This is a genomic window from Clostridium sp. CM038 (assembly GCF_055081105.1).
Window position 1 is genome coordinate 3785001 of record NZ_CM143651.1, and the last position, 57671, is coordinate 3842671.

Genomic DNA, 57671 nt, shown 5'->3' on the forward strand with positions numbered 1-57671 from the left:
TTTATTTTCTTTAGACATACGCTCAAAAACTTCTTTTATTTTATATTTAGTGTCACCTACTAATATTAGCGTTTTAATATTTGTGTAGCCTTCTTCTGCTAAAGGTTCAAAAGGTATTTTCTTATCATATCCTCCTGCAATTAGTATAACAGGTTTTCCAAAAGCTTTGAGACTTGCTATAGTTCTAGTTGGCGTAGATGCTATTGAATCATTGTAATATTTAACTCCATCTACTTCCCTCACGAATTCGCCCCTATGAGGTACCCCCATAAAAGTGGTAGCCACTTCTCTCATGCTCGCAACTGTTGCTTCATCTTGAGTTGCACAAAAGGCAGTTAATAGGTTTTGCACATTATGCATCCCTTTTAGCTTTACTTCCTCAAGATTACACACTACCTTGTTCATAATGAATAATTTATCATTTTGAAAATATGCACCATCTTCTAGTTTCTCGCATACACTAAAATACTTAACTTTTCCCTTAACCTCTTTTCTTAATTCATAAGTTAACGCGTTATCCTTATTTAATACAATCAGATCACCGTCACGTTGATATTTAAACACATTTTTCTTTGCATTTATATATTCCTCCATATCCTTATGAATATCTAGATGATTCACACTCAGATTTGTTACTACTGCTACATCCGTAGAAACCGTCATAGTCATAAGCTGAAAGCTCGACAATTCCAATACTACTTTATCCTCTTTGGTTATTTCTTCAATATTTGCGAACAGTGGTGTACCAATATTGCCTCCAACCCAAGTTTTATATCCTTCTTTTTTTAATATATTATATATTATTGTAGTTGTAGTTGTTTTTCCATCACTACCAGTTACGCCGTAAGTTTTAGCCGGGCAATATTTTATGAACTCTTCCATTTCGGAAGTTATATATGTTCCTTCTTTTTTTGCTTTCAAAAGAGCAGGGTTATCTACTCTCATAGATGGTGTTTTAAAAATAACATCAAACCCCGTTAGATCATCTAAGTAATCTTCCCCTAATACCAGCTTCACGCCCTCTTCTTCGAAATCTATTGCTACCTGTCCCAGTAAACTATAAGTTTTTTTATCAAAAGCTGTAACAACTGCCTTAAGCTTCACTAGAAAATGTATTAAAGGAATATTGCTAACTCCTATACCTACAACTCCAACTTTTTTTCCTTTTATAAATTCCTTAAATTCATTGAAATCCTTTTTCATATAACCCTCCATGTAATCTCCATATACTTTATATTATATTATTTATTTTACAAATTTATTTTATAATTTTTTAGATTTATTCTATAAAAAAACAACGCATAGTATAACCACAGCCTACTCAAGCCTCATTATATACTACACGCCATTCTCTAAACCAAACTAACTATTCCAATTTAAAATTTAAAATTGTAGTTTTCCTTCTATAAACTTTTCTAAATCATCTATACTTACCCTTATTTGATCCATTGTGTCTCTGTCTCTAATTGTTACAGTATTATCTTCTAACGTATCAAAATCTACGGTTATGCAGTATGGAGTTCCTATTTCGTCTTCTCTTCTATACCTTTTTCCTATACTTCCGGTTTCATCGTAGTCTACGTTAAATTTTTTACCTAGCATAGCAAAAACTTCGAGCGATTTCTCTGATAATTTTTTACTTAAAGGTAGAATAGCCGCCTTAAATGGTGCAAGTGCTGGATGTAAATGAAGCACTGTTCTTACGTCTCCGCCTTCAAGTTCTTCTTCATCATATGCATTAACTAAGAATGCAAGAACAACTCTATCTGCACCCAGAGAAGGTTCTATACAATATGGTACATATTTTTCATTAGTAATAGGATCTAGATAACTTAAATCATTCCCTGAATGTTCCATATGCTTCTTTAAGTCATAATCAGTTCTATCGGCAACGCCCCATAATTCTCCCCATCCAAAAGGGAACAAGAATTCTATGTCACAAGTAGCATTACTATAGAAAGATAATTCCTCTTCTCCATGGTCTCTAAATCTTAAATTTTCCTTTTCCATTCCCAAATTATATAAGAAATTAGCACAATACTCTTTCCAATATGCAAACCATTCTAAATCTGTACCTGGTTTACAGAAAAATTCCAATTCCATTTGCTCAAATTCCCTAGTTCTAAAAATAAAGTTCCCTGGTGTTATTTCATTTCTGAAAGCCTTTCCTACTTGGCCTATTCCAAATGGAACTTTTTTTCTTGAAGCTCTTTGAACATTTTTAAAGTTTACAAAGATACCCTGAGCCGTTTCTGGTCTTAAATATATCTCTGATTTTCCATCTTCTGTTATCCCCTGGGAAGTCTTAAACATTAAATTAAATTTTCTAATATCAGTAAAGTCTTTCTTTCCACATTTAGGACATACTATTTCATTTTTTGCTATATATTCTTTTAACTCTTCATTTGAGCATCCATCAGCACTAGCTACTTCTACTCCCTGATTCGTCATATGGTCTTCCACTAACTTATCCGCTCTAAATCTAGCTTTGCAATCTTTGCAATCCATTAGTGGATCTGAAAATCCTCCAACGTGACCCGTCGCAACCCATACTTCTGGGTTCATAAGTATAGCGCAGTCAACACCTACATTATATGGACTTTCTTGAACAAATTTTTTCCACCAAGCTTTTTTAACATTGTTTTTAAATTCAACTCCCAGAGGACCATAATCCCACGAATTAGCGAGCCCTCCATATATATCGGATCCCGGGAATACGAACCCTCTGTTTTTGCATAACGCAACTATTTTATCCATACTTTTTTCAAATGTCATATTAATCCCTCCTATTTTTTTATAATCTAATGATATCTCGTTTTATATACTTCTCAATGGTCATTACAAATATATTAATATTACATCTTGTATTCTTTCCTATTTGCCCTAAATATAACCAATTCAATCCATCACACCCGCATAAAGGCATGCTCTTTTATTTTACGTACAAAAAAAAGACTATACCCCAAGGGACGAAAATTATTTCCGCGGTTCCACCCTTATTGGCACATGCCCTACTTTAAGTTCTATACACTCAAAAGTTCCTTTCACAATAATACTTTGATTGTTTACACCAGCCACAACCTCTCTTATGAAGTACTACTACTACTCTTCTTTATCACAGTGAATTATTTTATTATACATTAGATTTCTTATAATATTGAGTTCCAAAAATAAAAAATGGCTCCGCGAAAAGGATTTGAACCTTCAACCTATCGGTTAACAGCCGAGTGCTCCACCGTTGAGCTATCGCGGATTATTATTGCTTACAACAACATTATAACATATACTATTAAAAATTCAATAGTTTTTTATTTTTTATTTAAATTTCATGATTTTAAGCACTGATGATTACGCTTAAGAAGTAAAAAGGATATTTTAGATTAACTAAAATACCCCTTTGATTTTTTTAAACTACTGGATTGGTTTCATTGTAGGGAATAGGATAACATCTCTTATTGAATAAGAATCCGTTAAGAACATTACCATTCTATCAATTCCTATACCCAGTCCTCCTGTTGGTGGCATTCCTGTTTCTAATGCGCTCATAAATTCTTCATCTATTAAATAAGCCTCATCATCACCCAGTTCTCTTTCTTTTGCTTGTTGCATAAATCTCTCTCTCTGAACTACTGGATCATTTAACTCTGAGTATGCATTACACACTTCTCTTCCAAACACAAAGCCTTCAAATCTCTCTGTAAACTCTTCATTCCCTCTCTTCTTCTTTGTAAGAGGTGATATTTCTACAGGGTAATCACATAAGAATGTTGGTTGAATTAGTTTCTCTTCCACATATACTTCAAATAATTCATTTAATATATCTGCTTTTGAGCAATTTTCTAATTCTTTTTTAAATTGTAAATGCTTTTCTTTAGCTATAACCCTAGCTTCTTCATTAGTAGCTATTTTATCAAAGTCCACCCCTGAATATTCTCTTACTGCATCTACCATAGTAATTCTTCTCCATGGTGGTGTAAAATCTATCTCAGTTCCTTGATAATTTACTTTCATAGTTCCATGAACCTTTTCACAAACGTAAGCTATCATATTTTCCGTAATTTCCATCATATCATTATAATCTGCATAAGCTTCATATAATTCTATCATTGTAAACTCTGGATTATGTCTTATATCTGTTCCTTCGTTTCTAAAGTTTTTACCCATGTCATATACCTTTTCAAAACCAGCAACAATAAGTCTTTTTAAATATAGCTCTGTTGCAATTCTAAGATACATCTCAATATCAAGCGCATTATGATGAGTACTAAATGGTCTTGCTGCGGCTCCTCCTGCTACTGTGGATAAAATCGGAGTTTCAACTTCTAAAAATCCTTTGTTATCTAAGTATTCTCGGATATATTTAATTATTGATATTCTCTTCATAAACGTATCTCTTACTTGTGGGTTCATTATTATATCTACTTCTCTTTGTCTAAATCTTAAATCAGGATCTTTTAATCCGTGCCATTTTTCTGGAAGTGGTTTTAGAGCCTTCGCTACAAGCTGAAAATCTACTATATGTAGTGATATCTCACCAGTTTTTGTAACAAAAGGTGTACCAGTTATGCTTACAAAATCTCCTATGTCAAAACTTTTATATTCTTTTAATTTTTCTTCGCCTACATCATCTATTTTTATGTATAGTTGTATTTTACCATATCTATCATGAATATCAGAAAAACCTGCCTTACCATGAACTCTTTTAGACATGAGTCTACCTGCTACAATAACCTGAGCGCCTTCTAATTTCTCAAAATTTTCTTTAACTTCTTGTGATGTATGAGTTCTTTCAACTTTGTACACATCAAATGGATCTTTGCCTTCTTCTTTTAAAGCAGATAATTTTCGTCGTCTTATGGTTACCTGTTCATTATATTTAGATTCAAGTTCATGCAAGTTTTTCTCTTCGCTTTTTTCTTCATTGTTTTTTTCGTTCGACATTAATATCCCTCCTGTTTTTCCCAGGTCAGAAAATAATTACTAATCATTTATTCTGCCATATTTCTTCTATGTATATATTTCTTTAGGGCACCTACCAATTATAAATTGTTAAGTACCCCTATGTTCTATAAAAATTAAATAATTTTTAAACAATTACCCACGTCGCACTTCCAATACTTCATACCTACCAACACCATCTGGAACTGCAACTTCTATAATTGCTCCTGATTTCTTACCAACGAGTGCACATCCAACTGGTGATTCATTCGATATTTTATTTATCATTGGATCTGCTTCTGCTGAACCCACTATATAAAATTCAACTTCTTCATCAAACTCATAATCCTTAACCTTAACTATAGATCCTATACTTACTACATCTATTTCAATATCGTTTTCATCTATAACACTTGCATTTCTAAGCATATTTTCCAATTGTATTATTCTACCTTCAACAAATGCTTGTTCATTTTTAGCTTCATCGTACTCTGAGTTTTCGGTTAAGTCCCCATACCCAAGTGCTACCTTTATTTTTTCAGTAATATCTTTTCTCTTGACAGTCTTAAGAAATTCTAATTCTCCCTCTAATTTCGTAATTCCCTCATAGGTCATTACATATTGTTTTGGTACGCTCATTTATTTCTCCCCTTTTTAATTTTTATTAAATAAATTAGTAAACATCCATAAAATTCACTATCAACTAACAATACCCTAGCATATTACACCCCAACTACAATACTGTTTTCCTCGAAATATAGCAATTTCATATAATTTATATAATATAAGACTATTAGTTCAAATTGATAAATTATCGATTCTAAGATTTATTCTTAGAATAACAATACATGTAACCATTTAGCCATTATAAATCAGAGCGTTACTATTGTCAATATGTTACGAACAAAATAGTCTAATATATTACATTATTGTTGAATTTTATTTTTTTAAGATATATACCATTATACTTAAGAGCTTTTTCAATGTCACTTTCTTGCATTTGACATAATATCGATCCTAAAAGTTCGATAGAAAAATCTCCTTTAAAAGTTTTCCAAGGCACATTATAACTTACATCATTTACAGCTATAATATTTTTTGGCGTGCTTATACTATTATCTAAGAACCAGACTAATTTCCCATCACCGAATTCATAGTCTTTAGATGAAACAATAAAATCGGCTATTTTAACAGCATATAGTTCATCATCTGTAACAATAGGAGATACACCAAAATTAGCGATAATATAATCTGCAAGCTTTCTAGCTTTTACCAAATCAGGCGATAAAAATACAATATACTTGCAATGCTTTGCTAATTCCACAATAATATTATAGTTTATTATTTCTACAGCATCATATATAACAATGCAGCAATTTTTCAAACTTTTGTTTCTCATTCTAATCATAAGTTGTATACTTTTTATAACACTAAAAGCTAAGAATCGCTTTTGAAATTCATTAAAATAATTATAATCCATAGGCCTCAGTGTTTTTGGCGATAATTGCACTTCATTACATTTACATATTTTTTTAGCATAAGTTAAATTGTTTAAATATGCTTTTCTATTAAAATTAGGTGGCATCCTTACACTCGTAACTTTAATATCTAATTCTTTAATGTATTCATTACTTATTACTTTCATCTTTAGTTTATCTTTAATTTTACTTAAAAATCCAAATTCATTATATAAATTATCTATATTTGAAGTTATACATAAAATTGGCTTCATACATCTGCACCTTATACATTAATGTACTATTATCTTATTCAGTGTTAATTATATAAATTCCCGTTTTAATTTTTAAATTATGCTTCTATGGTCTTCAAATAATTTTTATAAACCAAAAGTACCTGCTTTACCTCATCATAAGTATTTTTAGTATTAATTTCATTCTTAATCTCAGCACAGTTGTTAAGCCCTTTGATATACCAGGCTGTATGTTTCCTCATTTCTCTAACAGCCTTAATTTCTTCATAATATTTTACAGCTAAATTTAAATGCCTTATACACATATCTATTTTTTCTTCAGGAGTAGGGTATATAACTTTTTCTCCGTTTATTGCCTGCTTAATCTCTCTAAAAATCCATGGGTTACCCCTAGACCCTCTTGCAATCATTATAGCATCACAATTAGTGATTTCCTTTATTTTGACAGCATCCTCTACGGAAAATATGTCCCCATTACCTATTACCGGCACTTTAACATTTTCTTTTACAGCCCTTATAATATCCCAATCAGCCTTGCCTTCATACATTTGTTCGCGAGTCCTGCCATGCACTGCAATAGCATCTATACCCGCATCCTCCATATATTTAGCAAATTCTACAGCATTAACATTATTTGAATCAAATCCCTTTCTAAACTTCACTGTCACAGGCTTTGTTGAAACCTTTTTCATTTCTTTTATTATTTGCGCTGCTAGTTTAGGATTCTTCATCAAAGCTGATCCCTCTCCATTTTTCACTATTTTATGAACAGGGCACCCCATATTTACATCAACCATACATATATCGCTTCTTGCATTGAAAATTTCACAGGAACTAGCCATAATCTTAGGATCATTACCAAATATCTGAACGGCTACAGGTTTCTCTTGACCCGAAATTCGCATAAGAGATTCTGTATTGTCACTTCCATAATATAACCCTTTAGCACTTACCATTTCAGTATATAGTAGACCACACCCTAATTCTTTGCACAACCCTCTAAAAGCAATATCTGTAATTCCTGCCATAGGGGCCAAAAAAACATCGTTTTCAAAGTTAATATTTGATATTTTCATTAAATCACCTATTCCCTATTCTTCTCATAAATCATTCTAAGGCCTTCTAAGGTTAAATTCGGATGAAACTCATCAATAGCAGAAGACTCTTTGGTTATTAGTTTTGAAAGTCCACCTGTGGCTACTACAAAAGGCTCTTCTTCTCCCATACTAATCATTTCACTTTTCATTTTATTAACAATATAATCTACTTGACCAATATATCCATATATTATTCCAGACTGCATGCTTTCAACAGTATTTTTACATATAACTGTTTCTGGTTTTACAAGCTCCACCCGAGGTAGCTTTGCCGCTCTCTCAAATAGTGCTTCAGAAGCTATTTTAATACCAGGACATATAGTTCCACCTAAGTAATTAGCCTCTTTGCTTATAGCACAGAAGGTTGTAGCTGTACCAAAATCTATTAGTATTAATGATCTTTTATAAATTTCATGAGCTGAAACAGCATTAACAATTCTATCCGCACCTACTTCTTTAGGATTATCATATTTTACATTTATTCCAGTCTTAATCCCCGGGCCTACTACCATTGGTTTCAAATCGAAATATTTTCTTATCATATGTTCTAGTGAATACATACTATTGGGAACAACCGAGGAAATTATTACGCCTTTAATATGTTCTGTTCTTATGTTTCGCTGATTAAATAATTGCATTGCTTGAATTCCGTACTCGTCAGCGGTTTTTTTTGCATCAGTTGATATTCTCCACTCTACAATTAACTCCTTTTCCTTAAAAACTCCTAAAACAGTATTAGTATTTCCAACATCTAAAACTAAAATCACTTTATACACCACCTATATAATTTAAAACAACTTGCAAGTCGTTTTATATTTTTGCCATTATAAAAACACAAAATAATGTATCCAATATTATAAATATTAATTTCAACCGTTCCTAATTTAACAATTTAATTTTAACAATTTGAACAAATTTGTCAAGTTAAATCTTTATAAGAAGTTTTGTTTAATTAAATCATCTCCTAGGTCACTGCAATATTAACGGTTACAGTGAAAGTTACACCTATAACGCTAATTCTATATATTATACCACAATCCTCAACAAATGTTGGTATATAATTACAGTAAGTTTCTTAGTAAATCGCACTAATATAAAGTTTCTGTTAGAATGGACTCTCTTTACTGGTTAAATGATATAAAAAAAGACATACAGCTAACTCACTGTATGTCTTTTACCAAGTTAAATCTTTGTTAAATCAATCTCACCTGAATCTGTTTTAGCCATTATAGCCTCAAAATCCACGCCTTCGAGTTTTTCTTTTAACAACAGTTCTTGAGCTACTGCATGAAGTTTACTTGCATTTTCAGCAAGAATTTTTTCAGCTTTTCCATAGGCTTCATCAATAAGCATCTTAACTTCTGAATCTATTTTATTAGCTATTTCTTCACTAAAGTTTCTACTTTTGCCTAAATCTCTTCCAAGGAATACTTCATTATGATCATTACCAAAAGATATTGGTCCGAGTTCATCACTCATACCATATTCCATAACCATCTTTCTTGCAATAGCCGATGCTCTATCAATATCATTCTTAGCACCTGTGCTAATATCTTTTAATACTAATTTTTCAGCAACTCTACCGCCTAATAACCCGACCATTTCATCTTTAAGTTTTAGTTTTGAAGTATAAGCAGTATCCTCTTCAGGTAGATGCATTGTGTACCCACCTGCCATTCCTCTTGGTATAATACTTATTTGATGAATTGGATCAGATAATGGAGAATATTTCATTACTACAGCATGCCCTGCTTCATGATATGCTGTTAATTTTCTATCTTTTTCACTGATAACTTTACTCTTCTTTTCCGGTCCAGCAATAACTCTAGTTACTGCTTCATCAAGCTCTTTCATTTCTATAACTGTTTTTTTATTTCTAACTGTAAGCAGTGCAGCTTCGTTCATTAAATTCTCAAGGTCTGCACCAGTGAACCCAGGTGTCCTTTTAGCTAATACATCAAGTTTTACTTCTTCTGCTAAATGTTTACCTTTGGAATGTACCTTTAGAATTTCTTCTCTTCCTTTAACATCAGGCGCACCCACTAATATATGTCTATCAAATCTGCCTGGTCTCAAAAGAGCAGGATCAAGTATGTCTGGTCTATTTGTTGCGGCTATCATAATTATGCCTTCATTTACACCAAATCCATCCATCTCAACTAATAGCTGATTTAGAGTTTGCTCTCTTTCATCATGACCACCGCCAACGCCAGCTCCTCTTTGTCTACCTACTGCATCAATTTCATCAATAAATATTATACAAGGAGCACTTTTTTTCGCTTGTTCAAATAAATCTCTTACTCTTGAAGCTCCAACACCTACAAACATCTCTACAAATTCCGAACCTGATATACTATAGAATGGAACTCCTGCTTCTCCTGATACTGCTCTCGCAAGTAACGTCTTACCTGTACCCGGTGGTCCTATAAGAAGAATACCTTTAGGAATTCTTGCACCTGCTTCTAGGTATCTTTTAGGTTGTTTTAAGAAATCTACAACTTCTGCAAGTTCTTCCTTTTCTTCATCTTCACCAGCTACATCATCAAATGTAACTTTCTTCTTATCTGGCGTTGCTATTTTGGCTCTACTTTTACCAAAATTCATTACACCTCTATTACCGCCACCGCCGCCACCTTGCGATTGCTGCATATACATAAACCAAAAGGCCACTAACATTAAAATTATAAGGAGTGTTGGCAAGACATTTAACCACATTGGCATACTAGCTGGCTTTAAGTATGTTTCTGTAACGCTTGCATTTGGGTTTTGGTCCATAACTTGAAGCAATCTCGTCAATGGGACTATAGTTTCATATCGTGTTCCGTTCTTTAGTTCTCCTGATACTGTTTTATCTTCTTTTACCTGAACAGTTTTAATATCCTTTTTAATCCAATATTCTTGGAATTTATTAACGCTGATTTGACTAACATCTTTGCTACTATCAAGTACGGTTAGTGCTGCATAAATCACAAGTACAAACACTACGATCCAGATTGATGCACTAGAAATTTTCTTCATTAGAAACCCCCCTCTCTTTTTATTCACTTTAAAATTTTATCACATTAAAAAGCAGTTGACAATAATATATATATTATTTTATACACATTTACTTATAAATTTCTTCCTTAAGTATTCCTATAAATGGTAAATTTCTATATTTCTCTGCATAGTCCAGGCCAAATCCTACAAGGAAGTAATCTGGTACATCGTAACCTAAATATTTAACATCTATATTGGCCGTTCTTCTTTCTGGTTTATTCAGTAAGCATATAATTTCTAAACTATTAGGTTTCCTTGCAGATAGTAACTTCATTAGATATTTAAGTGTAACTCCAGAATCTATAATATCCTCTACTATCAATACATCCTTTCCCTCAATTTCAAAGTCTAAATCCTTTAAGATCTTTACAACTCCTGAAGTTTTAGTGGAATTCCCATAGCTTGTAACTGCCATAAAATCCATTTTACATGGAATTGTAATTTGCTTTACTAAATCTGACATAAATATGACTGATCCTTTTAAAATACCAATGAGTATAAGCTCTTTGCCTAAATAATCCTTACTTATTCTTGCGCCCATTTGCCTAATTTTATCTCTTAATTGATCTTCGCTGTATACTACCTCTTTAATATCATTGTTCATTCTTATTCCTCTCTTCCAATTCTAATCTGCAATATATTTTTAGTATCCTTTGTAACCTTGAATTTTTCGCTAACCCTATATCCAACTACCCAACCTATATCATCGCCAAAACATATTAACGGTATTGCATTTCTTTGGGCTTTAGGTATTTTTAAATCTATAAATAAATCCTTTATCTTTTTACTACCCTTCATACCTAGTGGAATGAATCTATCCCCATCTTTTCTATACCTAAATATTATTGGTTTCTTAATTTTATCATAGTCAAAATACTTAATACAATCATTTTCTTTAAATTCTGTAAATTGTAGCTTAGGATTAACATCAATTTTTACTACTTTATTTAAAGAATGAATAAAGTTTTCCTGATTTATATTTAGAGAGTACTGATTGTTATTAGCTTCAGTAGCTTTTACACAAATATATATATGTATATTCCCATAACAGTTTTCAACTATTATATTCTGAGGTAGCATTATACTTTTACCTGTTTCATGTCTTTGAAGTTCTATAATACTATATATATGAACTTTTTCAAAATTATATAAATTATGATTCACCGCAAGCAAAGCACTCCTAATAATCCTACTTAAAATTGCTTCATGCTCCGCAAAAGCCGCCTTATTTATTATAACCCTTTGCTGACCTATCTCACAATGTTTTTTATACTCTTTTTCAGAAATATTTTCCAAATAATCATTGTCTTTTTTTACAATATCTGATAATCGATTTAATGTTTTAATTATATCTTTATTAAAATTTTGTTCCATATATGGAATCAATTCTAATCTTACCTTATTTCTCGCATAAATATTTTCTAAATTCGATTTATCTATTCTTGGATTGATATTATTATTTAAACAATATTTCTCTATTTTTTTTCTACTAAGACGAAGTATGGGTCTTACATATATTTTGTCGCGAACAGGTCTTATTCCTACTATTCCCTCGATACCCGTTCCTCTCATTATCCTCATTAAAATAGTTTCAGCTTGATCATTAGCATTATGTGCCAAAGCGACTTTATTAGCATTTAATTTAACCATAAGTTGCTCAAAAAATTCATATCTAGCTTCTCGTCCTGCCATTTCACAAGATAAATTCTTTTCCTTTGAAATTCTATGTACATCCACTTTTTCACTATAAAAATCTATATTCAAACTCTCACAAATTTCTTTTGCATATTCCTGATCTTTATCAGACTCATCTCCTCTAAGACAATGGTTTAGATGTGCACCAATAAGTGTAATCCCAAGTTCTTCCTTAAAGTTGTTTAAAATATAGAGCAAACACGTGGAGTCAGGTCCACCAGAAAATGCAACTATAACCTTATCTCCCTTATCAAACATTGAATTCTCTTTTATAAAGTCCATAACTGTTTCTGACAAAATTTTCACTTCCCAAATTTATTTTTAAAATGTTTTCTGTTTTTTGCAGGTTTATATTTTTTTAATACCATATCACTATATCATATTACTATATCATTTAGTAATATATATTTTCCATTTTTTTAGACACACCTTTAAATCATCTCTTGGGTCGCTGCAATATTAACGACTTAGAAGGCGATTTAAACTCCCACCGAAGTTTTCAATTTGTTAGGGCATGTAACTCCCACTTATAGAAATGAGAGACTTTCCTTCTGAAATGCCGTTAAAAATGGGAAAAATGAAGAATGTAAAAGAGGTTCTTACCCCCATAAATACTTTCTCCATTTTTTAATCTCTTTTATTATATATTCCCTGATTTTTCTCTCAATTTACAGGGCATTAAAATATTTCTTTTATAAAATACATTTAGTATAGACTATATATCTTTGAAACAAGAACTGTCATATCATCTTTTACTCTATTGCCACTTAATTTTTTTGCTTCTGAGAGCAACCCTTCAGCTAAATCCTTGGGATTGTTGCAATTATTTTTACCTAAATAATCAACTACCCAATCCACCCTCCCTACATTTTCATCATTGTAATCTAATACCCCATCACTAAGCATAACCATAATATCTCCATTTTTTAATTCCATTTGCTGTATATCTATATCTGCTTTATCTAAAACACCGATAGGAAGAGATTTTGATTTTATAATTTCTAAACTTTCACCTGATTTTAGAAAAGTTGCAACTGCCCCCACTTTTAAGAAATCAATTTCCCCAGTGTATAAGTCTATGCTGCTTAAATCTATAGTTGAAAATTTTTCTTCTTCGGAAAATCTCAATGTCATTATTGAATTCACAGTGTTTATAGCCGTAATTTTACTAAAACCTGCTGATGTAAACTTTTCTATTAATTCAACCGCAGCCTCGCTCTCTCTACCCGCTTGGGGTCCTGATCCCATGCCATCACTAATAACTGACATATAACTTCCATCAGGAAGCTTACCAAAGCTATAGCTATCTCCATTGGACTTTTCACCATCTTTACACTGCCTAGCCACATTAGATACCACATGAAACTTAGGTGTTTCTTCAATAGTTACCTTACATATATTGGTCTTCGGATTTATATTACACCCTTCCTCACTAACACACATGCACTTGCCTGTGACCCCATTTATAATCGGCAATAAATCCTTTACACACATTTGCCTTCCACTGCAAGCGTTAAGTGACAATTTAATACTCAATCGTCCGAGCTTATCATTCAAACACATAAGATCATTGTGCTTAACTCTATTTTTATCTAAGGCTCTACATATAAGTTTTTCCATAGAAGTATCTATTTGAATTTCAGAATTAAAATCTTCAACAATTTCTCCTACAGAACCCGCCATATTACTAATCTGATTTGCTAAAAGCTCTCTGCCTTCACTAAGCCTCGTTCTCCACATTTCATTTATAATGTGCTTATTAACAATATCTTCTGTATTTTTAAGTATGGCGGTTCTCTTTATACATTTTCTTTCAATTTCTTCCGGTACGCTATTATTCTTCCTCTCAAAATTTTGAATTAATTCTTCAAATGCTGCATATGTATAATGTAATTCCCTTTTCCAACACATAGACTTCATATTACAATTACTACACACCCTGTCCGCAAGATTTTCAACCAACGCGCTGCTTTTACCTTTCATCGCCAATTTTTCATTATCCACTAAGTTATTTAATATATCTGACATATTAGAAAGTACATCTGAAAAATTATTTAGCCTTCCTACAAATGTATCTTTAATTTTATTTATATACCCCTGTTCTACATTTTGCTTTTTTTTATCGGAATTAAATTCTGTGGATAATTCGCTATAAACTTTTTGTGGTATTAGCAAAAATATTACAGCAGCTACAAAAGCTTCAAATATCATAAAATCAGATCCCGTAATACAATATATTTTTATTATTGAAAAAGCCACTAAATAAGATGTTGCACTTAATATCTTTCCAGTTTCTTTAAAAACACCCGTTATTAAGCCACAAACACCATACATTCCTATAAACACAATCATATTTTCAGAAGACATTCCTACAATAATACCCATGGCAATTCCTGATGCAGCACCAGCTCCACTTCCGTTAATGTAAGCTATTATTATAACAAATGCCAGGCCTAAAATATTCGTAATTGATATGGCAAATATACTTAGTCCCCAAGTACCTGCTATAATTAAAGAGCTTATAATTGACATACTTATTATTTCTTCATTCGAAAATATATGTTTTGTTTTAATCTCCTTAAAGCATAAAAGACTATAGTCCAGAATAAAATATAATGGGAAGATACATAAAACTAGAAAAAATGAATTTAAAAAAGCCATTAACCCACTTACCCGGGTTATGAAGAAATTATAGGTAAACAACTCAAATATAATAATAGCAAACATGCTAGCTAAAACTTTAGTTTTTGATTTTATTTTGTTGAAAACATGACTCAAAAAAGCAATTGTAACTATTACTAGTAAATATGATGGTATATTCTTTGCACTACCATTTAAAGTAATATAACCTAAAAATGTACCACTGGCTGTAATTATTGAAATTCTATGATTATTTACAAATATTGTAGCTATTAAGAAAGCTATACCAAATGGGGCAGTGTTATTAAGAAGCAAGACCCTACTTATTAATAAGCTTATAACAAAATAAACAATTCCTGTAATAATTAAATTAGTATTTAATGCATTTTTCTTTTTTACTTCATCTTTTATCTTTCTAAGTCTTTCATATGGAAATATATCAATCCCGTATTGCATATTAAAAATCACCCACCCTTTAATCATTAGGACTCCATTATAGCAACGTCTCTTGGAAATAAATGTCATAAGATGGGGCGCTCATATATTTTTTATGAGACAATAATTTGTATATTTTTTACATTAGATTTTTACAATTCCCTATAATATAAAAAAACCTACCATATTAATATAGTAGGTTTTAAAATATTAAATGAAGCATGTCACTTCATGGCATTGTATATTCGAGAAATTTATACTTATATGTTTTTGCACATTATAGTTTAAGTTTTATAGTTTTCCAGCAAATAAAAAATAACTCACAATATAAATTGTGAGTTATGGTAGCGGAAATAGGACTTGAACCTACGACCCTTCGGGTATGAACCGAATGCTCTAGCCAGCTGAGCTATTCCGCCATAGTTGGTTGCGGGAGTAGGACTTGAACCTACGACCTTCGGGTTATGAGCCCGACGAGCTACCAACTGCTCCATCCCGCGATATTTGGTGCTGAAGACCGGAATCGAACCGGTACGGTGTTTAACCACCGCAGGATTTTAAGTCCTGTGCGTCTGCCAGTTCCGCCACTCCAGCTTACTTACTTGTAGTATACTTGTTATGAAGTTTTATTTTACTTACGTTCTAAATAATCTAAAACTTATTGGTTGCGGGAGTAGGACTTGAACCTACGACCTTTGGGTTATGAGCCCAACGAGCTACCAACTGCTCCATCCCGCGATATTTGGTGCTGAAGACCGGAATCGAACCGGTACGGTGTTTAACCACCGCAGGATTTTAAGTCCTGTGCGTCTGCCAGTTCCGCCACTCCAGCTTACTTACTTGCAGTATACTTGCTTTTAACTTACCTATTATGAAATCTTATTTAACTTACGTATTAAGTAATTTAAAGCTTATTGGTTGCGGGAGTAGGACTTGAACCTACGACCTTTGGGTTATGAGCCCAACGAGCTACCAACTGCTCCATCCCGCGATATTGTATTTAAGAATAAATTTGAATTAATACGGCACTTGTTTGCTTTTAGCTAATTATATTTAGAATCTTATTTAACTGAAATAATGAGTGATTTAAACTCATTGGTTGCGGGAGTAGGACTTGAACCTACGACCTTCGGGTTATGAGCCCGACGAGCTACCAACTGCTCCATCCCGCGATATTAATGCTAAAGCCCAAACTTTAATTGATACAATATTTAACTATCATATTATTTTAAGCTCTATGTGTCTATTTATTTTTTCATACCAGCTTACTATTACTGTTAAATAAGTTTCTTAAAATCATTTTAATGTTATACTAATTTGCTACATATGTCAATAGTTTTTTATAAAAAACATATTATGTTTTTAAACTCATCATATGCCAAAGTGGTAGCGGAAATAGGACTTGAACCTACGACCCTTCGGGTATGAACCGAATGCTCTAGCCAGCTGAGCTATTCCGCCATAGTTGGTTGCGGGAGTAGGACTTGAACCTACGACCTTCGGGTTATGAGCCCGACGAGCTACCAACTGCTCCATCCCGCGATATTTGGTGCTGAAGACCGGAATCGAACCGGTACGGTGTTTAACCACCGCAGGATTTTAAGTCCTGTGCGTCTGCCAGTTCCGCCACTCCAGCTTACTTACTTGCAGTATACTTACTTGTAGCTTAGAAAATGCTACCTCTTGGCAACATGTTTTATTATATATGATGTATAAACCGTTGTCAATAACTTTTTTTTGTTAAAATAGGAACTAAATACTTAGTTCCTACAGATTTACTAATAGCTTGAAGTTTTTTTACTATAACCTCTTCCTTTTCCTTCTTGATGTTTTTTAACATCTTGAAATCTTTCTTCACTATCTTTTAGAAATTTAGTCATTATATCTTCAAATCCACTTGCATTTGCTTTGCTTTTTTCCTTTTCCCAATCTATTTCCATAGGTTTAATAGATTTTTTAGGCGCTCCAGCTTGTTTTATTGATAAACTGATTTTCCCATTATCATCTACAGAGATTACTTTAACTTTTACTATATCATTTTCTTTTAGATGATCATTAACATTTTTAACGAATGTATCTGAAACCTCAGATATATGCACTAATCCTGTCTTACCCTCCACTTCTACAAACGCACCAAAATTGGTGATATTTACTACTTTACCTTCTACAATACTTCCAGCCATTAAGGTCATATTAAAAATACTCCTCCTTAAAAATTATGTTTTTATTTTATATATTAATTTAATAATAAGCGTAACAATAATTATAGCATTTAGTTTTTATTATCCATAACAGGAGTTTCACCTTCTTTAACAAGACCTAATATTTCTCTTGCTAATTTTTCTATATATTTGTCAGTTTTAGATAACTCTACTTCATCCTGTAATACTTTTTTTTGTTCTTTTTTCTTTTGTAATTCAACATTATACTTTTGCAGCTCTTTCTTTTGTCTGCTCATAATTGATTGTTGCTGAATTAAAAGATAACATACATACATCATAGCAAAAACTAATACGGCACTTTTAATACTAAATTTTTTTTTCATATCCCATACCCTTTTCCTTTCAATGGAATGAGTATTGTTTACGCTTCATAAACCTATTCTAATTTGTATTCCACATTTCTTCAAGCTATTTCTTTATAATTTATCTTTTTTTTTTATTTTGAGCTTATAAACTAACAAATTTGCTGGGTATAAAATAGCATTCCATACAACCCTAAATACTTTCCCATTGAATATTATTAATTTATATTGTACCCTTATAAATACTCCACTTAATAGTTTCAAATATAAGTATACTCCTAATATTAAACATACATACACATAAAAGTTTATGTACCCTTTATTAGTATACATCAAAAATATAAAAACCACTATAGAAGTTAATGTCCAAAATAACAAATCCTGTATTATAGTCAGCACCTTGTTAGGATTTTCAAATCCCCTTATCAATCTATATATATCAAAAAATACTCCAGTTATTATTCCTGCTAGCAAACTGAAAATTATAAGATTAACTTGGCCTATCAAAGAAATTATCATAATTCTTCTACCTAAACAATCTTGATATTATGCTATCTTTTTTTTCTTTACTTTTGTCGCTAGTATACACAAAAGAATCCACTTGCCCAGTTATTATAACATCCCCATTTTGAACATCTAACTTGTTCATCTTTAATTCTCGTCCTTTTACTATCATTGTTCCAACATCTGTATTCAATAATATTTGGCTTTCATTAAAATTTATAACCTCTACAACTCCGTTAACAGTTAATTTTTTTCTGTTTTCAAGCATTAAACTGCTTTTCTTATCTTCTATTTTTATTTCTTTCTTTACTTCCATAATATCCCCCTTATTAGTTTTGCTCTAAAAAATTGGGAATTAAGAAGCTAATCTTATTCTCAATTCTTAATTAATGACATACAATTGTATTCCTATAAAATATATATGCTTATTAACCTTAATTAAGAATTGTATTTAGCAACATTTATTCTTTGTCTTCTCTTCCTGAAATTATTTCATACATTTCTTTTGCACTCTCTTTTGTCACATGCTCTGCAATATTTATAATTTTAGCTTTTAAAATTTGATTTGCAAATTTAATTTCTATAATATCACTTTCACCTACTACAGTTCCTGCTTTTGCCACTTTATCATTTATAGAAACTCTGCCACTCTCGCAAGCTTCTTTTGCAATGGTTCTTCTCTTTATAATTCTTGACACTTTTAAATATTTATCTAATCTCATTTATACTTCCCCTTTTTAATGTTCTTTACCCATTCAATAATTCAACCAAAGTTTTTAAAATAAAAAACCTAGATATACATCCAGGTTTTTCACATCATAATAATATTATTTGTTAACTATATCTTTAAATTCTTTACCAGCTTTAAATACTGGAACCGTTGATGCTGCAATTTGAATTTCTTCCTTTGTTCTTGGGTTTCTACCCATTCTAGCTGCTCTTGCTCTTGTTTCAAAAGTTCCGAATCCAACCAATTGGACTTTTTCACCTTTTTCTAATGTTTCTTCAATACTTTCTATAATACCTTTTAGAGCTGCTTCTGCATCTTTTTTTGTTAAATTAGATTTTTCTGATATGCTTGTTATTAATTCTGATTTATTCACTTTTGTTGCCTCCTTGTTATTGAGTACATTACTTAGTAGTGATTATACTATTAAATAGCATATTCTTCACTGATTTTGAAATTCCTTCTTTTAGTCTAATTTTTATTTACAAATAAATTTATCGTCTTTTAGATTCGTTCCATAATTCGTCCATCGCAGTAAGTGTCATGTTCTTTAAATCTAAATCCTTATTCCTTGCACTTTCTTCTATGTACGCAAAGCGATTGATAAATTTATCTATAGTATAATTTACTGCAAATTCAGGGTCTATGTCAAGTAGTCTAGCAACATTTACAGTAGAAAACACCAAATCTCCCACTTCTTCTACTATTTTTACCCTATTATTACCTTTATATACATCTCTCACTTCCTGTAATTCTTCTAGAATCTTTCCCATAGCAAGTTCAACGCAGTCAAAGTCAAAACCTACTTTTGCTGCTTTTTGTTGAACCTTCTCTGCTCTCATTAACCCTGGCAGGTTTTTCGGAACATGCTTTAGCGTATCCGTATAACTCTTAAACCCTTTTTCTTCACTCTTAATATTTTCCCAACTTTCTAAAGCTTCGTTACTATTTTTACCTTCTGAAACTTTAAAAATATGAGGATGCCTGTTTATCATCTTATTTGTGATGCCGCAAATAACATCATTTATATTAAAATATCCCTCTTCTTTTCCTATTTGTGCATGAAGTACAACCTGTAGTAATACATCACCTAGTTCCTCAATAATATTATCTTCATCATTGTCTTCTATGGCTTCTATAACCTCATAACATTCCTCAATAAGATATTTTTTCAAAGATTCATGCGTTTGCTGTCTATCCCATGCACATCCATTTTCAGCTCTCAATGTGTCCATAACTTGAATTAAATCGTGAAAATCTTTTGTAGCCTCTAATTCTTTTGGTATATAAATTGAGGTTAGATAGTCTATATCCTTTTGTCTATCTAATTCATATAAGTTAATTTTCCTTATACTTTCTAACCCTTTTATACCTGCAGCTCTAACAAAACAAATCTCCATATCATCTTTGTAATACTCAAGCAAAGCAAGTTTTACGTCCGAAGCTATAGAAACGTTATAAACTTGAGTTATTAAAAGTCCTACCCTTTTATCTAAAACTTGATTTTTTATATCAAAGGCATCTATTATTTTTAGTCCTTCAATAGGATCTAGTTTTAAGCTTTGAATCACTGCATCTATAAAGCTAACCGCGGGAAGAATTTCTATATCTATTTTGTTTTTTTCACAAAGCTTTATTAAAAGTTTAACAGAAGTTTCTGCCACAAGCGGGTGACCTGGAACTCCATATACGATATCCCCATATATTTCGTGTTTCTTAATAAGATCTTCTGCAATAGCCCTATACACATCATCAAAACTATTATATTTTTCATATCTATCATCATAGGTTTCAAATTTTATACATATCGATTTTAGGTAATCCACAGTAGGGTGCTTTTCTGTTCTTAAATAAATCTTTTTACCACCTTTAAGAATTTCAAGTGTTCCTACAGTTAGTGATTCTACTGACCCAGGACCCAATCCCACTATTTTAATCATTAGCTTCCACTCCTTTATTTTTGCTTTAAAACTTTCTTTTTAATTTCCTCATATTCAAATATTCTAAGCAAAAAAATAAATATTAAATAAACAATAACGCCTATTAATATGGATATTAAACAAGATAATCCACTGCTCCTTGTATAATTATAGACATTAGCGTTACTAAATACAACTGCAACTATCATTATAATAGCAGCAATAGCTGGTTTTACAAAAGAGTCTACACTGTTGATTTTTATATTTAAATTTCTCTTTAGATCGTGCATATTTAATAAACAACTTGTAACATATCCTAAAATGGTTCCTATAACTGCCCCATAGATATTTACAAATGGAAGCGAGACTAATACGTACGTTATAATAACCTTTACGATGCACCCTAATGCCAAATTGTATACAGGCTTCATATAATTGCCTACGCCTTGAAGTATCGCAGTGCTGGTTTGCGTTAAAATTACAAAAGGTATGCATATTGATATATATTGTAGTATTTCATATCCGGCCGCATCTTTCATAAAAACCAAATTCATTATAGGATAAGCCATAAAAAACATCCCTAAAGAAGACGGCAGCGAGATAACATTAGACAATTTCACAGCCATATCTACTCTTTTAATAAGTTCCCCACTTCTTCCTAAATAAAACGCTTCAGCAATTATAGGCACTAGAGATGTGCACAGAGCCATTGAAAGAGCCAAAGGTACATTCATCAATGTAAACACCTTCCCAGTCAGCTGACCATACATTACGGCGGATTGTGTTTGCGAAAATCCAGCTTTTAGAAGTTGCTGCGGTACTAACATAGAATCTATCAGTGCCATAACCGTCCCCACTGCAGCACCCAAAGATATTGGTAATGCAGCCTTACTTAAATCAGCTAAAATATGCTTGTGCTTTGTTTTTTTCCTTACTGACTGCCCTTTTTTCATTTTAGTATAAGTTAAAAATAAGTATATACTTCCCATAATTGCACCAACAAGGGTTCCAAGGGCCGCTCCTGCAGCCGCATATTCAATCCCCTTTGGAAACAATAAATATGCAAATAAAACTCCAGCGACAACTCTTCCAAACTGTTCTACTATTTGCGAAACAGCAGTAGGTCTAACATTTTGTAGCCCTTGAAAGAAGCCTTTAAAAGTACACATAACGGAAACAAAAATTGGAGCTATAGCAATTACCAAAAAAGAGTAATATGATTTAGGATCCCATTTAAGCATTGATATAATAGGCCTTGCAAACATTAACATAAGTGTAGTAGCTGCTCCGCCTAATATAATCATTAAAACAAGTGTTTGTCTTAAGACTTGGTGCGCTCCCTCCTGATCATTTTTAGCGGTCATCTCCGCAATAATCTTAGACATAGCAATGGGCACACCTGAAGCTACTGCTACAAACATCATATACAATGGATAAGACATCTGGTAGTATCCCATCCCCTCATCTTTTATAAGTGCTTGTATTGGAATTCTAAAAAACAACCCTAAAAATCTAGCAAATATTCCTGCCATCCCAAGTATAATAGTCCCCTTTATCAATGAATGTTTCTTCATAATAACCTCCTTATATTCCCGTGGTGTATGTAAGAATTACATTCTCTAATTATGAATATTTGATTTAAGGGCTTATTATTACTAATACTTCAAAAAACAAAAGTATATATTACTGCAAATATGTTTCACTTCGCTGAGTAATATATACTTTTAGGTTTATTGTTCCATTTGTTTTCCTAGAAAAGAGGCTGCAGTTTCAGCTAGCTTTAACTCTAAGTTTCCAAATTTAGCTTCTAGCTCTGTAGATATTATTATTACTGCTCCAATTGCGTCCCCTTCTGCTATTATAGGCGCAATTACTTGAGCATGGTATTTATTTTCCATTTCATCATCGTACAGTGCTATAACTTTTTCTGAACCTTCACCTAATACAGCAGCTTTTCTATTTTCCATTACTTTTTCTAATTCATTACTAATTTTTTTATCTACATACTCTTTTTTAGGACAACCGCTTACAGATATTATGTTGTCCTTATCGCATATGATTATTATGTTTCCTATGTTTTGTTGTAATGAATCAGCATATTCTCTAGAAAATTCACTTAATTCACCTATAGGTGAATATTTCTTTAAAATAACTCCACCTTCTCTATCAGTAAATATTTCCAGTGGGTCTCCTTCTCGTATTCTCAGTGTTCTTCTTATTTCTTTAGGTATAACAACCCTTCCCAAATCATCTATACGTCTTACTATTCCGGTTGCTTTCATTTAAATAATTCCCTCCTTATATAAAGTTTTATATAATATACTAGCTTTATTATTATCTTTCTAAACTTGAATTTTTATGCACATTTGCAAATGTTTAAATAAAAATAAAGAATACCTCCATATTAAAGGTATTCTTTATACATTAAATCGTCTCCTGCGGAGCTGCAATTTTAACGACTCCAGAAGTAGATTTATACTCCCACTTATAGAAGTGGGGGACTTTCCTTCTGAAATGTCATTAAAATGCTATAGATTTTTCGGATATTGCTTTATATTCGCTTCTTTTTTCCATTTTGTCATAGCCTCTGTCCATGCACTTTCTTTTCCCTGTGTTATAAGCGTTTTTTCTACTTCTGCCTTAACAGCTGTAAATTTCTTTACAGGGTATTCTTTTTTTTCTATAGTCTTTATTATATGCCATCCATATTGAGTTTTAACAGGTGCTGAGATTTTACCTTTTGGCAAAGCAATAGCTGCTGCCATAAAGGTTTTATCCATTTGAGCATCATTATACTCTACATCTCCTAAATCTCCACCATTGTCCTTAGTTCCATCTGTACCTTTTTCTTTTGCGACTTTCGCAAAATCTTCACCAGCGTCTAAACGTTTCTTAATGGCTATAGCTTCCGGTTCTGTTGCTACTAAAATATGAGCTGCATGAATTGTATTCGGTTTTTCTGTAAACTGGTTTGGATTAGCATCGTAATATGCTTTTTCCTGTGCCTCAGTAACTTTAACATTTTTTGTAACTTCAGTGAATAGTGCATCTTGAATAATACTTGGCTTTATTCTTGCTTTTAGAGATTCTTCTGTAAGGCTTGTTTGTGCTAAAGCCTCTTTATATTTCGCATCTGTTCCCAAACTTTTCTTGATTTCTGCTAATTGCTTATTTGTTTCTTCATTTAATTTAGCTTCGGTAGGCATTAATTTTAACTCTTTCGCCTTATAATCCACAATTTTTTCAGTAATCATACCTTCTACTACTTGCTGTTTTTGCTTTGTTAATTCTGCCATAGCCTCAGCATTAGTTTTATAATTTGCTCCATACTGCGTTTCAAATTGTTTAATAACACCTACTAATTGTTCGTCAACCTGTCCTTTAGTTATTTTAGCATCGAAAGCCTTCGCAACTACACTTTTAGCAATGCCCTTAGGTGTTTTTTCAATCATATTACAACCATTTAATGATGTAGCTAATATAGTTATTAAAGCCGCGCCAATTATTTTTTTTACGTTTTTCATTTTATTTCCCCCATTCTATATGTAATATCGCCGTGTAAAGCTCTGTTACGATACCCATTAATTTTAACACAATTTTACTTTATTTCAACTATACTTTTTATATGATTTACAATCTCTATGAGATTCGCAATCACCTCTTCTTTGTTTAAATTTTTAATCTTGTATGCAAAGGCAGGCTTATTCCCTAATTTAAATACAATACTTCTATTATACTTACTAATCAAGGCTTTAACTAATTTTTGATTTATTCTTTCGCTACTATCAAATTGTAATATTATCTCCTCCTTTACCTCTTTGATTTCTATTATCCCCACCTTGCTTGATATACACCTAAGATAAGCGATATTCATAAGACTTACAACACTTGATGGTATGTCTGAAAACCTATCTTCTATTTCCTCTTGTATATCTACCATATCCTCGTTACAATCAATAGCCGCAATTTTCTTGTAAATTTCAATTTTCTGCGACTCATCTTCAATATAAGTACTAGGAATATACGCATCTATTTTAATTTCAACAGAAGTTTCAATAGGCTCCATTTCTATATCGCCTCTTATTTTTTTCACTGTGTCTTCGAGCATCCTACAGTATAAATCATAGCCTACCGCAGCCATATGACCATGTTGAGCACCGCCCATCATATTTCCAGCACCCCGAATTTCGAGATCTCTCATTGCGATTTTAAAACCTGACCCTAGCTCCGTAAAATCCTTAATTGCTTTAAGTCTTTTTTCAGCAACCTCTGTTAACACCTTATCTTTTTTATAAGCAAGATATGCATAAGCTATTCTATTTGATCGACCAACCCTACCTCTTAATTGGTAAAGCTGAGAAAGTCCCATCTTATCTGCGTCGTAAATTATAATTGTATTTGTATTTTGAATATCTATTCCCGTCTCAATAATAGTTGTACACATCAATATATCATACTTGTTCTCCATAAAATCTATCATAATAGATTCTAATTCTCTTTCTGTCATTTGCCCATGCGCAATACACACTCTAGCTTCAGGAACTAGCTTTCCTATAAATGCTGCCATTTCTTTGATAGTTTCTACTCTATTGTACACAAAGAAAACTTGCCCCTTTCTATTTAGTTCTCGCAGCATCGCATCCCTTATTAATTGATCGTTAAATTCTACCACATAGGTTTGTATTGGATACCGCTCCTCTGGTGGCGTTTCAATTACACTTATGTCGCGCACTCCAGTAAGCGACATATGCAATGTTCTTGGAATTGGAGTAGCTGTTAGCGTAATCACGTCTATATTTTTTCTTAGACTTTTTATTTTTTCCTTATGAGTAACCCCAAATCGTTGTTCCTCATCTATAATCAATACCCCTAGGTCTTTAAATTTTACATCTTGCTGAATTATTCTGTGCGTTCCTATTAATATATCTACGTTTCCTTCTTTTGTCGCCTTAATGACAACTTTTTGCTCAGCAGGTGTCCTAAATCTACTTACCATTTCAACCTTTACTGGAAAGTCTGAAAATCTTTTGGTAAGATTTTTATAATGTTGCTCAGCGAGTATTGTAGTTGGTACTAAGAACGCTACTTGCTTTCCATCCATAACCGCTTTAAATGCCGCTCTAACGGCTACTTCTGTTTTTCCATACCCAACGTCACCACATATCAATCTATCCATTGGTTTATCCGACTCCATATCTTTTTTGATTTCTTCAATTGCTATTATTTGATCTGGAGTTTCTTCAAATGGGAATTCTTCTTCAAACTGTTTTTGCCATACAGTATCCTTGCTATATCTGTGGCCCTTAAGTGTAGCCCTTGCTGCATAAAGTTTTACCAAATCCTCTGCAATATCTGCAATAGAGTTTTTAACTTTATTCTTAGCCTTAACCCATTCTAGCCCACCTAATTTGCTAATCTTTGGAGCTTTGCCTTCACTTCCAATATATTTTTGTACTAAATCTAATTGTTCTACCGGAACATAGAGGTTATCACAACCATTATAACTCAGTTGCAAGTAATCTCTTTTATGTCCATGAACTTCCAATTGCTTAATTCCTTTGTATACGCCTATTCCATGATTTACGTGAACAACGTAGTCTCCCAATTTAAGTTCTGTAAAGCTTTTAAGTTTACTTACTCCCTTTTTACTAGAACGACTAGTAGCTTTTCTTTTTGATCCACCAAAAACCTCTTTATCGGAAATAACACATAATTTCAGCTGCGGATACTCAAAGCCCTTTAATTGATTACCAAAGGTTACAACTACTTCTCCAAACTCAATTTGAGAAATGCTGTCTTTATAGACACTTTCAATGCCTCTATCCCTAAGTATATCTATTAATTTCTCCCCTCTAGTTCTTGTACCAGAAAGAATTACGATCTTGTATCCTTTACTTTTTTTGTCCTTTATATCCTCAATAAGCATGTCTAATTGGCCATGGTAATCATAATTGGTAATTTGAGAAAAAGATACTATGTCCCTTGGCTTAAGCACTGTTGTGCTTTTAGCAATAGCGTTTATTGTAATAACTTCTACGTTCTCTAACTCTTCATATATATATTGCTTATCAATTAAAATTTTTGCTTGTTTAGGCAGTATACTTCCTCGTCTTAAAAAATTCTCGTAATTTTCTTCAAATTCGAAATACACGCTATCTAGTTTACCTAGGCACCTTTGTGAATCATCAACCACTATAAATGATCCCTTCATATAATCTAAAAAAGAAGATACATTATCATAAAAGTAAGGCATATAGCTATCAACATCTTTAAAACTCCACGTTTCTTTAAGTGATTCCAAATTAATATCAACTAATGAAGTTATTTTTTTTATAATTTCTTTATCTTTTTTCTTGTTAAAGCTACCTACCACATTGATTAGGTCTTCCTTTATTTTGTTATATCCTTTTTCCCTAATTTCCTGGGTTAATATCATTTCCTTTGCTGGAAATACATCTATTTCGGATACCTTATCAATACTCCTCTGAGTTTCACTATTGAATGTCCTTATAGAATCTATTTCGTCGTCATAGAGTTCTATCCTAAAAGGTAACGCAGAAATAGGGGGATATAAATCTATAATTCCTCCCCTTATTGAAAATTGACCTTTTGTGTCTACTCTTTCTACCCTTTCATACCCACATTCAATTAATTCTTCCGAAAACGCATTTAAATTTAAATTGCCCCCTACAGCTAATTTGAAAATATATTTTCGGAGCAAATCTATAGGCATATAAGTCGCTGCCAAAGCCTCAATACAAGTAATTATTATTTTTTTACCGCTTTCAGTAATTTTTTTCATTACTTTAAGTCTTTCCCATCTCAAGTCGCCAGATACAGCATCCGCATTATAAAATCCCATTTCTCTAGTTGGAAAATAGTACACATCATTTACATAAAAAGATAAGTCTTCGTAAATATTTTTAGCCTCTACATCACTATGCGTTAAAATCAATATAGATTTATCTAATTGCTCGTACACACCATTCACTAAATAGTTCTTAGCTGATTCCGAAAGTCCATATACGCCAATTGGATATATTTTCTCTTCTATATTGCTTAGTATACTTTTAAATTGATTACTCTCTTTCAAAGGCTTCATAAGCCCACTCAGTCTCATGTTAACACCTCTCACTCACTCCATAAATATAGATAATCTTCCAATAATATTTTTATTTAAGCATTAAATCCATTAAACTGATTCATAGCCTCCGTATATCCTTTTGCTATTATCGTTTGAACAGCTTTTATACTAGCCTCAAAAGTCTTTTCTACAAGCACCCGGTCTTCTTTAGAAAATCGCCCTAAAACATGAGGTATTAGCGCCTTTTCCGGTTGTCCTACCCCTATTTTTATTCTTAGAAATATGTCGGACGACATGTTAGCTATAATACTTTTTATCCCGTTATGTCCACCAGCACTACCCTTACTTCGTATTCTTAATTTACCTGCATCCAAACTAATATCATCATACATTATGATGATATTTTCATTTGGAATCTTATAAAAAGAAGCTGCTTCGCACACACTTTCTCCACTTAAATTCATATATGTACTAGGTTTTAAAAGAATTACTTTTTCCCCTGATATGATTATTTCTCCACATACTCCTTTAAATTTTATCCTATTAATTGAAGTATTATACTTCTCTGCCATTAAATTTATTACATCAAATCCTACATTATGTCTTGTATACCTATATTCATTTCCTGGATTTCCTAGTCCAACTACCAAATACATTATTACCCCCAAATATTATTATGTTTAAGCCTTATGTCTACCACATAAATATTTTTTCATATGCCTTATTTATAATATTATACTAAAAAAGTATTTTAATCCACAACTTCACATAAAAATTACCATATAATTTATTCTTTTATTATGATTTATCTTTAAAAATAACTAGTAGTCTGCTATGCCTAACCTATATAACTGCTAAGATTATATTATTAACCTTAATTAAGCTATTTTAGTGGTCTAATAACTTTACCATGAGTCATCAAATCATTAATAACTTCTTTAGCTTCATTTATATTAATAGCAAACCCCATTCCGTAAGTTTCACTGGATGAATCAATTTTCAAACTATTTATACCAATAACTTCTCCATAGATATTGCATAACGCTCCACCACTATTCCCTGGATTTATATCTGCATCAGTTTGTATTACTTTATAGATAGTTTGTTCACCTGTTTTTTTATCAACAATATTAATTCTTTTATCCAATGCGCTTATAATACCCGCAGTAACCGTTCCTAAAAACTGTTTTCCTAGTGGATTACCAATTGCAATAGCTATATCACCAATTTTAACCTTTGATGAATCGCCAAATTTTGCAATAGGCAAGTTACTAGCTTCAACTTTTATAACCGCCAAATCAGATATAACATCCGTGCCTACAACTGTTGCTTTCAATATATTATCATTGCTCAGTTTCACTTTTATTTTTGTCGCACCTTTAATTACATGATAATTAGTAATAATATATCCATCACTTTTAAATATAATCCCTGAACCATTGCCTTCTGGTGTATCCCACAATTCTTCTGCTTTACTACTAATGCCAACTACTGATGGTGCTACCTTTTGTGCAACTTGTGAAATAGGATTATCATCTGCCTCTTGAATATTATCGTTTTCTCTTACACCTGAATTTAAATTGCTACTAGTCACTTTTGGTACTTTCCCCTTATTAATTATATACTGGGCTGTAATCCCCCCAGATAGGGCTGCTATCAGCATAAAACTAATTACTTTTAAAAATGTCTTGAAATAATTTTTCTTGTTGTTTTTTCTAAATTTAATTTCGCTAAAGATGTCCTTGCCAAAATCTGCATTCTTCCACAAAGCATCTCTTACTTCATTACAAGATTCATAGTTATCCTTATTATCCATAGCATCATCCCCTCCCTACTGGTCATATCTATATTATATAAATTTTATTTCATTATAAATTATTCACTTTCGTTAATGTAAAAGTAAAATAAACACCATTGTCCTTATTTTCAACCCATATATCACCCTGTAATTGAGTTATTATATTTCTAACTATAGATAATCCAAGTCCAGTACTATCTTTTGCTGTTCTTGATTTATCCGCTTTATAAAATCTATCCCAAATATGCAATAAATCTTCCTCAGCTATTTGCGGACCAGCATTGAACACAGATATTAATGCATTTCTTCCTTTAGATTTTGAACTAATCTTTATTTTCCCACCATCACTTACATATTTTATTGCATTGTCCAATAGATTTGTAATCACTTGTACTAATCTATCTTTGTCTCCTGCTACAAATAAATTATCTTCATCAAAGCATACATCTACAGAGACCTTTTTCTCTTTAATTTTTGTTTCATTTTTTATAACTGTAAGTCTAATGATTTCATTAATATCCACTTCCATAATCTTCAAACTAAACTCCCCAGCTTCAATTGCAGACATATCTAATAAGTCATTTACAAGCCTTGTTAGTCTTTGAATTTCCTCATAGGCAATAGATAAGTAGTATTTTTCCTTTTCCTCTGGAATTACCCCATCTAGTATCCCACCAATAAACCCCTTAATTGATGTTATAGGAGATCTAATCTCGTGCGATACATTGGATATGAATTCGCGTCTATTTTTCTCGTTTTTTTCTACAGAATCAGCCATAAAATTAAATGATTGAGCGAGTTCTCCTATTTCATCATTAGATTTTAAATAAACCCTCTTATAAACATCCCCATTAGATATCTTCTTAGCTACTGAATTAATCTCTGCTAAAGGCTTTATAATTATTTTTTGAGAAAAATAATATATAACTATACAAGAGAATATTATTGCAAAAATTGCAGATATCCAAATTATTTCATAAACACGTTTTAAAGATTGGCTTAATTCTTCAATTGAGTTGCATAATATTATAGCTCCCTTAAAAGTGCCCGCCTCAGTTCTTATTGGCGTACCGTAAACTCTTACCGTGTTATCAAATATTCCAGCATAAGGGCCTGTAATCTCAAACGTATGCCCAAGCCTAAGCTGATCTAGTTGCTCAGCAAAAACCTGTTTTCCCATAAACTCCTTATGCTCTTTATTAGATACCAAATAAACACAACCGTAGCTATCTGTAAGCCAAATATCGGATTTTATATACTCAGCAATGATTGTCATTACGTCATTTAATTTTTCCGAAGTAGCATCCCCAGCCATATATTTCATAGCAAGCCCTTGTATCATATATGACTTATCCAAAAATTGTTCTTTTCTTTGCTCGAAAAAAATAATTTTGGAACCAATAAGACAAAAAAGAGGCAATAATTATTAAACTCATTGAAATTATAATAGTATAGGTGGCTAACATCTTAAAAAACAGCCCTCTTTTAAACATCTATTTCACCTCAAATTTGTATCCCACTCCCCAAACAGTCTCAATTTGCCAATTTGGACCTCCTTGAAGCTTTTCTCTTACCCTTTTAACATGCACATCCACTGTTCTAGAGTCTCCTGGATAATCGTATCCCCAAACCTCACATAAGAGTTGTTGCCTTGTGAAAACTCTATTCTTGTTAAGAGCTAAATAATGTACTAGTTCAAATTCTTTAGGTGGCATTTTTACCTCTGAGCCTTTATATGTAACATTATAAGAATTAATATCAATTTCTAGATCCTCAAAATTTAAAACCTCTTTACCACCTTTATCTAAGTTATAACGCCTAAGCACAGCTTTCACTCTTGCAATTATTTCTTTTGGCTCAAAAGGCTTAACTACATAGTCATCCGCTCCAAGTTCTAGCCCCAATACCTTATCAAATGTTTCCCCTTTGGCAGTAAGCATAATAACCGGTGTTTCGTTCTCTTTTCTTATCCATTTCAAAACATCGATTCCATCAATATACGGTAACATTATGTCTAAAAGCACCAAATCTGGTTTATAACTTAAAAATGCCTCCTGTGCGGCCCTGCCATCATATGCTACTTTTGTTGCATATCCTGAATTCTCAAGATACATTTTAATTACCTCAGCAATATTTTTATCATCATCAACTATTAGTATTTTCCCTATAGTTCCTTCCATATCAGTACCTCCAAATTATTTCCTCTATTTTTTTCTCTATTTTTTTCCTCTATTTTTTCCCTCTATTTTTTTCTATCATTCATCTTTGAAAAATAACTAGCCAACATGCTAATTTATCTTATTAATAATTTATCATACTTTAATGATAAGTTATTAGTTTTTATTAAATGTTACAAATTATTCACCACTTCCGATAATAATTTAAACATTCTACATAAGTACTGAGTCTATATAGTATACTTACTATCCCATTATTATGTAAATCCAGATTATAAAAAAATAGCGATGCCCAATTATAAAAATAATAGAGCATCACTATTTTAAAATATGTATTATAAACTGGAATCTTCCTCGAATAATTTACTTACCGAAACATCCTCATATATTCGCTTTATAGCCTCCGCCAAAATTGGCGCTACAGATAATGTAGTGAATTTTTCGCATTGTTTACCTTCTGGCATATCAATTGTATTTAATATTATCAATTCTTTTATTACCGAATCATTTATTCTTTGAATAGCAGGCCCTGATAATACGCCATGACTGCAACAAGCATAAACATCTTTTGCTCCGAGTTTAACTAAAGCATTCGCTCCATTAGTTATTGTTCCCGCAGTGTCTATCATGTCATCCATCATGATACAAGTTTTCCCCTTAATGTCACCTATAACATTCATAATTTCTGCAACATTAGCTTTTGGTCTTCTCTTATCAATTATCGCTATTGATGCATGTAGCTTATCTGCAAATTTTCTTGACCTAGCAACGCTTCCAAGATCTGGTGCAACTACAACTACATCGTCCCTATCTTTAAATCCATTCTTGATATAGTATTTTGCAAGTATAGGTGTCCCGGTCATATTATCAACAGGAATATTAAAATATCCTTGTATTTGAGCTGCGTGTAAATCCATAGTCAGTACTCTATCTGCTCCTGCGGTTGTTATAATATCTGCCACAAGTTTTGCTGTAATTGGATCTCTAGCTTTTGCTTTTCTATCCTGCCTTGCATACCCATAATATGGTATAACCGCAGTTATTCTTCCTGCTGAAGCTCTCTTAAATGCATCAATCATAATAAGTAATTCCATTAAATTATCGTTTACTGGTGCATTAGTCGATTGAACAACAAATACATCTGCGCCCCTGACAGTTTCATGTATATTAACAGATATTTCTCCATCACTAAAAGTTCCTACTTCTGAAGCTCCAATTGGTAATCCTAGTATGTCAGCTATATCTGCGGCTAATTTAGGATTTGAGTTGCCCGTAAAAATTTTAATATTCTTTCCGTGGTTTATCATATGTAGTTCTGATTCCTAAAATCATAACAAATCATATTTTAATACAATTCATATAAATTTTCATTCTATACACTAAATAGAACGTCAGCATCACGAGACTGAACTACTAGGGTTAATACTCTCACATTAAAATCTTACATACCATTCAATGCGCCTTTAGTAGTTTTTATATACACATTCTGCTGAAAAAATCAGTTTTACACCTCCCTTTATAATTTACTTATTGATTGTATGCTTGTTATTTTATTTGCTGTGTCCTGATTTCACTACCCAATTTTCAATATTTTTTTGCCTTGCTCTAGCTATTGCCAAAGCATTTTTAGGTACCTCATTTGTAATTGTAGAACCAGCCGCAATGTACGCGTTATCATTAACCTTTACAGGTGCTACTAGGTTAGTGTTGCATCCTATAAACGTATTATTGCCTATTATAGTTTTGTATTTTGCTTTTCCATCATAATTTACAACTACAGTTCCGCAGCCAAAATTACATCCACTTCCTACCTCTGCATCACCAATATAAGTAAGATGAGATACCTTTGTATTATCTCCAATAGTTGATTTTTTAATTTCAACAAAATCTCCTATTCTAGCATGTTTACCTATATTGCTTTCTGGTCTAATGTACGCAAAAGGTCCAACAGTAGTTTGATCGCCTATCTGGCTTTCAATTACTACAGAACTTTGAACTGAAACTCCGTTTCCTATAATGCTATCCGCAATTCTATTATTAGGGTAAAGAACACACTCTTCTTTAAGAATAGTCTTACCCTGCAAAATATTCCCTGGATATATAGTAGTATCTTTTCCTATTATAACTTCTGAATCTATGTATGTATTATTAGGGTCAATTATTGTAACTCCATTTTCCATATGTTTTCTATTTATTCTTTTTCTCATAATGGCCTCTGCATCTGCAAGCTCTACCTTTGAATTAACTGCAGTAATTTCTTCAACTGGCACATCAAAAGCTCCAACCTTAAACCCTTGCTCCTTTAATATACTAATAACATCTGTTAAATAGTATTCCTCTTGAGCATTATTATTATTTAATCTATCTAAACTATTAAGTAATTCTTTTATGCTAAAGCAATACATTCCAGAATTTACTTCTTTAACTAATACTTCTTCTTTTGTACAATCTTTAAACTCAACAATTTTTTTAACCTCACCATTTTCATCCCTAATTATTCTACCATACTTTGCAGGCTCAGCCATACTTGAAGTTAATATAGTAGCTTTAAAATCACCTTTTTCATGATAATCTAATAGTCTCCTAACTGTACATTCAGTAATTAGTGGACCATCTCCAACAAATATTGCTACCGTACCTTCATTCCCACTTAGGAACTCTTTAGCACACATTACTGCATGTCCTGTGCCTAACTGATCTTCTTGGACGGAGTAATTAATTTTTCTATCTTCTGATACTTTTTTAACCTGCGCGGCTCCTTTTCCAATTACCACATCAACCATTTCAATATCTGCCTTTCTCATAATGTCAATAACATGGTTTATCATTTCTTTACCACAAACCTTATGTACAACCTTAGGCATATTAGAATTCATTCTTTTTCCTTGACCTGCAGCTAATATTATAGCGCATTTATACAAATTAAACACCTCTTTATATATTAATTCGACATATTCACACATTTTATTTTATCTTTTCTTCAATTAAAACACTTCTTATATTATATTTTATATAACATTTAATTGCAACCAACCTTGGCCGTTTTTAATATTTTCTTTATAAAATAAAAAGGGGTAACCCCCTTTTTTATACCTCTAAATTTTCTTCTACCTCTTCTACTGGTTTTTCATTTTTTACTTTTTCATACTCATCCAATATAGCTGATTGAATCTTCTCTCTTGTTTGAGTATTTATTGGGTGTGCTATGTCCTTGAATTCCCCATCTGGAGTTTTCCTACTTGGCATAGCAATAAAAAGTCCACTTTGACCTTCTATCACTTTAATATCATGAACAACAAATTCATTGTCAAAAGTTATTGATATAATCGCCTTCATTTTCCCCTCTGTAGCTATTTTCCTAATTCTAACGTCTGTGATTTCCATACACTCCACCTCCAAGTTGCGTTATAGTTATACTATTTCTCTATAACTTGGGTTTTTCCTTCTTAAATTGTAAATAAAAATTAAATCTTTTGAATATTACACTTTTTCAAAGTTTTTTGATGGAGTTAACTCAGAGTTACCTTCCTCGTTTATTCCTTTAAACTGAATAATCGATATGTATTCTGCTATTAATTTATGACCGCTTTGAATATTATCAACGAGAACTCCAATACCTAAAAGTTCACTTTCGAATTCTTTAAGCAAATTAATTATACCTGTTGCAGTGCCTCCAGCTTTCATAAAGTCATCTATAAAAATACATTTGCTCTGTTTTTTTATAGACTTTCTTGAAAGAGACATAGTTTGAATTCTGTTACTAGATCCAGATACATAGTTGATACTAACAGTACTGCCCTCAGTAACCTTCGGATCATGCCTTACAATAACTAATTGAACACCAAGCATTTTTGCCACTTCATACGCAAGTGGTATCCCTTTAGTCTCGACTGTTACAACATAGTCTATGTCTAACTCACTAAACGCAGATGCAAGGATTACTCCTGCTTTGTGCACTATTTCTGGATTATACATAATATCAGTCATATATATAAAGTTTCCTGGTATCACCCTGTCCTTCTGTGTTAAAATTTCACATAATTTTTCTGCAAATGTTATACCTTCTTGCCTTGAGACTCCGCAAATATATTTTACTCCACCAGCTGCGCCTGCCACCGATTCCACTCTTCCCATAGATAACTCACTTAAAGTTTCACGAACAATAACAATATCTTCGCTAATTGTGGATTTAGCTGCATTAAATAATTCCGTAAACATCTTTAGATTAATTGTCTTATTAGGATTTTCTGTTAATATTTTAGTAATACCTGTAACTCTTTGATTTCTACTATATTTATTCATAATATCTCACCCATATCTTTATTTTACGAATTTTACTTTGTAAAATTCTTACTATCATTCGTATTTTAATTGTAAATCTTTTTTATCTTTATTACAATGCCTAATAACTAATTTCAAGAGATTTAGTTACTTTACGTGCGAAAACTTGTTGACAGCTTTTAAGCTTTATAATTTGATGCAAGGCATTTTGAAAAAATATTATTCTATAATGTGTTTAGTTTTTTTGTATTTTTGTATATAATTAAGACGTACATATATACATTTATTTGTTATAATCATTACTAATGCAATTTGCATATACTAAATAGTCATAATCATTTTTAAGGAGTTGATATAATGTCTTTTGATTTTATAAGAGATAAAAACAAAAAAGTTCATTTCATAGGAATCGGTGGCATAAGTATGAGTGGTCTTGCTGAAATACTCATAAAAAATAACTATACAGTCTCTGGGTCTGATATGAATTCATCACATATCACAAACAAACTTAAAGAAAAAGGTGTTCAAATTTATATAGGCCATAATGGTGATAACATAAATACTGCAGACTTAGTAGTTTACACTGCTGCTATTTCTCCTGAAAATCCAGAATACATTAAGGCTAAAGAGTTAAACATTCCTTTAATAGATAGGGCTGAATTTTTAGGTCAAATTATGAAAGGTCACAAATATAATGTTGCAGTAGCGGGTACACATGGTAAGACTACTACCACTTCAATGCTTGCCCACATCATTTTAAAAGAGGATGTAGACCCTACAATACTCGTGGGTGGAGAATTAGATGCTATCGGAGGTAATGTTTTAGCTGGAAATAGCGACTATTTTATTACAGAAGCCTGTGAGTATAAAGCATCATTCTTAAAGTTTTTTCCCTATATAGGAACAATATTAAACATAGATGCGGATCACCTAGATTACTATAAAGACATAAATCACATTAAAGATACCTTCATAAAATTCATTAATATTATACCAAAAGAAGGCTATTTAGTTGCGAATGTGGAAGATGAAAATGTTAAAACTATCCTCCATAATCATAATTACAACTGCAGCATACTTACTTACGGAATAAATAACGGAATGCTTAAGGCAAAAGATATTAGTTATAATGAATTAGGTTGTGCCACCTTTGATGTATACAAAGAGGGTCACAGACTATTTCAAATAAATCTTAATGTACCCGGGCAGCATAATGTTCTAAATGCTCTTGCAAGTATAGGCACCGCACTAATCCTTAATTTTTCTGAAAACTCAATTACGCGCGGCCTTTCTAGTTTCAAGGGTACACATAGGAGATTTGAGTTAAAGGGGATTAAAAATGGCGTAACTGTTATTGACGATTATGCCCACCATCCTACAGAAATTAAAGCAACTTTAAGTGCTACAAAAAATTATCCTCATAATAAAATTTATTGTGTTTTCCAACCCCATACTTATTCAAGAACATTAAGCTTATTTGAAGATTTTTCAGATTCTTTTTATGATATGGATAATTTAATACTAGCAGATATTTATGCTGCCAGGGAAAAAGATACTGGAGTAATAAGTTCAAATATGCTTGGAGATAGAATAAGAGAGAAAAGTGTAAATTGCATAAATCTTCATAGCTTTGATGAAATTGTTGATCATCTTAACAATAATTTAAAAGAAGGAGATATTCTTCTTACAATGGGTGCAGGAGACATCGTTAAAATAGGAGAAATGTACTTAAAATAATTGTTTATATTTATCTAAAGTATTTTTATGAAATTATAAAATAATCCATAATACTTAAGGCTTAAGTCTACGTCTTTCAGATGTAGGCTTATTTTTTATTTATGTGTTTGTCTACAACCACTATATTAGGAGTGTAATCCTGAAAATTTATTTAAAATTAACCTTAGAAAGGAATGTGTTCTTTATGAAAAAAGTTATTTACCAAGTAAATGCCTTCTCAGATCTGCCCTTCGGTGGTAATCCAGCTGGTGTAGTACCTAACGCTATTGGATTAAATTATACCGATATGTTAAATATCGCCCGAGAAATGAATTTATCGGAAACTGCCTTTGTTTTTCCTATGAAAGATGAGGAAGCAGATTATGAGGTAAGATTTTTTACCCCTACCCAAGAAGTAGACTTATGTGGTCATGCTACAATTGGTTCTTTTTTTTCTTTAGCTTCAAAAGGTATTATTACTGGAACTGATAATGTTAAAATTGTAAAACAAAAAACAAAGGCCGGTATTTTACCAGTTGAACTTTATTTTAAAGATAATAAAATCGATAGTGTAATGATGACTCAAGCTAAACCCAAATTTGTTTTTGATGTTGCAAATACATATGAACTTGCACAAATCATGGGTATCAATTCACGTGATATAGGAATATCCGGGTATAGCCTCATTCCTCAAGCTGTATCTACCGGCCTTACAGACATTATGCTTCCGGTCAAAAGTTTGTCTGCATTAAAATCCCTAAATCCAAACTATACTAGATTAACTGAATATAGTAATAATCTAAATATTATTGGGGTACATGCCTTTACGCTTGAAACTGAAGAAGACTCCTCCACTCTATCTTGTAGAAACTTTGGTCCCGCTGCTGGCATAAATGAAGAATCTGCCACAGGAACTTCTAATGGGGCACTTGGTGCCTATCTAGTAAAAAATGATGTGCTTAAATTTGAAGATAATATAACTATAATCTGTGAACAAGGCTACTATATGAATAGACCTAGTAAAATAATCGTAAGATTAGAAGGAAGCAAAGAAAACTTAACAGTAAAGGTTGGGGGTAAATCGGTCATTGTTATGGAGGGGCTTATTTAATCTACATAAATTAAAAAAATTAAAGCTCATATCCTTATACTAAAATAAGGATATGAGCTTTTTTACTTTCTATTATATCTCATGAAAAGCTGTTCTACTGCCTTAACGCTTTCAGGTTCAATATGTTGAAGAAGGATATTATATGGCTTTTTACCTACTTTTATTGCAATATATTTTTTTGTTATTGCAACCTTACTTATATCATTAAACATAATAGTCTTCCCCTTTGACGCAAAGTTACTATTAAGTTCAAATCTATCCTTTTCAAATTTTAAATAATTTAAATTTTCTAGTTTTCTAAGTTTTATAATAAAAGATATTGAAAATCCTATAGATACAAATGTCACCATTAGAAATATTCCCGCAATTCCAGTTCTTCCACGAACAAATGATCCTATGACTCCTATTAATAATGCAAAGCTCATTAAAATGCTGAATGCACCTTGCTTCATAGCCATTTTTTTTGTTACTCTACTAAATTTAATTTCTTTCAATTGCTTCCCTCCTAAGATACTATTTGTGTATTTTCAGCTCCACGAAAAATTCTTTATCTGTTACTTCAATATATATTTCACTATAATCTATTTCAAAATTTGCCATAGTGGAATGGATTCCACTATCACTTAAAAAATGCACTGTACATATATTATTATTATCTTCTATATTACAAAATCTAATAAATATACTTTTAACAGATGGAAATTGTATTCTAGACTTTATGTACTTAGGCAGATTTTCAAAATATAAATTTACGCACCGATACTCCACTTCGATTATTAAATCAACGTTATATTCATCCTTTTGTATTTCCTTTACTGCGAAATCGCCTATTATTTTCAAATTGCTTTTTTCATAAATCATATGGCACCTCCAATAAAAGATATTAGTATTAGGCTATTCCATAAGTATCTTTATCAATTATATATTCTCTACCGGTCACAATATTACCTTTATCTAATAATCCTAAAACCATCTATATATTTCAAAAAACTATTTCTGTAATTTTCAACATAATATCCCTCATTGTTTTCTCATTTTTTTATTTTAAAGCAACTAAATTTTGTACTACCAAAATTATCTACTAATGTAAACACTCATATTTAAATTTCAATATTTATAATTATATTGCGTATAAACATTAGTCTTTGGTAACACTAGATATGAAAAAATGTTTTGGAGGTATATATAATGAAAAATTTTCTAGTTTCAGCTATAGTAGATGTCGTAATAATCTTTGCTTCATATTTTCTATTTAGAAGTATTATAAGTGGGCCAACTCGTCACCGATTGTATGAGAAATTCATGAGTTCTTTCGCTAAATTCGTAATTATTATTTTTGTATCTACCGCACTAGTAACATCTCTCATAGCTCTAGTTTTATACAAAACACGATATATAGTATATATTAACATACTAGCTCCTGCCTTATTATCAATCCTTGTAGGTTTTGTTATGTCTACTGTACCTACTAGAGGCGCCGGTGATAAAGAAAAGAATGGCAAAAATAAATAAATAAATAAATATAAAGCAGCTTTTAGGATAATATTGTTTTTATATCATCCTAAAAGCCGCTCTCTTCTTTTACACATTCCCTAAATAATTAATTTAACAAAAGAATATGCTAATTTAAATCCATATAATATTATGACTATACCACATACTAAGTTTATTATTTTAATAACTTTAATGTTAAACTTCCCTTTAAATAGCGAAATAATTGTTGCTAATGAGGTAAACCAAATGAAGGACGCTAAGCATACCCCTATAATAAAGTAGCTTGACATGTTTACTGGAAGTGAAGCTCTCATCCCACCCAATAATAAGGAACCATCAACTAGAGCCTGGGGATTTAGCCAGGTTACTGCAAAACATGTCCATACTATTTTTATAAATGATTTATTCACATCCACAGTTTCTCCCGATTCAACTTCTGGAACTTGCCTGACGAGACCTACTCCAATGTAGATTACTGCTACACTACCTAGTAAAAGAATAAGTATCTTTAAAAGTTTAAACCTTTCCATAAGCGCCCCTACACCTAAAAAGCATGAAAGCGCAAGTGATATATCAAAAAATATAGTAATAAATGCAACTTGATATGCCCTTAGTCTACTTTTGCGTATAGCCGTATTTATTACAAATATGTTTTGTGTACCAATGGGTGCTACGTATGCGAAACCTAAGAGTAAGCCTTGTATTATATATTTATACATTCCGATCCCCCTAACTCATATATATCCTTATCACTTAAAAATTACCTCTTTATCTGCACCTCTATTTATGTGAGATTATTAATTTTTATAGATTACAATTTGAACTTAATTGTAATCTATAAAAATTTTAAATGCAATAATGTTTTCAGAAAATTGTGGCAAGATCCAGTTATATAAAACAAAAATAAACTGTTGACATTTATGCATTTGTTTTATATAATAACTAGTGTTGTCAGCAAGTAGAATTTATAACTTACATATTTCATGTTTTATATTTTCAAAAATATTTACCAATTTTGTTGACATTTATGCATTTGTTTTGTATAATTAAGTTGTCTTCGGGGTGTAGCGCAGCTGGGAGCGCGCGTGGTTTGGGACCATGAGGTCGCAGGTTCAATCCCTGTCACCCCGACCAAAAAGAGTTGTCTAATGACAACTCTTTTTTTATTATAAATTTTTATTCGTTAGTATGTATAAAACTCGTCATTTTTGACAAAATAGATAATAGCCTACTATTTTATTATTTTTTGTAGATAATATGCTAAAGTCATTACATATCTAATAACAACTTAGGAGTGATTATTTTGAATAAAATGTATAATGAAATTTTTAAATCCCTAGCCAAATCCTATTATGAAGATAATTTTGAAAACAAAGTACAGGAATTACTGTCTAAGGATAATATTAATAAAACTGAGTTAAGCTCCGTAATTTCCTCACTTTGCGGAGTTGAAGTATACTTTTCTCATAATTACATAGATGATTTAAATAAAGCTATCCTTTCTTATGAATCAAATTATAAAATTGTAAATAAAATCAAAGGCTGCACTATGGATTGTACAGATAAGCCTGGAAAGACAAAATGTCAAGCTTCCTGCCCTTTTGATGCCATATTAATAGATAATAAAAGTAATACTACTTATATTGACAATGATAAATGCACAGACTGTGGTTTTTGCGTAGAAGCATGTCCGAATGGTGCCTTAATGGACAAGGTAGAGTTTATTCCTCTTTTAAATTTATTAAGAGGAGATTCGAAAGTAATAGCAGCTGTAGCCCCTGCCATTACTGGTCAATTTGGAGAAAATGTTAATATAAATAATCTTAGAACCGCTTTTAAAAAAATGGGGTTTACAGATATGGTTGAAGTTGCTTTTTTTGCGGATATGCTTACATTGAAAGAATCCGTAGAATTTGATGAGCACATTAAAACAAAAGAAGATTTAATGATCACCTCCTGCTGTTGTCCTATGTGGGTAGGGATGGTAAAAAAGATTTACCACGATTTAGTGAAGTATGTATCTCCCTCTGTATCTCCTATGATTGCCTGCGGTAGAATTTTGAAGAAATTAAACCCTAACTGCAAAGTAGTCTTTATAGGTCCCTGCATTGCAAAAAAGGGTGAAGCTAAGGAAAAAGACCTTTTAGGTGATATTGATTTTGTTCTTACATTCTCAGAACTTAAGGATATTTTTGATATATTAAACATCGACCCAGAAAAACTTCCACAAGCTGTATCCAGTGAGTATGCTTCCAGAGGCGGCAGGCTTTACGCTAGGACAGGAGGAGTATCTATAGCAATTGGAGACGTTATAGAAAAATTATTTCCTGAAAAATATCATTTATTAAATGCTATTCAAGGAAACGGTGTAAAAGAATGTAAAAAACTACTTGCTAAAGCTCAAAATGTAGAGGTTAATGCAAATTTTATAGAAGGTATGGGTTGTGTTGGTGGTTGTGTTGGAGGGCCTAAAGCTTTGATTGACGCAAGCTGCGGAAAACGTAGAGTGGATAAGTTTGCAGAAAGTTCAAAAATTAAAACTTCCTTAGATAGTGATTGTATGAACGAAATTCTAAGTAGAATTGGAATTAATACTGTTGATGATTTTAAAGATAAAAACAAAACCAAAATATTCAACAGAGAATTTTAGATAATATTTTGCAATATAAATGCAAATTAAAATATGGTATAATACTCAGTAATTAATATATTTTTTTGCATTCAAAGGGGGGTTTTATGAAAGGATTACTTGAATATATAAGCGATAAAGATATTAGCCTGCTTAGAATTATAAATAATTCTTGGAAGTGTAGGTTTTTAGATATTATAATGCCAATTATGACTTACTTAGGTTCTTTTTCTTTTATGTTTATATTCTGTACCCTTGCTTTTCTATTTAATAGTACTATTGTTCACACCATAGCTATTAAAGCTATGATTTCTATAACAATCAGCACTGGCATTGGTAAGATTCTCAAAGTAAGCGTTACTAGATTAAGACCTTTTATAACAGTTCCAAACTTGAACATAAAAAAAATAGGCATAGATAAATACTCCTTTCCGTCAGGTCATACTACTGGTGCATTTTCATTAGCTATAATAATAGCTTTATATTTCCCTATATTTGGGTTTATAACTATACCCATAGCTTGTTGTGTAGGAATTTCTAGAATTTACATAGGCGTTCATTATCCTACCGATGTTATTATGGGTATTTTTATCGGAAGTACTTGTTCTTTTCTTACTTACAGATTTTTTTAATTTTAAATCCTAGTATTTAATTACATTTCGACCTGTTATACTTATATAAGAGGTGATTAAATGCTAAAAAATATTAAAGCTGCAATTTTCGATTTAGACGGAACCCTAATAGACTCTATGTGGGTTTGGGATAGAATAGATAAAAATTATTTTAGAAGCAGAAATATAGATTTACCTAAAGATCTAAAAACCCAAATAGAGCACCTTAGCTTCAATGAGACTGCGGCATATTTTAAAAATAATTTCGGTATATTAGATACTATAGACGAAATTAAAAATGAATGGAACGATTATGCCCATGAGGAGTATCTTAATAATGTAAAACTAAAGCCCGGTGTAGTTGAGTTTTTATCTTTACTTAAAACCCTGAATATAAAAATCGGACTCGCTACAAGTAATAGTAAATTTTTGTTAGAAGCTGCACTACATGCTAATAATATCTACCATTATTTTGACTGCATAACCCTAACTGATGAAGTATCTCGCGGGAAAGACTTTCCCGATGTATATTTACTTGCCGCTGAAAAATTAGGCGTAATCCCAGAGGAATGCATTGTATTTGAAGATATACTTCCTGCAGTTAAAGGTGCAAAATCCGCCGGAATGAGAGTAGTCGGTGTCTATGATGATTTCTCCAAAGAACAAAGGGACGATATTGTTAATCATGCAGATATGTATATAATAGGATATAACGAGTTAACTACAGCGATTTAAGACTCATGTGTATACATGAGTTTTTTTGTGAATGTTTTTGTTTTCTATCGAATAGAATATACTAAGAATAAATATAACTATTTAACATATGCACAAACTTGCCGATTAAACTCTATCATATTAATATATCATTATCTAAAAGAAGTAATTTACAAGGAGAGATACTATTGCTCATTTTTCTTTTTTCTATTCTTTTGATATGCTTTGGTATTTATTGTTATATTATGGACCAAAAATTATCAACTCAAAAAACCCAGCTAAAGGTTATCTCTAGGCAAAATAGAGAACTCAAATCAAAAATTGAAACTTCACGTTGTGCTGAGGGTCCTATTGTAATAAAATACAAACTACCTCTTTTTAAAAGCGGAACTATAAAAGAGAGTTGTAGTTTGTATTTAAGTCCTATTGAAATTTCACCTGTTCTATCTAATATAGTTAAAAGTACGACCGTAGAGATTCAAGATTCCGCTGATATTTTTGATATTTCATGGTATGAAGTATCTATAAACTCTCAGACCACCATTAATAATAAAGGATGGATAAAAAAAGATAACATAATTACCCTGGACGACACTGTTAGTCACCAAGAGGAGATTCCTACTTAAAAAACAAAAGGCATATATCCATAAAATATATGCCTTTTAAAATTAATCTTTATTTCCATCAGTAATTAGTTTTTTCATTTTCAGAATGCTAATTATGTTATAATTTATAAATCAAACTAACAATCTTGTTAGAACTAAAGGGGTTTAATATGAGAATAATATCTAAAAGCAACCTATGTACAAATAGACCATATATAAATTTAAAAAAACTTTCAATAAAAAGTTCATTGAGAGTTGGTGAAATTACTGAAGCTGGGTTTAAAAGTACTTATATAATAAATCAACATACACAAAGCTTATCTACTAATGAGAATTACATTCTACAATTTAGTAAAGGAATTCAGAAAATGACACTTGATACAGAGCTACTCCATGAACTCTTATTAGTTGAAGTTAATTATTCATCTAAAAGTAGTAATAAATCTGCTAAATTCAAGGTCTACCTTGTCTTAGATAATATAAAATATTCCTTACCATTTAGTTCATTTCAAGATATTTATGATAACTGTATGGATATCCTAGCTAGAGAACTTGATGGAAAAGAAGAATTAACTTACATAAAAGAAAGCTTTAACAATTTAGAAAATGATGAAATCTCAGTAGATATAGAGTTGAATTTAGAAAGATTACAAGAATTTAAAAATAAGGTAAACTACAAACGAAATATTTATTACTTTGTTATAAATAACATTGCTTCAACTACTTCAAAGTATGATATTAACACTAACTCTAAAGAGATACTAATAAGTGATACTTTAAAAGTTCTAAGATACAACCCTTCTACAAGGCTTTATATCATACTAGAACCTATTGATGAAACAACTAAAATAAAATTAAACGAAAGTGATATTATTTGTAACCTCGGTGAAATTGATTTTCCTACTGTTAGCATATGCACGGGTTATGGGCTTGGAAAATTATTAGATGTTAAAAATAATGTTATTCCAAATACTAATACATTATCATTATTTGCAAATATTCTAGACCTAGGATTAGAAGTTTTAAAAAAGTGATATATATATAAAGAGCTAGAAATTATTCTAGCTCAGACCGTTGACAAACATAAAATGTAAAACACTCTAATTTAAAATTGGAGTGTTTTTTTCATATTCAAAAAGGATTTTAGGACATCGATGTCGAATATATATAGTATACAAACTTTATAATTCGGAGGGCATTATTATGATTAATGAAAAGAACTTCACACAACAAAAACTAGAAATGGTGTATTTGGAAGATTTAGTTCCTAAAGACCATATTCTGAGAAATATAGATAAATACATGGATTTCTCTTTTATAAGAGAACTGACTAAAAAATATTACTGCTTAGATAATGGAAGACCTGGCGTAGATCCTGTTATACTTTTTAAAATGCTGTTTATTGGGTACCTATTTGGAATAAAATCTGAACGACAACTTGTAAAGGACATTGAAGTAAATGTGGCTTATAGATGGTTTCTGGGACTAAGTCTTACTGATCCTATTCCAGATCATTCAACAATTAGCCAAAATAGACGTAGACGGTTTAAAGGTACAGATGTGTTTCAAAAAATATTTGACGAAGTAGTATTTAAGGCTATAAATCTTAAGATGGTAACCGGTAAAATACTTTACACAGATTCTACACACCTAAAAGCAAATGCTAATAAGCGAAAGCTTGTGAAAATTGAAGTTGAAAAAACGCCGAAAGAATATGTATCTGAACTTAATAAAGCAGTGGAAGAAGATAGAATAAACCATGGTAAAAAACCTTTAAAAGAAAAAGAACCTGTTACCAAAATAAAAGAAACTAAAGTTAGCACAACCGACCCCGACAGTGGATATATGATGAGAGATGGCAAGCCGGAAGGCTTCTCATATTTAGATCACAGAACTGTCGATAGCAGACATAATATAATTACTGATGTGTATGTTACTCCTGGAAACATAAATGATGTTGATCCTTATATCGATAGATTAGATGTGCAAATAAAAAAGTTTAATTTTAATACAAAATATGTTGGTGCAGATGCTGGTTATGCTACAAATCTTATATGTAAAGAACTATATGAGAGGGAATTAAAATCTGTAATGGGATACCGTAGGTCTCCACATACAAAAGGAATGTACACAAAAAATAAATTCCAATATGTTAAAGAGCAGGACATTTACGTATGCCCTGACTTAAGGGCTTTACATTATAAAACGACAACAAGAGAAGGATATAAAGAATATGTTGGTAATGCAAAATATTGCGAGATATGTCCAAATAGAGCTCAATGCTTTTCTGCAAAAAGCAAGTTTAAAACTATTAGAAGACATGTTTGGGAAACGTATAAAGAAGATGTTGTAAAGTTCACCAGAACAGATAAAGGCAGAAATATATATAGAAGAAGAAAAGAAACTATAGAGCGAAGCTTCGCAGATTCAAAACAACTGCATGGGCTTCGCTATTGCCATATGCGTGGATTAGAAAATGTGCAAGAGCAGTGTCTGCTTACAGCAGCAGTGCAGAATATGAAAAAGATAGCTAGCCTGCTATCTTTACTGTTTTTTGATTTTCTAACTAAGAAGATAGTTGTTATTTTAAATTTATCCATAACTCAAAATGCTATCGCATAATTGCATGTAAAAAACCCAGTATAATAAAAAAATTATACTGGGTTTGTAAACAACCTGAGCTAGAAATTATTCTAGCTCTTTTTGTTGTAAATTATACGATTTTAGTTGTCCATTCTTCACAGTTCCATACATCTGTTACTACGTCTTGATAGAATTCTGGTTCATGACAAACTATAAGTATACTTCCTGTATATTCTTTTAGAGCCCTCTTGAGCTCTTCTTTAGCATCTACATCTAAATGATTGGTAGGCTCATCTAAGATCAATATATTAGTTTCCCTGTTTAGGAGTTTCGCAAGTCTTACCTTTGCTTGCTCTCCACCACTAAGCACAGTAATTCTACTTTCAATATGCTTTGTAGTAAGTCCACACTTAGCAAGCGCAGATCTTACCTGACCCTGAGTGAAGCTAGGGAATTCTTGCCAAAATTCTTCAATACAATTATTTCGATTGACTCCCTTTATTTCTTGCTCATAGTATCCTATATATTGATAATCTCCTACGTTTGTATGCCCTGAAACAGCTTTTATATCACCCATAAGACTCTTCAACAATGTTGTTTTTCCAACACCATTAGCCCCAACTAAAGCAATCTTTTGTCCTCTTTCCATATATAAATTTAATGGTTTGGATAATGGACTATCATATCCAGTAACTAAATCCACAGTTTTAAATAATATCTTCCCTGAAGCTCTTGCAGATTTAAAATCAAATTGCGGCTTTGGTTTATCTTTTGTAATTTCCATTTTATCAATTTTATCTAATTTCTTTTGTCTTGATTTTGCCATACCACTTGTAGAAGCCCTTGATTTATTTTTAGCAACAAAAATCTCTAGTTTGGTAATTTCTTTTTGTTGTCTTTCATAATCAGCTTCCATTTGCTTCTTTTTAGCATCATGAACTCTCAAAAATTCGTTATATGAACCTATATATCTAGTTAGTTTTTTATTTTCCACATGATATATTATATTAATTACGCCGTCTAGAAATTCAATATCATGAGATATTAAGATAAATGCATTTTCATAATTTTGAAGATATCTCTTAAGCCACTCTACATGCTGCTCATCCAAAAAGTTAGTAGGCTCATCAAGTAGTAGAACATCTGGAGCTTCTAATAAAAGTTTTGCAAGAAGAATTTTCGTCCTTTGTCCTCCGCTTAAATCTGCAACATCATTTTCAAGGCCAACATCTTTAAGTCCAATTCCTACAGCTACCTCATCTATCTTAGAATCAATACCATAAAATCCATTATTATCGAGCTGATCTTGTATTGTTCCCATTCTATCTAGTAACTTTTCTAGTTCCTCAGGTGATGCCTCGCCCATTTTTTCTGTTACACTAAGCATTTCATCTTCTAAGTCAAAAAGATATTTAAAAGCATCCCTTAAAACTTCTCTAATAGTTCTTCCCTTTTCCAAAACCGTATGCTGATCCATGTATCCCACTCTTACGCTACTTGACCATTCAACATCGCCCTCATCTGGCATAAGCGAACCTGTAATAATATTCATAAATGTTGATTTACCCTCTCCGTTAGCACCTATAAGTGCTATGTGCTCCCCTTTAAGTAATCTAAAAGATACATCTTCAAATATTACTCTATCACCAAATCCATGGCTCATATTTTTTACTACCAATCTACTCATTTGTATTTCTCCTTACTATAGTATGATTTTATATATTTATAATTTTAAAACTATTTCTAGTTATATATCTATTTGTTCTTAATAATTAAATGTTGTATATAGATTCCCATGCAAAGAAAATACGTCCAATTTTATCTAAATATGCTTAATTCGAGTGTGCATTGAAAAATGACACATATACTAGTGTAATTTATAATTGTCTTTATGTCAAAACAATTTTATGGATCTTATATTACAAATTAATTCAGTGTGGTATACTACTATAGATAAATAGCTTAATATTTTATTAAAGATTGTTTTAACTATAAAAAATATAAGAGACATAATAATTATAAATTGTTATGTCTCCTTAAATAACACAGGAGGAATTTAAAATGGCTTGCAAATTTTACTTATATAAAGGTAAAGGCAGAAATTCAGAAAATGGACACCTTTGGATATATGCAAATGAAATCGAAAACTTTGATGGTGAATATGAAAATGGAGATATAATTGAGGTGTACAATTTTAGACAGGAGTTTATAGGGAAAGGTTTCATAAATGACGTTTCTAAAATTGCCATAAGAATAATGACAAGAGATATTCACGAAGAAATAGATGAAGAGTTTTTCAGAAAAAAACTTGCCGCTGCATGGAAATATAGACAAACCGTTATAGATACTTCTAGCTGTAGATTCTTGTTTGGAGAAGCAGATTTTGTACCTGGAATGATTATAGATAAGTATGAAGACTATTATGTTATTCAATCTTTAGCACTAGGAATCGACAAATATAAAGATATAGTTGTTAAGTTACTAATGCAGGAATACAGTGCAAAGGGTGTCTATGAAAGAAGTGACGCTAGAGTTCGCGAGCTTGAAGGAATGGAGAAAACAACAGGATTCTTAACCGAACCCTTCGATACCGATATAGAAATTATTGAAAATGGAGTTAAGTATTATGTAGATATTGCAAATGGTCAAAAAACCGGATTTTTCCTAGATCAAAAGGAAAACAGAGCAGCTATCCACAGATTATGCAAAGATGCTGATGTTTTGGATTGTTTTACCCACACAGGTTCCTTTGCGCTTAATGCAGGTATAGCTGGGGCTAAAAGTGTACTTGGAGTAGATATTTCTGAATATGCAGTAGATTGTTGCAGAAAAAATGCAGAGCTTAACGGACTTTCAGGTACTGTTAAATTTGAATGCCATAATGCCTTTGATGTATTAAGAGAATGGTCAAGAGAAAAAAGACAATATGACGTAGTAATACTTGATCCCCCAGCCTTTTCAAAATCACGTTCTACTATAGACGGCGCAACACGCGGATATAAGGAAATTAACCTACGTGGTATTAAATTGGTTAAACCGGGCGGATATTTTGTAACTTGCTCTTGCTCTCATTTTATGTACCCTGATATATTTAGAGATACAATAGCCGATGCAGCATTAGATGCTAAAAGAACACTTAGACAAGTTGAGTTTAGAACTCAAGCATCAGACCATCCAATACTATGGAATTCTGATGAATCCTACTACTTGAAATTCTACATATTCCAAGTAGTTTAAAAAAATAAGAGTTTGCCCTATGAACTTTCTCCTGTGTGGCTTGCAATATGAGCTTGAAACATGAAATTTCATTAAGAAATTCTAATCTTTTCTGCTCTTCTTATTGCAAAGCACCCTGGTGCAAGGCACCCTGGTGCAAGGTCACTATGGAGAAATCCATACTAATATTTAATATTCATATCAAAAATAAAACTTGAAACTTTAGGATTAAATATGTTTTTTAACTCTTTGGAATTTATATTATAACTAAATATAGCCGTTGGATAGCAGAGTATTTCACTTATCATTACTTCTTTGCTATTTTTAGGCACTCCAGTAAAATATACAAGGCTGTCATCTTTGGACATTTCTACTAAAGCAGGATATGCAATTTTACTTACAATTGAATTGTTATCATTCGCTAGAGTGCTATCTGTTAATATAGTAGTTAAATGCCCTGTATCTAAAGACAACTCATATATACCAACCCCAGGATTTTCATTTATATCAGAACCACCGATAAGAACCTTTTTATAATTAGAATTATATGAAAGCGAATCTACTAGTGAAGCTTTTATCGTAGCAATTTTGCTTAATTTATTTCCATTTGAATTTACTTTAAAAATAGTATGAATTAATGGTTTTAGTTGTCCTTCATTTTTTTTCCAACTATTTAATCTTAAGCTATTCGAACAGGTTGATATAAGCAAATTATTATGTTTAATGCTAAAAGTATCTACTTCTCTATCTGAATCAGTATTGTCAATTATGTCATATGATTTTGTTTCAATTTTTATTTTAGCAACCTTAACTATTCCATGAGGGGCATTTTAAAAAAATATTGAATTATCATCCGAAACTCTGGGATGAGCTTTTCCAGACTTATTATCTGTAACTTGGAAATTTTTATTATCCTTTAAATTATGCAAATAAATTTGCCAAGGATCATAATCATTTAAATCATCTACATAGACTATTTTAGAACTATCCTTATATAAATCACCAGTAATACATACCTGTCTATCAGTTATAAGATATTTCTCAATTTTACTTTTAACATCCATGGATAATATACTACCTTTATTATCCATGGAAAAAGTAGATATAATTAGTTTATCTTGTGATGATTCACATGGCTCATTTTTTTTAGCAGTAATTTTATTGATTAGAATATGTCCAACTAACATAACTACCAATAAACTAAAAATCACAATTTTATAACTATTTTTCACCAACCAATTGCCCCCTAAATTCTTGATAACATTTTCTTAAACTATAATCCCATCCTTATATTCTGGAACAATATCTATAATATCTTTTTTGCAACAGTATTCTAAATCTGCTTCTAATCCTAACTGTGTGATCCTTTTATAGTGACTTGCATATTTTATAAAACCGTGAATATCTTCATTGTTTTTATAAATATAATGTGAAGTTACAGCAATATCCGAAAGTTCTACTTCTATTTCTTTTAACACACAATCAATTATGTACCCACTGCATAAAAAATCATCTATAGAAAATTCACCGTAAGTTCCAGCATTGACTATTACTACATCATTATTTAAAGATACTATTCTATTTGCAGTAGCCTTAGCGTTAATCATTGCCCCTATTAAGATGTTACTTGCACCCACGCAGCCTTTTATAGCTTTAGTACCATTAGTCGTAGTCATAACAAGAGTTTTGCCTTCTATAGTGTCTCTAGTGTATTCTAATGGAGAATTTGAATAGTGAAATCCTTCTATTTTCAATGCGTTCCTCTCTCCACCAAGCATAAACTCTTCTTTGCTATTTCTCACAATCTCAGCTGTCGCGCCAACTGTTAAAACAGGAATTACGCCTTTGCATCCGTTGTTCATCGCAGTAGTTATTACACTAGTTGCCCTAAGCATATCTATTACTACCACTGTTTTATTTGCTATTTTCTCTTTTTTTATATCATCCGCAGAAATTATTATATCTATTTTCATATGTTTTTCCTCCCCTAATAATTCTTTTTGTCTTATGTGTCGCTAATATAATTATAGTACATATTACTATTTTATATAACAGTTTAGGATTATATAACTAATAGTGCTAACAATATAACCACACAAATTGTCCCGATTAATGCAATAATATTAAGAATTTTATTTGTTTTAAAATCTGTTTTGAATAATCTACGAAGAACAAGATAAATTACAATTCCAATAATTCCTCCAAGAGTATTTCCTATAAGGTCAGTTATATCAGTCGCACCTATTTCAAATATAAACTGCAATACCTCATAGAATAAACTCACACTTGCTATCGGAGCAACTTTTTTTAAGAAAGACCAGTTGCTTTTCAACATACTAACGTAAAGTCCAAAAGGAATAAATACAATTATGTTTTTATATATTTCTGAAAATTCAATCTTGTTATTCACTATTACCGATTCATGAAATGGAATTAAGTTAATGCCATGGAAACGGTCTAATTCCTGAATTGAAAATTGCATTTTAAATACTATAATCCAAGTTAATATGAGCAAATACACTATCAATAAGCAAGTTGTTAATAACTCTTGTTTCGTTCTTTTATTTTCCATTTATAACCTCCGTAACGTTTTTTATAAAGATTATTATTTATATTCCAGTGAATTATATCGCTTTTTTACATAACATTATTTTTCTTAATTGATACATACTTTTAAACAACCTTGAAGCAACCGCTATAAATATATCACCATTGTTTCCCATGCAATTATATGCTTTTATAATCACAAGTTCTATCTCAATAACTTAGATATTACTTACAATAAAATCACCTTGAATTATTACTTTACCTGTACCTCCAACTTTCACCATAATATCATCATTCTCTCTATAGGCATATATATCAATTGCGCACGGAACTTTTACTATATATCCCTGTTCAGCTTTTATTGATATACTTCTTCTATCAGTATAATGATTCTTTAACAAATACGCACCCACTGCTGCATTTCCAATGCCGCATGCCGCATCTTCAATCCCCTCTCTTGGACATATATTTCTTGTATGAATATTAAATGAGTCATCTTTAGTTTCAAAACAAAACACTTGCACCTCTCTTACACCAATAAAATTACATAGATCTTTTAATTGACTTATGTTCCTTTTAACATTCATTAATCCATCTAAAGATTTTATTGGTACAACTAAGTGGCCTAATCCAGTATTTATACATTGTAGTGGTAAATTATCCATTATGTCATCATCATTAATTCCTAAAACTTTAGCTATTTTATACTTTTCCTCAATAATTAGCCCAAATTCAACAGTTTCTTGTTTCAATTTAACAACCATGTCATTATCCTGCTCTTCAATATTAACTTCTTTTATTCCATCTTTTGTCTTGATTAAATATTTTTCTTTTATTATTGGACTTAATTTTGCTGCTTTTTCAAGTGCAATAAATGCAGCTACTGTAGGGTGACCTGCAATTTTGACTTCATTATCTGGCGTAAAATATCTAATATCAAAATCTATTCCATCTTCATCACTTTCGGTAATATACACCGTTTCGACTAAATTAAGTTGACGAGCAATATTTTGCATAACATAATCTTCTAACCCACCTTGATGAATAAATACAGCTGCGGCATTCCCACCTCGTCCATTATATGTAAAGCTATTTATGACGCAAAATTTTTTTATTACATCCATTTATGTTTTACCCCCCTTTTATCAATTGAGCTTTCACGGAAACTCCTTAGCTCCTGTGATTACTCATTTTTAGTATCATTAATTTTTGTTGATTCCCCCACTTTTTTTGCATAAAACACTTGACAAGCCTGTAAAATTTTGCGGTCCTCCTCTTAAAGACATGTTTTAATAGGAGGATTATTTTATGCTTAAAAATTGGAGCTCTCATGCTGATTATCAGCAATTTATTATTTTAAATCTCTCATGTTTCTACAAAGCTTTTCCTAAAAAAATTATAGAACTTGAACCTTCTATCTCTAAGTTGTATTGCTTAGACTTAGATATTCTTAGAGAGATATTAAAACCTTATTATTCTAATATTGGTAGACCTGCAACTCTTCAACCTGAGATATTTCGTTCATTTTCTTTAATGCTTTTTCAAAAGGAAACAAGCATTACCAACTGGGTTAAAAAGATTCATGCCTGTGAGTTACTTGCAACCTGTATAGGCTGCACTAAAAATAATGTCCCATCACTTGGTGCTCATTATGATTTTATCTCTAGATTATGGCTTTCAAATCTGTCTACCGACAGGGTAAACCTAAAAAAAATATATTCGTATAAGAAGAAACCCTCTAAAATTAAGGCACCCGGGAAAAATAAAAAGCTTCCTAATAAAAAAACTGGTGTTGTTAAGAGAATTTCAGATTTTTTTGAAGCTGGTCGCTCATTTTCCCTAAGAGCCGAAAGGCTGCTTCAAAAAATATTCTCATTAGTTGCTGTAGAACCCTCTTTTAATCTTAACTTAATAGAAAAAGATAACCTTACAGTTGGCGGCGATGGTACTTGTGTTCACTGTAAGTCTTCTTACTATGGTTCTAAAGTTTGTGACTGCCGTGAAAATGGAATTTACGATTGCAAATGCCCTCGTAGACTTTCTGACATAAATGCTAATTGGGGTTGGGACAGCCATGAAAATCGTTGGTTTTATGGCTACACTCTCTATGCTTTATCTGTCTATAATAAAAAATATAAGATAGATCTACCTATTTATCTACGATTTGTAGAGGCAAGCAGACACGACAGTGTCACTGGAATAGTAGCATTAGCTGAATTTAGAGAACTGTTACCGCAGTTCACTATATCAAATTATGTTCTTGACTCAGCTAATGATAACTACCCTACATATGAATTATGTTCTAAATGGAACATTAATCCCTTTATTGATCTGAACTCCAAAAACAAAGGAAATTCAAAATATCCAGTTACTCTAGATATTAATGAAAAAGGATTTCCTATCTGTATTGGTGGCCATGAAATGGTCTATAACGGTTATGAAAAAAGTCGTTCACGCCTTAAATGGCGTTGCCCTTTAGTTTTAAAAAAGGTTGCTAGTTGCTCTTGCTGTGAACAGTGCTCACCTTCACCTTATGGGCGAGTAATCTACACTAAACCATCATGGGATTTGCGGTTGTTTACTCCTGTGCCTCGCGGCTCAAAACAATGGAAAACTATTTATAAAACTAGAACCTGCTCAGAACGTATAAACAATCGTATTCTAAATGATTATAAAATTCATACTTTACGAATACATGGTAAAAAACGTTATTCATTTATGACTATGATTGCTGGAATTAATATTCATCTAGATGCAAGACTTAAAGTTTCAGGTTTTAGTATTTTAAATTTATTAGAGTAGCTGTTTGACAATTAAGTACTTTTTTCTGAAAATTCCTGCATCGTGTAGGCTTGTTTGCTATACCTATTTTTATTCCTAACTGCTCTCTGAACATAAAATTTATAGCACTATAATGACTCTATACATAATTAAGTTTTACATATTAGTTTCCGTGACTACTCCAATTCTCAATATTTACAAATACTCATTGTATTCATAAATCGCTGTTTTTTAGAGTAGATGAATTATAATATATTTATCCGTTTTATATCTTAATGTGGATTGTCTAAATACTCCGACAATGTTGGTGCCACAGCATTTACATATAGATTTATTACTTAATTAAATAAATCTATATGAGAAACCTTTATATTATTACTGTCACTTAGACTTATGTTAAAATTACCACTTGCATTTGATCCGATAATTCTAATATTATATTTGCCACTTTTAGGTGTAGTAAAATTTAGATTTCCATTGTCATCTAACTCATTTTTTTTTGATATAACATTATGGTCTGAATCTAAAATAACAATGTAAAATTTTCCTTTACTGATTTTTGTATTATCATTAATAGTTATCTTATTGCCTTTGTCGGATGTGAACTGCATTAAAGACCATTTACCATTAAATTTTTCAAAGTCGAAACTTTCATTATTTTCACCACTTTTCTCATTTCCTTTATATCCAAAACTTTTTTTAGATTTATCATTGCTTGATAAATAATTGTTTGAATCAATATTAGGAAAATATTTTTTATACAATACGGTCCCTGTTCCTGCAATTATCATCACTATTAAGCAAATGATAATTAAATTACTTCTTTTTTTCATTTTTCTAATCCCCCATTTCTAAAATATAGGTATATTATCTATTAAAAAAGCTATACAAAAATCTTTTGAAAACTATGGAAATAATCTCCTTCATATAATACAATATTGAACCAACTGCTACAAACATTATACCACTATTTACCATATCAAAAAAAGAAAACTTCAGTGGAGTATAAATCTCCTTCTGAAGTCTTTATATGATAATTTAATCTTTCTTTTAATACTCATAACTGTAAGCTCTTTTTTCTTAGAAAATGCTAAC

The 57671-nt window shown here is 31.5% G+C and carries 50 protein-coding genes, 12 tRNA genes, 1 pseudogene and 1 other annotated feature (1 of these 64 only partly in view); of the genes and pseudogenes, 12 read left to right on the forward strand and 51 right to left on the reverse strand.

What is annotated here, in order from left to right:
- The 41 genes and pseudogenes from murD to purR all read right to left on the reverse strand — a co-directional run.
- Positions 1-1203 carry the 5' portion of a UDP-N-acetylmuramoyl-L-alanine--D-glutamate ligase gene (gene murD, locus ACWJKS_RS17425; protein WP_216304371.1) on the reverse strand. Its footprint begins 174 nt before the window's first position, so the window shows 1203 of its 1377 coding nt (coding positions 1-1203); it begins with the start codon at positions 1201-1203; the stop codon falls past the left edge of the window.
- 180 nt (positions 1204-1383) lie between these two features.
- Positions 1384-2775: a glycine--tRNA ligase gene (locus tag ACWJKS_RS17430; RefSeq protein ID WP_462960095.1), complete on the reverse strand. Its 1392-nt coding sequence runs from the start codon at positions 2773-2775 to the stop codon at positions 1384-1386.
- Between the two features lie 187 nt (positions 2776-2962).
- Positions 2963-3128: a binding site (T-box leader), on the reverse strand.
- Positions 3129-3178: 50 nt separating this feature from the next.
- Positions 3179-3253, reverse strand: a tRNA-Asn gene (locus tag ACWJKS_RS17435).
- A 158-nt stretch (positions 3254-3411) separates the two neighbouring features.
- Positions 3412-4941: a lysine--tRNA ligase gene (lysS, locus tag ACWJKS_RS17440; protein WP_216304368.1), complete on the reverse strand. Its 1530-nt coding sequence runs from the start codon at positions 4939-4941 to the stop codon at positions 3412-3414.
- A 153-nt stretch (positions 4942-5094) separates the two neighbouring features.
- A complete protein-coding gene (greA, locus tag ACWJKS_RS17445; protein ID WP_216304367.1) occupies positions 5095-5577 on the reverse strand; it encodes a transcription elongation factor GreA in 483 nt (160 codons plus the stop codon).
- Between the two features lie 274 nt (positions 5578-5851).
- Entirely contained in the window at positions 5852-6670 is an 819-nt protein-coding gene (locus ACWJKS_RS17450) for a Rossmann-fold NAD(P)-binding domain-containing protein (protein ID WP_216304366.1), read from the reverse strand.
- A gap of 77 nt (positions 6671-6747) precedes the next feature.
- On the reverse strand, positions 6748-7725 hold the full coding sequence (dusB, locus tag ACWJKS_RS17455) for a tRNA dihydrouridine synthase DusB (RefSeq protein WP_216304365.1): 978 nt from the start codon (positions 7723-7725) through the stop codon (positions 6748-6750).
- Between the two features lie 8 nt (positions 7726-7733).
- Complete coding sequence (locus ACWJKS_RS17460; RefSeq protein WP_216304364.1) at positions 7734-8513, reverse strand: type III pantothenate kinase; 780 nt, start codon at positions 8511-8513, stop codon at positions 7734-7736.
- Between the two features lie 415 nt (positions 8514-8928).
- Positions 8929-10764, reverse strand: a complete 1836-nt coding sequence (gene ftsH, locus ACWJKS_RS17465) for an ATP-dependent zinc metalloprotease FtsH (RefSeq protein ID WP_165412323.1) — start codon at positions 10762-10764, stop codon at positions 8929-8931.
- Between the two features lie 88 nt (positions 10765-10852).
- Positions 10853-11389 carry a hypoxanthine phosphoribosyltransferase gene (gene hpt / locus ACWJKS_RS17470; protein WP_165412324.1) on the reverse strand — a complete coding sequence of 179 codons (537 nt, stop codon included), beginning with the start codon at positions 11387-11389 and terminating at the stop codon, positions 10853-10855.
- Between the two features lie 2 nt (positions 11390-11391).
- Positions 11392-12786 (reverse strand): tRNA lysidine(34) synthetase TilS, encoded by a 1395-nt coding sequence (tilS, locus tag ACWJKS_RS17475; protein WP_309137230.1) that lies wholly within the window; start codon positions 12784-12786, stop codon positions 11392-11394.
- 399 nt (positions 12787-13185) lie between these two features.
- On the reverse strand, positions 13186-15576 hold the full coding sequence (gene spoIIE, locus ACWJKS_RS17480) for a stage II sporulation protein E (RefSeq protein WP_216304373.1): 2391 nt from the start codon (positions 15574-15576) through the stop codon (positions 13186-13188).
- 321 nt (positions 15577-15897) lie between these two features.
- Positions 15898-15974, reverse strand: a tRNA-Met gene (locus tag ACWJKS_RS17485).
- Positions 15975-15979: 5 nt separating this feature from the next.
- Positions 15980-16055 (reverse strand) — tRNA-Met (locus ACWJKS_RS17490).
- A gap of 5 nt (positions 16056-16060) precedes the next feature.
- Positions 16061-16149, reverse strand: a tRNA-Leu gene (locus ACWJKS_RS17495).
- 68 nt (positions 16150-16217) lie between these two features.
- Positions 16218-16293: transfer RNA gene (locus ACWJKS_RS17500), tRNA-Met, on the reverse strand.
- 5 nt (positions 16294-16298) lie between these two features.
- A tRNA-Leu gene (locus ACWJKS_RS17505) sits at positions 16299-16387 on the reverse strand.
- Between the two features lie 83 nt (positions 16388-16470).
- A tRNA-Met gene (locus ACWJKS_RS17510) sits at positions 16471-16546 on the reverse strand.
- A gap of 105 nt (positions 16547-16651) precedes the next feature.
- Positions 16652-16727: transfer RNA gene (locus tag ACWJKS_RS17515), tRNA-Met, on the reverse strand.
- Between the two features lie 212 nt (positions 16728-16939).
- A tRNA-Met gene (locus ACWJKS_RS17520) sits at positions 16940-17016 on the reverse strand.
- A 5-nt stretch (positions 17017-17021) separates the two neighbouring features.
- Positions 17022-17097, reverse strand: a tRNA-Met gene (locus ACWJKS_RS17525).
- A 5-nt stretch (positions 17098-17102) separates the two neighbouring features.
- Positions 17103-17191, reverse strand: a tRNA-Leu gene (locus ACWJKS_RS17530).
- Positions 17192-17333: 142 nt separating this feature from the next.
- A complete protein-coding gene (locus ACWJKS_RS17535) occupies positions 17334-17747 on the reverse strand; it encodes a S1 domain-containing RNA-binding protein (RefSeq protein ID WP_165412325.1) in 414 nt (137 codons plus the stop codon).
- A gap of 80 nt (positions 17748-17827) precedes the next feature.
- A complete protein-coding gene (locus tag ACWJKS_RS17540) occupies positions 17828-18100 on the reverse strand; it encodes an FtsB family cell division protein (protein ID WP_165412326.1) in 273 nt (90 codons plus the stop codon).
- A 93-nt stretch (positions 18101-18193) separates the two neighbouring features.
- Entirely contained in the window at positions 18194-18598 is a 405-nt protein-coding gene (gene yabQ, locus ACWJKS_RS17545; RefSeq protein WP_216304592.1) for a spore cortex biosynthesis protein YabQ, read from the reverse strand.
- Positions 18599-18605: 7 nt separating this feature from the next.
- Complete coding sequence (yabP, locus tag ACWJKS_RS17550; protein WP_216304591.1) at positions 18606-18899, reverse strand: sporulation protein YabP; 294 nt, start codon at positions 18897-18899, stop codon at positions 18606-18608.
- 145 nt (positions 18900-19044) lie between these two features.
- Positions 19045-19305: an RNA-binding S4 domain-containing protein gene (locus ACWJKS_RS17555; RefSeq protein ID WP_216304590.1), complete on the reverse strand. Its 261-nt coding sequence runs from the start codon at positions 19303-19305 to the stop codon at positions 19045-19047.
- 105 nt (positions 19306-19410) lie between these two features.
- The gene (locus ACWJKS_RS17560) at positions 19411-19686 is read right to left on the reverse strand and encodes an HU family DNA-binding protein (RefSeq protein ID WP_216304589.1); all 276 of its coding nucleotides are present in this window, start codon (positions 19684-19686) and stop codon (positions 19411-19413) included.
- A gap of 118 nt (positions 19687-19804) precedes the next feature.
- Complete coding sequence (yabN, locus tag ACWJKS_RS17565) at positions 19805-21250, reverse strand: bifunctional methyltransferase/pyrophosphohydrolase YabN (protein WP_462960096.1); 1446 nt, start codon at positions 21248-21250, stop codon at positions 19805-19807.
- Between the two features lie 14 nt (positions 21251-21264).
- Positions 21265-22803: a putative polysaccharide biosynthesis protein gene (locus ACWJKS_RS17570; protein WP_216304587.1), complete on the reverse strand. Its 1539-nt coding sequence runs from the start codon at positions 22801-22803 to the stop codon at positions 21265-21267.
- A gap of 156 nt (positions 22804-22959) precedes the next feature.
- Positions 22960-23511, reverse strand: coding sequence for a stage V sporulation protein T (gene spoVT, locus ACWJKS_RS17575; protein WP_462960097.1), 552 nt, complete (start codon positions 23509-23511; stop codon positions 22960-22962).
- A 246-nt stretch (positions 23512-23757) separates the two neighbouring features.
- Positions 23758-24753: a peptidylprolyl isomerase gene (locus ACWJKS_RS17580; protein WP_216303794.1), complete on the reverse strand. Its 996-nt coding sequence runs from the start codon at positions 24751-24753 to the stop codon at positions 23758-23760.
- Positions 24754-24827: 74 nt separating this feature from the next.
- Positions 24828-28349 carry a transcription-repair coupling factor gene (gene mfd, locus ACWJKS_RS17585; protein WP_462960098.1) on the reverse strand — a complete coding sequence of 1174 codons (3522 nt, stop codon included), beginning with the start codon at positions 28347-28349 and terminating at the stop codon, positions 24828-24830.
- 56 nt (positions 28350-28405) lie between these two features.
- A complete protein-coding gene (gene pth, locus ACWJKS_RS17590) occupies positions 28406-28969 on the reverse strand; it encodes an aminoacyl-tRNA hydrolase (protein ID WP_462960099.1) in 564 nt (187 codons plus the stop codon).
- 227 nt (positions 28970-29196) lie between these two features.
- On the reverse strand, positions 29197-30129 hold the full coding sequence (locus tag ACWJKS_RS17595) for a S1C family serine protease (protein ID WP_165412337.1): 933 nt from the start codon (positions 30127-30129) through the stop codon (positions 29197-29199).
- A gap of 52 nt (positions 30130-30181) precedes the next feature.
- Positions 30182-31604 (reverse strand): annotated as a pseudogene (locus tag ACWJKS_RS17600) (HAMP domain-containing sensor histidine kinase).
- The gene (locus ACWJKS_RS17605) at positions 31605-32291 is read right to left on the reverse strand and encodes a response regulator transcription factor (RefSeq protein ID WP_165412339.1); all 687 of its coding nucleotides are present in this window, start codon (positions 32289-32291) and stop codon (positions 31605-31607) included.
- A 332-nt stretch (positions 32292-32623) separates the two neighbouring features.
- Positions 32624-33595 carry a ribose-phosphate diphosphokinase gene (locus tag ACWJKS_RS17610; protein ID WP_165412340.1) on the reverse strand — a complete coding sequence of 324 codons (972 nt, stop codon included), beginning with the start codon at positions 33593-33595 and terminating at the stop codon, positions 32624-32626.
- Positions 33596-33838: 243 nt separating this feature from the next.
- Positions 33839-35209, reverse strand: a complete 1371-nt coding sequence (gene glmU / locus ACWJKS_RS17615; protein ID WP_216303792.1) for a bifunctional UDP-N-acetylglucosamine diphosphorylase/glucosamine-1-phosphate N-acetyltransferase GlmU — start codon at positions 35207-35209, stop codon at positions 33839-33841.
- 166 nt (positions 35210-35375) lie between these two features.
- The gene (gene spoVG / locus ACWJKS_RS17620) at positions 35376-35672 is read right to left on the reverse strand and encodes a septation regulator SpoVG (protein WP_165412342.1); all 297 of its coding nucleotides are present in this window, start codon (positions 35670-35672) and stop codon (positions 35376-35378) included.
- 96 nt (positions 35673-35768) lie between these two features.
- Positions 35769-36590, reverse strand: a complete 822-nt coding sequence (gene purR / locus ACWJKS_RS17625; protein ID WP_462960100.1) for a pur operon repressor — start codon at positions 36588-36590, stop codon at positions 35769-35771.
- A gap of 336 nt (positions 36591-36926) precedes the next feature.
- Between purR and murC the strand changes: the two genes are divergently transcribed.
- Positions 36927-38306 carry a UDP-N-acetylmuramate--L-alanine ligase gene (murC, locus tag ACWJKS_RS17630; protein WP_462953441.1) on the forward strand — a complete coding sequence of 460 codons (1380 nt, stop codon included), beginning with the start codon at positions 36927-36929 and terminating at the stop codon, positions 38304-38306.
- 184 nt (positions 38307-38490) lie between these two features.
- Positions 38491-39396 (forward strand): PhzF family phenazine biosynthesis protein, encoded by a 906-nt coding sequence (locus ACWJKS_RS17635; protein ID WP_462960101.1) that lies wholly within the window; start codon positions 38491-38493, stop codon positions 39394-39396.
- A gap of 62 nt (positions 39397-39458) precedes the next feature.
- On the opposite strand, the gene ACWJKS_RS17640 is transcribed toward ACWJKS_RS17635, so the two are convergent.
- Together ACWJKS_RS17640 and ACWJKS_RS17645 are read right to left on the reverse strand one after the other, a co-directional pair.
- On the reverse strand, positions 39459-39890 hold the full coding sequence (locus ACWJKS_RS17640) for a hypothetical protein (RefSeq protein ID WP_220286279.1): 432 nt from the start codon (positions 39888-39890) through the stop codon (positions 39459-39461).
- Positions 39891-39909: 19 nt separating this feature from the next.
- Complete coding sequence (locus ACWJKS_RS17645) at positions 39910-40257, reverse strand: hypothetical protein (RefSeq protein WP_462960102.1); 348 nt, start codon at positions 40255-40257, stop codon at positions 39910-39912.
- A gap of 327 nt (positions 40258-40584) precedes the next feature.
- Here ACWJKS_RS17645 and ACWJKS_RS17650 point away from each other — a divergent pair, with 327 nt between their 5' ends.
- Positions 40585-40908 (forward strand): hypothetical protein, encoded by a 324-nt coding sequence (locus tag ACWJKS_RS17650; protein ID WP_216303786.1) that lies wholly within the window; start codon positions 40585-40587, stop codon positions 40906-40908.
- 80 nt (positions 40909-40988) lie between these two features.
- On the opposite strand, the gene ACWJKS_RS17655 is transcribed toward ACWJKS_RS17650, so the two are convergent.
- The gene (locus tag ACWJKS_RS17655; RefSeq protein WP_165412349.1) at positions 40989-41609 is read right to left on the reverse strand and encodes a LysE/ArgO family amino acid transporter; all 621 of its coding nucleotides are present in this window, start codon (positions 41607-41609) and stop codon (positions 40989-40991) included.
- A gap of 339 nt (positions 41610-41948) precedes the next feature.
- Between ACWJKS_RS17655 and ACWJKS_RS17660 the strand changes: the two genes are divergently transcribed.
- From ACWJKS_RS17660 to ACWJKS_RS17690, 7 genes are all read left to right on the forward strand, one after another.
- A tRNA-Pro gene (locus tag ACWJKS_RS17660) sits at positions 41949-42024 on the forward strand.
- 169 nt (positions 42025-42193) lie between these two features.
- Positions 42194-43540 (forward strand): [Fe-Fe] hydrogenase large subunit C-terminal domain-containing protein, encoded by a 1347-nt coding sequence (locus tag ACWJKS_RS17665; RefSeq protein ID WP_462960103.1) that lies wholly within the window; start codon positions 42194-42196, stop codon positions 43538-43540.
- Positions 43541-43626: 86 nt separating this feature from the next.
- The gene (locus ACWJKS_RS17670) at positions 43627-44151 is read left to right on the forward strand and encodes a phosphatase PAP2 family protein (RefSeq protein WP_165412351.1); all 525 of its coding nucleotides are present in this window, start codon (positions 43627-43629) and stop codon (positions 44149-44151) included.
- A 60-nt stretch (positions 44152-44211) separates the two neighbouring features.
- Entirely contained in the window at positions 44212-44865 is a 654-nt protein-coding gene (locus ACWJKS_RS17675; protein ID WP_462960104.1) for an HAD family hydrolase, read from the forward strand.
- Positions 44866-45032: 167 nt separating this feature from the next.
- Positions 45033-45470, forward strand: coding sequence for a hypothetical protein (locus tag ACWJKS_RS17680; RefSeq protein WP_216303782.1), 438 nt, complete (start codon positions 45033-45035; stop codon positions 45468-45470).
- A 149-nt stretch (positions 45471-45619) separates the two neighbouring features.
- Entirely contained in the window at positions 45620-46483 is an 864-nt protein-coding gene (locus ACWJKS_RS17685) for a hypothetical protein (RefSeq protein ID WP_462960105.1), read from the forward strand.
- A 169-nt stretch (positions 46484-46652) separates the two neighbouring features.
- Positions 46653-48071 carry an IS1182 family transposase gene (locus ACWJKS_RS17690; RefSeq protein WP_462959617.1) on the forward strand — a complete coding sequence of 473 codons (1419 nt, stop codon included), beginning with the start codon at positions 46653-46655 and terminating at the stop codon, positions 48069-48071.
- Between the two features lie 91 nt (positions 48072-48162).
- Here ACWJKS_RS17690 and ACWJKS_RS17695 read toward each other — a convergent pair whose 3' ends face one another.
- Positions 48163-49719: an ABC-F family ATP-binding cassette domain-containing protein gene (locus tag ACWJKS_RS17695; protein ID WP_165412355.1), complete on the reverse strand. Its 1557-nt coding sequence runs from the start codon at positions 49717-49719 to the stop codon at positions 48163-48165.
- 374 nt (positions 49720-50093) lie between these two features.
- Between ACWJKS_RS17695 and ACWJKS_RS17700 the strand changes: the two genes are divergently transcribed.
- Positions 50094-51269, forward strand: coding sequence for a class I SAM-dependent rRNA methyltransferase (locus tag ACWJKS_RS17700; RefSeq protein WP_216303780.1), 1176 nt, complete (start codon positions 50094-50096; stop codon positions 51267-51269).
- Positions 51270-51430: 161 nt separating this feature from the next.
- On the opposite strand, the gene ACWJKS_RS17705 is transcribed toward ACWJKS_RS17700, so the two are convergent.
- From ACWJKS_RS17705 to ACWJKS_RS17725, 5 genes are all read right to left on the reverse strand, one after another.
- Positions 51431-51958 carry a hypothetical protein gene (locus tag ACWJKS_RS17705; RefSeq protein WP_462960106.1) on the reverse strand — a complete coding sequence of 176 codons (528 nt, stop codon included), beginning with the start codon at positions 51956-51958 and terminating at the stop codon, positions 51431-51433.
- 120 nt (positions 51959-52078) lie between these two features.
- A complete protein-coding gene (locus ACWJKS_RS17710; protein ID WP_462960107.1) occupies positions 52079-52483 on the reverse strand; it encodes a TolB-like translocation protein in 405 nt (134 codons plus the stop codon).
- A 33-nt stretch (positions 52484-52516) separates the two neighbouring features.
- On the reverse strand, positions 52517-53221 hold the full coding sequence (locus tag ACWJKS_RS17715) for a 2-phosphosulfolactate phosphatase family protein (RefSeq protein WP_462960108.1): 705 nt from the start codon (positions 53219-53221) through the stop codon (positions 52517-52519).
- Between the two features lie 89 nt (positions 53222-53310).
- Positions 53311-53820 (reverse strand): VanZ family protein, encoded by a 510-nt coding sequence (locus ACWJKS_RS17720; RefSeq protein WP_462952668.1) that lies wholly within the window; start codon positions 53818-53820, stop codon positions 53311-53313.
- Positions 53821-54013: 193 nt separating this feature from the next.
- Complete coding sequence (locus tag ACWJKS_RS17725; protein ID WP_462960109.1) at positions 54014-54919, reverse strand: PhzF family phenazine biosynthesis protein; 906 nt, start codon at positions 54917-54919, stop codon at positions 54014-54016.
- 184 nt (positions 54920-55103) lie between these two features.
- Between ACWJKS_RS17725 and ACWJKS_RS17730 the strand changes: the two genes are divergently transcribed.
- Entirely contained in the window at positions 55104-56597 is a 1494-nt protein-coding gene (locus tag ACWJKS_RS17730) for a hypothetical protein (RefSeq protein WP_462959674.1), read from the forward strand.
- 317 nt (positions 56598-56914) lie between these two features.
- Here ACWJKS_RS17730 and ACWJKS_RS17735 read toward each other — a convergent pair whose 3' ends face one another.
- The gene (locus ACWJKS_RS17735; protein ID WP_462960110.1) at positions 56915-57409 is read right to left on the reverse strand and encodes a hypothetical protein; all 495 of its coding nucleotides are present in this window, start codon (positions 57407-57409) and stop codon (positions 56915-56917) included.
- Between the last annotated feature and the right edge of the window lie 262 nt (positions 57410-57671).

Bases quoted from the DNA above. Each gene is read 5' to 3' on its own strand.
- ACWJKS_RS17430 (WP_462960095.1), bottom strand. From the start codon at position 2,775: ATGACATTTGAAAAAAGTATGGATAAAATAGTTGCGTTATGCAAAAAC.
- lysS (WP_216304368.1), bottom strand. From the start codon at position 4,941: ATGTCGAACGAAAAAAACAATGAAGAAAAAAGCGAAGAGAAAAACTTG.
- greA (WP_216304367.1), bottom strand. From the start codon at position 5,577: ATGAGCGTACCAAAACAATATGTAATGACCTATGAGGGAATTACGAAA.
- ACWJKS_RS17450 (WP_216304366.1), bottom strand. From the start codon at position 6,670: ATGAAGCCAATTTTATGTATAACTTCAAATATAGATAATTTATATAAT.
- dusB (WP_216304365.1), bottom strand. From the start codon at position 7,725: ATGAAAATATCAAATATTAACTTTGAAAACGATGTTTTTTTGGCCCCT.
- ftsH (WP_165412323.1), bottom strand. From the start codon at position 10,764: ATGAAGAAAATTTCTAGTGCATCAATCTGGATCGTAGTGTTTGTACTT.
- hpt (WP_165412324.1), bottom strand. From the start codon at position 11,389: ATGAACAATGATATTAAAGAGGTAGTATACAGCGAAGATCAATTAAGA.
- spoIIE (WP_216304373.1), bottom strand. From the start codon at position 15,576: ATGCAATACGGGATTGATATATTTCCATATGAAAGACTTAGAAAGATA.
- ACWJKS_RS17535 (WP_165412325.1), bottom strand. From the start codon at position 17,747: ATGACCTTAATGGCTGGAAGTATTGTAGAAGGTAAAGTAGTAAATATC.
- ACWJKS_RS17540 (WP_165412326.1), bottom strand. From the start codon at position 18,100: ATGAAAAAAAAATTTAGTATTAAAAGTGCCGTATTAGTTTTTGCTATG.
- yabQ (WP_216304592.1), bottom strand. From the start codon at position 18,598: ATGATAATTTCTTTGATAGGCCAAGTTAATCTTATAATTTTCAGTTTG.
- yabP (WP_216304591.1), bottom strand. From the start codon at position 18,899: ATGGAAGTAAAGAAAGAAATAAAAATAGAAGATAAGAAAAGCAGTTTA.
- ACWJKS_RS17555 (WP_216304590.1), bottom strand. From the start codon at position 19,305: ATGAGATTAGATAAATATTTAAAAGTGTCAAGAATTATAAAGAGAAGA.
- yabN (WP_462960096.1), bottom strand. From the start codon at position 21,250: ATGATTAAAATAGTGGGATTGGGTCCTGGGTCAGTAGAATCACTAACT.
- ACWJKS_RS17570 (WP_216304587.1), bottom strand. From the start codon at position 22,803: ATGAAGAAACATTCATTGATAAAGGGGACTATTATACTTGGGATGGCA.
- spoVT (WP_462960097.1), bottom strand. From the start codon at position 23,511: ATGAAAGCAACCGGAATAGTAAGACGTATAGATGATTTGGGAAGGGTT.
- ACWJKS_RS17580 (WP_216303794.1), bottom strand. From the start codon at position 24,753: ATGAAAAACGTAAAAAAAATAATTGGCGCGGCTTTAATAACTATATTA.
- mfd (WP_462960098.1), bottom strand. From the start codon at position 28,349: ATGAGACTGAGTGGGCTTATGAAGCCTTTGAAAGAGAGTAATCAATTT.
- pth (WP_462960099.1), bottom strand. From the start codon at position 28,969: ATGTATTTGGTAGTTGGACTAGGAAATCCAGGAAATGAATATAGGTAT.
- ACWJKS_RS17595 (WP_165412337.1), bottom strand. From the start codon at position 30,129: ATGGATAATAAGGATAACTATGAATCTTGTAATGAAGTAAGAGATGCT.
- ACWJKS_RS17605 (WP_165412339.1), bottom strand. From the start codon at position 32,291: ATGGAAGGAACTATAGGGAAAATACTAATAGTTGATGATGATAAAAAT.
- ACWJKS_RS17610 (WP_165412340.1), bottom strand. From the start codon at position 33,595: ATGATAAACCACGGAAAGAATATTAAAATTTTTACGGGCAACTCAAAT.
- spoVG (WP_165412342.1), bottom strand. From the start codon at position 35,672: ATGGAAATCACAGACGTTAGAATTAGGAAAATAGCTACAGAGGGGAAA.
- purR (WP_462960100.1), bottom strand. From the start codon at position 36,590: ATGAATAAATATAGTAGAAATCAAAGAGTTACAGGTATTACTAAAATA.
- murC (WP_462953441.1), top strand. From the start codon at position 36,927: ATGTCTTTTGATTTTATAAGAGATAAAAACAAAAAAGTTCATTTCATA.
- ACWJKS_RS17635 (WP_462960101.1), top strand. From the start codon at position 38,491: ATGAAAAAAGTTATTTACCAAGTAAATGCCTTCTCAGATCTGCCCTTC.
- ACWJKS_RS17645 (WP_462960102.1), bottom strand. From the start codon at position 40,257: ATGATTTATGAAAAAAGCAATTTGAAAATAATAGGCGATTTCGCAGTA.
- ACWJKS_RS17650 (WP_216303786.1), top strand. From the start codon at position 40,585: ATGAAAAATTTTCTAGTTTCAGCTATAGTAGATGTCGTAATAATCTTT.
- ACWJKS_RS17655 (WP_165412349.1), bottom strand. From the start codon at position 41,609: ATGTATAAATATATAATACAAGGCTTACTCTTAGGTTTCGCATACGTA.
- ACWJKS_RS17670 (WP_165412351.1), top strand. From the start codon at position 43,627: ATGAAAGGATTACTTGAATATATAAGCGATAAAGATATTAGCCTGCTT.
- ACWJKS_RS17675 (WP_462960104.1), top strand. From the start codon at position 44,212: ATGCTAAAAAATATTAAAGCTGCAATTTTCGATTTAGACGGAACCCTA.
- ACWJKS_RS17685 (WP_462960105.1), top strand. From the start codon at position 45,620: ATGAGAATAATATCTAAAAGCAACCTATGTACAAATAGACCATATATA.
- ACWJKS_RS17690 (WP_462959617.1), top strand. From the start codon at position 46,653: ATGATTAATGAAAAGAACTTCACACAACAAAAACTAGAAATGGTGTAT.
- ACWJKS_RS17695 (WP_165412355.1), bottom strand. From the start codon at position 49,719: ATGAGTAGATTGGTAGTAAAAAATATGAGCCATGGATTTGGTGATAGA.
- ACWJKS_RS17700 (WP_216303780.1), top strand. From the start codon at position 50,094: ATGGCTTGCAAATTTTACTTATATAAAGGTAAAGGCAGAAATTCAGAA.
- ACWJKS_RS17715 (WP_462960108.1), bottom strand. From the start codon at position 53,221: ATGAAAATAGATATAATAATTTCTGCGGATGATATAAAAAAAGAGAAA.
- ACWJKS_RS17720 (WP_462952668.1), bottom strand. From the start codon at position 53,820: ATGGAAAATAAAAGAACGAAACAAGAGTTATTAACAACTTGCTTATTG.
- ACWJKS_RS17725 (WP_462960109.1), bottom strand. From the start codon at position 54,919: ATGGATGTAATAAAAAAATTTTGCGTCATAAATAGCTTTACATATAAT.
- ACWJKS_RS17730 (WP_462959674.1), top strand. From the start codon at position 55,104: ATGCTTAAAAATTGGAGCTCTCATGCTGATTATCAGCAATTTATTATT.
- ACWJKS_RS17735 (WP_462960110.1), bottom strand. From the start codon at position 57,409: ATGAAAAAAAGAAGTAATTTAATTATCATTTGCTTAATAGTGATGATA.